Raw genomic sequence first — 57,671 nt, 5'->3', positions numbered from 1 at the left:
CGAGGTCAGGGCGACCCGCGCCTCGGCGCCCGCGACCTGGGCCTCCAGGCGCTGGACCTCCGCCGCGTAGGGCGCGGGATCGATGGTCACGAGGAGATCGCCGGGCTTGACCAGCTCGCCCTCGACGAAATGCGTGGCCTGGATCGCGCCGCCGACGCGGGCCCGCACCTCGATGCGGTCCACCGCCTCCAGGCGGCCGGAGAACTCGTCCCACAGGATCACGTCGCGCGGCTCGACCGTGGCGACGGCGGCCGGCATCGCCGGCTCGTCCTGCTGGGTCGCGGCCTGGGCCGGCGCGGTCTGCCACACGGCAGCCGGCGCCGCGAGACAGGCGGCGCCGGCCAGCAGGGAGAGGGCGAGGCCGACCCCGACGCTGCGTCGGAGCAAAAAACGGCCTAAGGAGGTGCCACGCTGAGGATCCACGAGCGGCTCCGACATCTGTAGAGTTCGCTACACATGTCGGCGTGGACGCCGCGCGTCAAGAGACTTATCTACCACTCGATACAAAACTTCGATACGGAATTTGGAGCCCGCGGACAATGGTGATGGGGCGGCCCCGGTCGTTCGACACGGACAAGGCCCTCGACGAGGCGATGGAGGTGTTCTGGCGCCACGGCTACGACGGCGCGAGCCTGGCCATGCTGACGAAGGCGATGGGCATCAAGGCGCCTTCCCTCTACGCGGCCTTCGGCAGCAAGGAGGGGCTGCTGAAGGCCGCCCTCGACCGCTACGCGCAGCGGCGCTGCGAGCATATGCGCCACGTGCTGGCCGGCGCGACCGCCCGCGAGGTGGCCGAGCGGTTCCTGTCGAGTATCGCCGAGAGCCACACCGACCCGGCCAACCCGCCGGGCTGCCTTCTGGTCCAGGGCGGGCTCGCCTGCGGGGAGGGTTCGGAGAACATCCCCTTCGAGCTGGCCTCCCGGCGCGCGCAGACCGAGGCGGACCTGCGCGAGCGGTTCGCCCAGGCCCAGCGGGACGGCGACCTCGCACCGGAGGCCGATCCGGCGGCGCTGGCCCGCTTTCTCTCGACGGTCGCCTCCGGCATGGGCGTCCTGGCCTCGTCGGGCGCCGACCGCGACGCCCTGCGGGCGGTCGCGCGCGTGTCGCTGAGCGCCTTCACGCGCTGTCCCGAGGCGGGCGGCGTCCCGTCCTAATCGCGCCTGAGGCCTCATCGGGCGCTAAGGGATGGTCCTCGGCGAGGAGAGGGGCCGGGAGGGCGTGAGGACGGGACGCATGCTCCCGCGCACCTCTCCCAACGCGCCGCGTGCCACGTCTCGAACCGGGGCATGCGTTGGGCTAGAGTGGGCCGTTCCCGGTTCGGGCCGATGACAGCGCCCGCTCCGCTGCACGAGAACGCGCCGGATGGACGACGAAGACAGGATTCGCACGGATATCGAGTTCGCGGTCGCCGACGCCTGCTGGCGTCACGAGATCGCCAAGCAGATCGGCACGTCCGTCGTCGAGGAGGCGTTGACGCCGCCCGAAATGAAGGGCGAACCCGAGACCGCGCTTCGTCTCGCCTACGAAGAGCGCCTGCGCGCGCTCCAGGCTTGGCGGAGCGCGCGCGGCCTCACCTGATCGGATCGCCTACTGCAGGGGCGGATTGCGACCCGCGAGCGTCGAGGCCGCCCGCTCGATGCGCTCGCCGGCCTGGAGCAGGGCTCGCTCGACGAGAGTGAACAGCTCGGGATCCCCGGCTTCCTCGGCCTGGCGCGCCGCCTCGAGCAGCGCGTCGAAGGCGGCGCAGAGCGCGTCCGCCGGCATCGTCTCCGGTGGCCGAGGGCGCGGGGGGCGCCCGGAAGAATGATCGACCCCGTGTGCCGAGAGGATCTCCCGCGAAGTGGCGATGATGCGCTTCGTGCGCTCGACGATCGTGCGGATTTCCGACGCCAGCTGCGTGGTCCGTTCGACCTTCGCGAGAGCCGTGCTCGTCCATGGTTCGGTCATCGGGCTTCACCTTGCCGGATCGTCCGGGATCGTCTCCAGGGCGTGAGCCTGTGAGGATCGCGCGTGGCGCCCGGCCGTTCGACACGTAGATGTGCGGCTCTCGCCTGGGCCGCGGGCATCGTCCACAACCGGCAGCCTCGCATCCCGGTGGGTGAAGCCGCAAGCCGATGCGTCGCCGGCCGCAGGATGGGCGAGCCTGTCCGTCCGGGACAAGCCCCGGTTCAGTGAGCGATGAGCCGGCTCACGGCTCGCAGCAGTTCGTCGTCGAGGATCGGTTTGCCCAGAACGGCGTGCGAGCGGTAATCTGACCCCTCCGCGATCCTGACCTCCCCCGTGGCGAACAGGTAGGGCACGCCGCGTTCGGTGAGGCGGTCGGCGACGACGTAGGCCGGCTCGCCGTTGAGATGGATATCGAGCACGGCTGCATCGAGCGGCCCGGTCTCGATGAGCGCCAGAGCTCGCTCCGCGTCCGGAACGGGGCCGGCGACCTCGGCTCCGGCCTCCTGCAGCCATCGCTCGATCTCGATCGCGATGAGGTACTCGTCCTCGACCACGAGGATGCGGCGCCCTGACAGGGGAAGGGTCGGCGGGGTCATCATGGCTCCGGCAGCAGGAAGTCGCCGAAGCCTATCCCCATTGCCAGTGCAGCGAATTTTCCCAGGTTACTTCAGAGGCAGTTCGATCCGGCAACGCACGCCGTCGATATTGAGAGCGTATTCTGTCCGTCCCTGCAGAGCATAGGCGAGCGCATTCTCGATCAATTCGCGCCCGTAGCCGCGCCGACTCAGGAACTGCGGTTCGACACTGATGTCGCTCTCGACCCAGTTCAGCGCCATGCGCTTCCCGTGGCCGCTGTTGTGGATGCGCTCCCAGGTCACGGACAGGCGCCCCGCATCGTCGCGCAGGGCGCCGTACTTGACGGCGTTGGTGGTCAGTTCGTGCAGGGCGAGCGCGAAGTTCTGGACCTGCTCCGAGGTCAGCAGCACCTTCGGGCCCGAGATCGTGATGCGCTTGGGAGCAACGCTGGTATAGGCGGCCAGCTCGGCGTGGACGAGGGCGCTGACCTCGACGGTGTCGTTGCCCGATCGGCTGAGCAGGGCCTGGGCCCGCCCGAGGGCGTTCAGCCGGGTGGTGAAGTTCTCGACCGGCGCCCCCTGGCCGACGGTGCGGGTCGCGAGCGAGGTGACCACGCCGAGGAGGTTGCGCGAGCGGTGCTGCAACTCCTTGACCAGCACGTCCTGGCGTTCGGCCGCCAGCTTGGCATCCGTGACGTCGGAGGTGATGCCGCCGATGCGATGCACCTGCCCCTTGTCGTCGAAGAGCGGGAAGTTGGCGTTGGCGAGCCACCGTTCCTCGCCGTCGCTCGGCCGGCGGATGCGGAAGATGTGGGACACGCGCCCGCCGGCCCGCACGCGGCGGATGGTGTTGATCACCTCCCTGCGATCCGCCCGCGCGATGAGCTTCAGCCAGGCTCGCAGATGATTCGGCCCGGGTTCGCCGAGGGGAGCGCCGTACAGCGCTTCGAAGGACGGACCCGCATATTCGAATTCGAGCGTCTGAGCGTTGCGGATCCAGAGGACGTCCGAGGAGGCGTCGGCGAATTGCCGGAAGCGCTCCTCGCTCTCGCGCAGGGCCGCTTCGGCCTGCTTGCGCGCGGTGATGTCGACGAAGGTGATGACGACGCCGGCGATGAAGTTGTCGACGCTGCGATAGGGCAGCACCCGGACCATGTAGCGGGTTCCGGTCTGCGGATTCTCGATCTCGCGCTCGGAGCTGTTCAGGGTGCGCAGGACGCGGCGGGCGTCCTCATGCAGCTCCTCGTAGGCGATGCGCGACTTGATGTGGGCGAGGGGCCGGCCGGCATCCGAATCGACGAGGTGGAACAGCTCCGCCGAGGCCGGCGTGAAGCGCATGACGCGCAGGTCGTTGTCGAGGAAGACCGTGGCGATCTGGGTGCTCTCGAGGAAGTTCTTGAGGTCGCTGTTGATGCGGCCGAGTTCCTGCACCCGCAGGCCGAGCTCGCCGTTGACGGTGGTCAGCTCCTCGTTGACCGATTGCAGCTCCTCCTTCGAGGTTTGGAGCTCCTCGTTGGCCGATTGCAGCTCCTCGTTCAGCGACTGATACTCCTCGTTCGAGGCCTTCAGCTCCTCGTTCGTGCTCTCCGCTTCCTCGGCGATGGCCTGCAGCCGATCCTTGTTCTCGCGCAGCTCCGTTTCGAGCTGCCGGATGCGGTCGCGCTGATCCTGGGACGAGGCCGAGGACGCGTCCGCGTCGGCGGCAACCGCCCCCCCATCCTTGAACAGCACGAAGAAGTGGCGGATGGGACCGGCGGTGTCCTTGACCGGTTCGACCACGATATCGACCAGAAGGCCCTGCCCGTCCTGCTCGATCCGCCGGTTGGGAAGATCGACGGTCCGCCCCTCCTCGGCGGCGCGCACGAGCGCCGCGCGCAGGTCGAGGCGCAGGTCGGGATGCGCCAGTTGCAGCAGGTTGAGCGAGGCCGTGCCCCCGGCCGGGTCGATGTAGCGCCCGGTCCGGCCGGAAAAGTGCAGCACCGTGTGGGTCTCGTCCACGATCACGTAGGCCGGCGTGTAGCGTTCCACGAAGCGCTCGGCCCGCTGGGCCAGCGACGGTTCGATCGCGCGTCCGGGCAGGCTCGCCGCCGGCCGGCTCTCGAGCCGCGGCGATGACACGGCGAAGGGAAAGTCGGGCAGGATCCGGCTATGCGTCTCCAGGCGACGGAAGATGCGCGAGCGCTGTTCGATCGGCGCGAACAGGTTGGTGTGCCGCGAGATGTTCTCGGAATTGCCGAGGAAGAGCACGCCCTCCGGCCTCAGGGCGAAGTGGAAGACGGGGATGACGCGGCTCTGCAGCTCGGCGTCGAGATAGATCAGCAGGTTGCGGCAGGAGATCAGGTCGAGGCGGGAGAAGGGCGGGTCCTTGATGATGCTGTGCTGGGAGAAGATGCACATCTCCCGCACTTCCTTGACGATGCAATAGGTGTTGCCCTCCCGCACGAACCAGCGCGCGAGCCGCTCGGGGCTGACGTCGCGCACGACCGTCTCGGCGTAGCGGGCCGCCCGCGCCGCCGCCAGCGCCCGGCCGTCGAGGTCGGTCGCAAAGATCTGGACCTGCGGCACGTCCTCCAGGGCCGCCATGTGCTCGCGCAGCAGGATGCCGAAGGAGTAGGCCTCCTCGCCCGTCGAGCAGCCGATGATCCAGATCCTGACTTGATCGTTGGAGGTCTTCCCCTCGAACAGCTTCGAGATCACGCTGCGCTCGAGCAGTTCGAACTCCTTCGCGTCGCGGAAGAACTGCGTCACGCCGATCAGGAGGTCGTTGAAGAGTTCCTGCGCTTCTCCCGGTTGCGAGCGCAGGTATTCCACGTACGCCGCATTGTCGTTGATCTGAGCGACCTGCATCCGCCTCTGGACGCGGCGCATGAAGGTGCCTTCCTTGTAGCCGTGGAAGTCGTGGCCGGTCTTGTTGCGCAGCACCGCCGCGATGCTGGCCAGCACCATCGCGGCCTCGGCCTCGTTGAGATGCGCCTCCGTTTCCGTCTTCGATCCGAGCTGATGGATGCTGGTCCGGATCCGCTCGGCCAGTTGGTCGATCGGCAGGACGGCATCCGCCAGGGCGGCGGGGATGTTGCTCGCGGCGAGTTCGCCGGATTTCGACTCGTCGGTCTCCTCTGCGAGCGCGATGCCGCCCATCTCCTTGACGGCCTTGAAGCCGAGGGTCCCGTCCGAACCGGTCCCGGCGAGGACGACCGAGATCGTCCGCCCGTCCATTTCGCCCAGAAGCGAGACGAGGAAACTGTCGATGGTTCCCCGCTCGCCGAACCGCTGCTCGGCGGGGCGAAGCTGGAAGTGATCGCTCTCGATGCTGACGATGACGTTCGGATCGGGCAGGTAGATCCGGCCCGGCACGAGCGGCATGTTCTGCTCGATGGCGGTCAGGTCGTGGCCGGCCGCCCTGAGGGCGTGTTGGAACTCGGCGGCATCGAGCGACTCCCGGTGCTGCAGCACGACGATGATGGCCGTGTCGGGCCGGGCCGGCAGCTCCTGCAGGAGGTGGACGAGCGAGCGCGTGTTCGCGGCCGACGCGCACAGGGTGACGACGACAGGCTTGCCGCCTTGAGGGGCAACCGTCTCGGAGGATCTCACCATCCCCGCCTCCAGCCGCAGCGCATCCGTGCGCCCGTTCTGATCCTGCCTGTAGGATCGCGCGAAGGGCCCTGACCAGTCTCAAACCGACCGGTGCAGCGGTTTGCCGAAGAATGCCGGATCCGCACGCCTGCGTTCCCTTCGCACCGAGCGAAGTCCGCGGCGGCCCATCGCGAACCGACTCGCCCGCACACGGGCGGGTGCGGAGCCAAATCGGAGAAGCGCACGGGCTATTCCTCCTGTTCGCTCTCGCTCCCACTGTCCGTCGGCTCGGGGGACGGCAGGGTCTGGAGGACGGCACGACGGATCACGTCAGCGTATTGCCGGTACTCGGCCGCGCGCTCCTCGTACATCTCGCTGACGGCCGAACGCCCGGCCTTGCGTCCATCGCTGGCCATGCGCCGGACGAGTTCGGCCCGCTCCTCGATGATGCGCAGGGCCACGCGCAGGGCCTCGTCGATGGATCCCTCCTGCTCCTTGGCCACCGCCTCGGCGGTGTAGCCGTGGCCGACCTGGCAGCGGAAGCGGAGCGGCTTGCCGCCGCGCACCTCCGAGAGGACGCCGCCGCAATGCGGACAGGACATCGCCGAGGGGTTGGCGAGTTGGCGCAGGACGTCGCTGTCGATCCGTTCTCCCGCGGCGATATCGACCTCGAGCCGGATGTCCGGCGGAACGGGCAGGCGCGGGCCGGGGGCGTCGCGCACGAGGTCCGAGAGGACGTCGCCGATGCGGGCCGCGGACAGGGTGAGATCGACCTCCGTGACCGAGAGGGCGCTGCGCGGCATCTCGTCGGCGATCGCATCGGCGGGATCCTGCACGAGCGTGAGGCCGCCGCAGCGCTTGATCGCTTCGAGGCCCGACGCGCCGTCGTTGAGCAGTCCGCTCAGAAGCACCCCGATCACCCGAGGGCCGTAGGCCGCGGCCGCCGAGCGGAACAGCGGGTCGATCGAGGGCCGGGCCATGTTCTCGCGCGGGCCGCGCCCGAGCCTGATCCGGCCCTCGTCGAGGATAAGGTGATGATCGGGAACGCCGAGATAGATGTTGCCGGTGCGGATCGCCATGCCGTCGGCGGCGGCGTGGACCGGAAGGTGGGCGACCGCCGAGGTGACGGTCGCCAGCAGGCCGAGGCTGCGCGCGGGGATGTGCAGCACGATGAAGACCGCCGCCGACAGATCCTGCGGCAGGGCGCCGAGGATCGTCTTCAGCGGAGCGGTGGCACCGGAGGAGCCGCCGATGACGATGATGTCACGATTGTCCAACCGTGCCGCTCCACGCTCCGCCGAGTCTCGCGGCCGCAGCCCGTCCGGCCGACGCGAGGCTGCGCACCCGTGCCCCATCCGGATAGCCCGTGACCCGGGGCGAAGGTTCCGAAGGGCGGCCCCTCGGGCCGTGACCGAGCGCCACCCCCCTTCTGTCCGGCAGCGGCATCGGCCGGGGCGCAGGCCGCCCGGCGCCCGATCATGTGTCCCATCGCACTAAATAGATCGCAAGCTAACTAATTTTCTGGCCAAGCCCGAATTTCCGCGATAGAACCGCCAAGTCAGCGACGAGCGGGAGAGAGCCGGTGCGAACCGGCCGCCGAAGGAGCAACCGCCCCGGAAACTCTCAGGCACCCGGACCGCTCGTCGTTCAACACTCTGGAAAGCGGAGCGTCCGCTCCCGCCGATGGTGTAAGTCGCGACCCCGTCCGGGGCCGGGCGAAACTCTCAGGCCGATGACAGAGGGGGCCCGCAAGCAAGGCGCGTGCGGAGCGACCCCGGAGGCCTGCGCGATGACAGACCCATAGACCACTCACGGGCCACTCACGGGCCACTCGTGGGCCCTCGGGCCCACTCAGGTTGGCACGCCCCGCCGCCCAGCCGGCCTCTCCTGCCCCTCGCGATCCGCTCGACCGGCAGGCTCGTCCTTCGAGCCTGGATCCTGACGCCTGCCCGGACATCGTCCCTCGGCCTGGTCGGACAGGCCCCGGCGATGCGCGGACCATCGAACCATCAACTGGAGCCACGACGATGCTGGCCACCCGCCGCTCTCTTCTCCTCGCCGCCGCCTGTCTCGCGCCGGCCCGCGCGCAGGCCTTCTTCTGGGAGTCCGAGCCGGTCCCGAAGGCGCCGGATCCCGTCGAGCGGGCCGCGAACCGCGACGCGTGGTTCATCGGCGAGATCCCGGATGAACCCTTCAACGTGCCGATGGTCGACCTGACCCTCGTTCCGGCGGAGTTCCGCAGGCAGATCGTGGATTACGACGGCCCCGAGCGCGCAGGGACGCTGGTCGTCGACACGCACGAGCGCTTCCTCTTCCTCGTCCGCGAGGACCGGACCGCGCTGCGCTACGGGATCGGGGTGGGCCGGGCCGGCTTCACGTGGTCGGGTATCGCGGTGGTCAAACGCAAGGCGAAATGGCCGGGCTGGCGCCCGACGCCGGCCATGCTGAAGCGGCGGCCCGACATCCCGCGCTACGTCGAGCCCGGCATCCACAACCCGCTCGGATGCCGCGCGCTCTACCTCTACCAGGGCGAGCGGGACACGCTGTACCGCATCCACGGCACCAACGAGCCCTGGACCGTCGGCGGCACCGATTCTTCGGGCTGCATCCGGCTCCTCAACGAGGACATCCACGACCTGTACGGCCGGGTTCCGCTCGGTACGACGGTCGTCGTGAAATCCTCGCAGCCCGAGGTGATGGTGCAGCGCGAGTGGGACGGCCCCTCCCGGGCCGACAACCAGGTGCTGCTCTTCCGCTAGCCCCCTCCGTACCCCCGACGACCCGGATCCCCGGCTGGACTGAGAACGATGTTCGAGACTGCGACCGCAACCCTGGACTGGCTCGGGGTGATCGTCTTCACGATCACCGGAGCCCTCGTGGCCTCCCGCAAGCAGATGGACTTCGTCGGCTTCGCGATGCTGGGCACCGCGACGGGGATCGGGGGCGGGACGCTCCGCGACCTGCTGCTCGGATCGCCCGTCTTCTGGACGCAGCGGCCCGCCTACCTCCTCGCGTGCCTGGTCGTCTCCTGCGCCGTGTTCTTCGTCGCCCACATCCCGCAATCCCGCTACCGCGCCCTGATCCGGCTCGATGCCCTCGGCCTCGCGCTCTTCGCGGTGGCCGGCGCCGAGAAGGCGATCCAGGCCGGAGCGAGCGGAGCCGTGGCCGTCGTCATGGGTGTGGTGACCGCGACCTTCGGGGGCGTCATCCGCGACCTCCTCGGAGGCGACAGTCCGGTGATCCTCAGCCGGGAGATCTATGCCTCGGCGGCGGGAGCCGGTGCGGTCGCCTACGTGTCGCTCGCCGCGCTCGGCGCGCCGCGGGAACTCGCGCTCGGCTCCGGCTTCCTCGTCGCCCTGCTCCTGCGGGCGGTCTCCCTCCGGCGGGGCTGGACGCTGCCGCGATATCGTCCCCGGAGCCGCCTTCCCTATAATTGAGGGGGCCGCTCCTTTCGCGCCGCGCTCGCGCGGCCCCGTCGGAGCTGAGCATCGTCGAAGGGGGCGTCCCGCGGTTCGGCTGAAGGAGGACCACGATGGTCATACGGGATGTTTGCGGCGCACCGGCCCGAGCCGTGCTCCTCGTGCTGTCGGCCCTCGTGGGCGCGGCGCCGGCCGCGGCCGAGCCGGTGAGTCTGCCCGGACCGACCGACGCGCAGCTCGCGACGTTGAGGGGGATCTACGAGGATCTCCATGCCCATCCCGAACTCTCCATGCAGGAGCGGCGCACGGCCGGCATCGCGGCGCGCTGGCTGAAGGATCTCGGGTTCGAGGTTACCGAGGGCGTGGGCGGAACGGGCGTCGTCGGGCTCCTGCGCAACGGCGACGGACCCACCGTCCTGTTGCGCGCGGACATGGACGCGCTGCCGATGAAGGAGAATACCGGCCTGCCCTATGCCAGCACCCGGACCGGGACCGACCCGGCCTCCGGCCGGGCATCGCCGGTCGCGCATTCCTGCGGCCACGACCTGCACGTGACCTGGCTGATGGGCGCGACACAGATCCTGGCGGCCCATCGCGACGGCTGGCGCGGGACCGTCATGGCCGTGTTCCAACCCGGCGAGGAGATCGGCGAGGGGGCCAAGGCCATGGTCGAGGACGGCTTGGTCCAGCGCTTCCCGAAGCCGGACGTGGTGCTGGGGCAGCACGTTCTGCCGTTTCCCGCCGGTCAGGTTCGCCTCAAGAGCGGCCCCGTTCTCTCCCGCAGTGACAGCCTCAAGGTGACGCTGTACGGACGCGGCGGACACGGCTCCGGGCCGGAATCGACCGTCGATCCCGTCGTCATGGCCGCCGCGACGGTGATGCGCCTCCAGACCATCGTCTCGCGGGAGGTCGCCATGACCGACGGGGCGGTCGTCACGGTCGGCGCGATGCAGGCCGGGACGAGCGCCAACATCATCCCGGATCAGGCCGAACTCCAGCTCAATATCCGCACCTTCGACGATCGCGTGCGCGATCGGGTGCTCGCGTCGGTCAAGCGCGTCGTCGACGGCGAGGCGGCGATCTCGGGAGCCCCGAAGCCGCCCCTCATCACCATGCTCGGACAATTCCCCCTGACGGTGAACGACGACGCGGCCACGCAGACGGTGAGCCAGGCCCTGAAGCGGCGCCTCGGGGCGGAGCGGGTGCAGCCCGCCGGCAATGCGGCGGCGAGCGAGGATTTCACCGTGCTCGCCCGCGCCTGGAGCGTGCCCTCGGTCTTCTGGTTCGTCGGCGGCACCGACCCGGCGCTCTACGCCGAGGCGGAGCGGGCCGGAACCCTCAACGCGCTTCCGTCGAACCATTCGCCGGAATTCGCTCCGGTCCTCGATCCGACCCTGCGCACCGGCGTGGAGACCATGCTGGCCGCCGCAGGCCCCTGGATCGCTCCCGGCGACCCCGGCCCAGGCGCGCGGTAGCGGCCGGTCGGCGCGGTTGGAGCAGCGCGGGTTGATCGGCGCGTCCGATCCTCAGCGCCTCCCGTCCTGGGCGGCGGGGGCCGGCTCCCGGCGCCGGAACCGGAACAGGTCGAAACCCGGCGCCTCGCCCTCCGGCTCGACGGCGACCGTCGCCGTGCGGCCGGAGACGAGCCGGACCTCGTCGGCGACGCTGTCGAGCTTGATCCGGACCGGGATGCGCTGGGCGAGGCGCACCCAGGCGAAGGTCGGGTTCACGCTGGCGAGCAGGTTGGACCCGGCCGTGCGCTCGCGGTCCTCGATCCCGCCCGCGAAGCTCTCGACGCGGCCCGTCAGCGTAGCGCTCTCGCCCATCAGCCGGATGCGGGCCCGGTCCCCGACATGGATGCGCGGCAGCTTGGTCTCCTCGAAATAGCCCTCGACCCGCAGCGTGTCGCTGTCGATGAGCGCCATCACGCCCCGGCCGGTGGTGACGTAGGCGCCGGGCCGCAATTCCATGTTGGTGATGCGGCCGTTGACCGAGGCCTTCACGGCGGAGCGTTCGAGGTTGAGCCTGGCCAGATCCCGGTCGGCGGTCGCCTGCCCGTAAGCGGCCTTGGCCTCCAGATCGGTCGCCCGGGCCGCCTCGACCCTCTGCTGCGACACGGCGGCGTCGCTGAGTTTCGCGTAGCGGGCGTAGTCGGCCGCCGCCTGCTCCATCGTCGCCTGCTTGCCGGCGACCATCGCCTCGGCCTGCCGCAGGGCGAGGGCGAAGCGATCGGGATCGATGCGGAACAGCACGTCGCCGCGCTTCACGATCTGATTGTCCTGGACCAGGACTTCGGTGACGAGGCCCGAGACGTCGGGGGCGACGGCGACGACGTCGGCGCGCACGCGCCCGTCCCGGGTCCACGGGGCTTCCATGTAGTAGTCCCACAGCGCCAGCCCCACGACCACGGCGACCGCCACCATCCCGAGCGTGACGAGGAGACGGAAGGCGAGGGCGAGGAACCGGGGCATGGGAGGGATCCGGACAGGGGAGAAGCGGGGCGAGCGGGGCTCGCCCGCTCACGAGGTGAGCGGTACTGCCACCGCGACGACCGCGCCGAGCAGGAGCACGTAGAGGGCGAGGTCGAAGAGCGGCCGGTGCCAGACGAGACGGTAGAGGCCGATTCCGGCCAAGACCCGCCGGAGCGGCACGCTGATGGCGAAGGCGATGAGCATCCAGGCCGCGAGGCTCGGGACGAAGACGCCGTAGAGATCGAATTCGCCCGTCATGCCGCGAGACCCGGTTCGGTGGCGGGGCGGCGCGCGCCGTAGGGGGGCGCCTCCGGGAACAGGCCGCGGCGGATGCCGACGAGACCCATCAGCGCCGCGCGCCCGGCGGCCTGCCGGGCGTCGGCCGAGACCGCGTCGAGCGCCCTGTCGAGGATGTCGAGGAGGGGATCGGGCCGACCGGACGAGCCGGGCGCTCCGCTCCCGAAATGGCGCGCGAGCGCGGCGAGAAGCGCCTCGACGGCGCCGCGCGCCGAGGCCGAGAGCCGATGCCGGTCACGGCGCAGTTCGACCACGTTGATGCCGACGCGCACCTCGGCGAGGAGGTCGGCGGTCCATTCCGCATCGTCCGGCGGCAGGGCGGCGAGGCGCGGCGCGATCAGCCCGACGCGGTCGAGCATAAGGGCCGCCAGTTCGAGGCCGTTCTGCGCGCCGCGCCGCTCCGCCGCCTCGGCGAGGCTGCGCCGGTTGACCGCGCGCAGGCGACGGGCCGACCAGCCGGCGCCGACCGAGCGGACGAGCCGCGTGACGACGGCCGCCGACCACATCCCGAGGATGACGGCGATCGCGGAATTGGTGAAGGCCGCGAACTCCCCGGTGTAGCTGCCCTGGAGGGCGATCATGGCCGAGCCGTTGACGGCGGCGCCCATCGCCAGGGGAGCCGTCTTCGGCTGCGCCATGAAGACCCCGCAGAGCAGAAGCCCGGGCGCGAGCGCCAGCGCCAGCATCTCGAAGGTGGTCGCGAGGGGCAGGACGGCGAACAGGTAGGCCCCCGCTCCGAGCGCCCCGAGAATCGCGGAATTGGCGAAGCTGACGATGAACGGCGCCGGGTCGTCCTGCGCCGCGAAGAAGCTGCATCCGACCGCCGCCATCATCGGGGCTCCGGCCCCGTCGGGCCAGCCGGTCGCGATCCAGATCGCGCAGGTGAGCACGATCGAGAGGAACACGCCGAGCCCGGACAGGAAGGCCATGCCGTGATCCCGGTGACGGATCGTGCGCGCGGCTGCGGTGTAGCGGAAGGCGAGGGTCTCCGTCAGGGGCGTCCCGTCGGCGACGTGGCGCTGCAGCAGGCGGGTGTCCTGGCGCAGGTCGATGAAGTCGCGCAGGCGCGCCAGGAGGCTTGCGAGCACGAGGTCGTTCCAGGACGGGCGCTCTCCGAACTCGGGCTCCAGCGCGCTCGCGCTCGCCTTGAGGCGCCGGGCCTGCGCCGGATCGGTCGTTCCCGTGCCGAGCCAGTCCGCCATGTCGTCGAGGAGGCCGCGCACGGGCTGCGGCAACGCGCCTGCCCGCTGCAGCGCCTCGATGCGGTCGGCGATCGCCGAGGCGATAGGCAGGAACATCAGCATGTGCTGGCGCAGCGTCGCCATGGCGTCGGCCGAGCGCTCGGCGCCGGTCATGTCGTAGCGCAGCGGCGTCGCCAGGGCATCGAACGCCACCGCCTCGGCGGCGAGCCGCAGGCGCTTGGCCTGACTGTCCTCGCCCGTGCGATTGCGGCCGAGAACCTCGATTACCCAGCCGCGCGCTCCGCTGAGCCACAGGTCGAGCCGGCTCGCGATCATGGGCGCCACCGATTGCGGCAGCACGACCGTGTTGACGAGGCTGGCGCAGAGGATCCCGAGGGTGATCTCCTCGGTGCGGGCCACCGCGGTGTCGAACATCGTGCCGGGCTCGGCCACGCTGGGAAACCCGATCAGGGCCGCTGTGTAGCCGCCGAGCATCATCAGGTAGCTGCGCGGCGTGCGGTCGAGCAACGAGACGTACAGGCAGAAGGCGACCCAGAGCGCGATCGCGACCGTCAGCAGTTCCGGCGCGCTGGCGAGGTTCGGCACGAGGACGACCGAGACGACGGCCCCGAGCAGGGTGCCGAGCACCCGGTAGAGCGCCTTCGAGCGGGTGGCACCGGCCAGGACCTGGCTCGTGATGTAGACGGTGCCCAGCGCCCAGTAGGGTTTGGGCAGGTCGATCCAGAACGCGAGGTACAGGGCCAGCATGCCGGCCCCGAAGGTCTTGAGCGAGAAGGCCCAGTCGCGCCAGCCTGGAACGGTCATCCCGCTCGCTCCCGACTGCCCGCGTCCGCCTCGGCTTCCGCGCCGCCACCGACATGACGCTGGAGGGCCCGGAACACCCGCAGGCCGGCCTCGAGGTCGGCGGCGCTGACGCCCGCGAAGGCGGTCTCACGGAGCCGGTCGAGATCGGCCTCGATCCGGGAGACGACGGTGTCACCGGCGGGCGTCAGGCTCAGAACCTTCGCGCGTCGGTCGCTCGGGTCCTCCCGGCGCTGGACGAGACCGGCCGCCTCCAACTGGTCGAGGAGGCGGACCAGCGACGGTCCCTCGATGCCCACCGCCTCCGCCAGGGCGTTCTGGCGCGGCTCGCCCCCCAGCCGCCCGATCAGAACCAGCGGCAGCGCCTTCGCTTCGGAGATGCCATGCGCCTCCGTCGCCGCATTGGCGAGGCGGCGCCACTGACGCCCGGACAGCAGAAGCGTGTGGGTGTAGGCCAGACGCAGGCCGCGTAACGTCTCGTCGGCCATCGACCCGTCCGCCTCGTCCCTGGACCATGGTGCCCAAGGCTTCAGAAATGTACGAGTAGGAAGCTATCAATTAGCTGATAATCATTCAAGTCCGTCCCGCGGCTTCCGCAGGGCGCCGTTCGCGTCCGATCGTGCCGCTCGGTCCCGCCGCAGCCGATGGTCGGGGAAGTGAGCGGTTTCGGGCGGATGGACAGGCCGATGAGCCGCACTGACCCTGCCGGGACCGCTCTCGCCGTCGGATCCGTGACGGTGCCCGCCAGCTCGCGAGAGTGCTGTTCGGCGGCGGCGATGATCAAAGTCAGATGTGTAGCCGGGCTCCGCCGGATGAATCGACCGGCCGCGTCCCCTCCGATCAAGTAAGAATCGCTCAGAAGCGTATGAGTTCATGCCTGTCGACGCGCCGAAGATGGCCGGGCAAATTCGTGTGCGACGCGATCGGGTTGGGCACGGCGGCGCCCGACCGGACAGGCTTCGATCGTCCGTCTGGAGACGTCGCGAAGCCCCGAATCCTATCCGTAGAAGTCCAGAGGAGACCATCGTGCCGACCTCGACACTGGAGCTCCCCGTGCCCGGGCCACGCAGTCACGAGAAATACGACCACCTGATCGCGACTGCCCGGGCGCTGCCGAAGCTGAAGGTCGCGGTCGCTCATCCCTGCGACGAGGCTGCCCTCGTCGCCGTGCTCGAAGCGGCGGAACTCGGGATCATCGAACCCATTCTGGTCGGGGCGCAGGCGAAGGTGGAGGCCGCCGCGGCGGCCCTCGGCGCCGACATCAGCTCGTTCCGCCTCTGCGAAGCCGCGCACAGCCACGAGGCGGCCGAGAGGGCGGTCGCGCTCACTCGCACCGGCGAGGCCGAGGCACTCATGAAGGGCAGCCTCCACACCGACGAGTTGATGGCCGCGGTGGTCCGCCGGGAGGGCGGCCTGCGCACCGCTCGCCGCCTCAGCCACTGCTACGTCATGGACGTACCCAGCCATCCGACGCCTCTGATCGTCACGGACGCCGCGGTCAACATCGCGCCCTCGCTCGACGAGAAGCGCGACATCACGCAGAACGCCATCGATCTCGCGCGCGCGCTCGGGGTCGAGACCGTGCGGGTCGCAATCCTGTCGGCGATGGAGACCGTCAACCCGAAATTGATCTCGACGCTCGACGCTGCCGCCCTCTGCAAGATGGCGGACCGGGGGCAGATCACCGGGGCGGTGCTCGACGGGCCCCTCGCCCTCGACAACGCCATCAATCTCGGTGCGGCACAGATCAAGAAGATCCACTCGCCCGTGGCAGGACGAGCCAACGTGCTCGTTGTTCCCGACCTCGTCGCGGGCAACATCCTGGCGAAGAGCCTGACTTTCCTGGCCGGCGCCGACGCGGCCGGGATCGTGCTCGGGGCGCGGGTTCCCATCATCCTGACCAGCCGGGCCGATGCGCGTTTGACCCGTCTCGCCTCCTGCGCGGTGGCCTCCCTGGTCGCCGTCGCCGAGCGGGCGCGGCGGGTTCTAGGTCTAGGCGATGACCTCCGTCCCCAGCGCCGGCTCATCGAGCCTCAAGGTCCGGGTCTTCGAAACCGGCGGGACCGAGGGGCCGCGCGGGCCGGGATCCTGGGCAGCGTGTCCTGGGCAGCGCGTCCTGGGCGAAGTCCGCTCTCGACGGGACTGCCGACATGTCGAGCGGTCCCCAGGGCTGCCGCACGGCTCCCGCCTTGCCGCCCGGATCATCCCTACGGACGAGGAACCGATGATCGCGCGCAGCGTGCGCGACGGACCGCGCCGGATCCAGCCTCAACCGACCTTACGAGCAATGGGAGCCCGAGATGGAAACGCTGAAAACGAAGCCGACAGCCGGGTACGAGCTCGGGGACGAAACCTTCATGTCCGCTGCCGAACTCGGAGATTACACGGCCAAGCTGAGAGGGCAGAAGACTCTGCAGGCGGGTGATCGTGAGGAAAAGGCGCGGGCCGAGCTGATCAAGACGCTGTCCGAAACGGTCGAACTCACCCCGAAGAAGGTGCACGAAATCACGCAGACCCTCCTGCACAAGCTCCGGATCGCCGCTGAGCAGGGCAACAACGAACTTCTCGTGATGCGTTTTCCGGACGTGATGTGCAGCGATCGTGGCCGGGCCATCAACAACTTCGAGAAGGACTGGCCCGAAACCCTGACCGGTCGACCGCGACAAGCCTTCGAGTTCTGGCGCGACCGTCTGCAACCTGCCGGCTACGGCCTGAAGGCGATGATCGTCGATTGGCCGGACGGCATGCCCGGCGACGCGGGCCTCTTCCTCACCTGGGAAACACGCCACGAGTGACCTGCGCGACGTTTGAGTCCGCGACCGACATCCCGCAACCGCGTCCGGTCGCGGCAAGCCGCAGAAGGCTCACCGATGAGACCAATCCTCGACGGCAACGCGCTCTCAGGCCAGCGTGCCCTCGTCCTCGGCGTCGCCGACGTGAACTCCATCGCCTACGGCTGCGCCCGGGCGTTCCGCCGGCTCGGGGCAGATGTCGCGCTGACCTACCTGAACGGAAAGACGCGGCCCTTCATCGAGCCGCTGGCGCGGGCGCTCGAGGCGCCCCTGTTCATGCCCTGCGACCTGCAACGGGACGGCGATCTCGAAGCCGTCTTCCGGCAGATCGCCGAGACCTGGGGCGGCCTCGACATCGTCCTGCACTCCATCGCCTTCGGGCCCAGGCAAGATCTGCGAGGCCGGCTCATCGACAGCTCGTCGGAGGGCTTCAAGGTGGCGATGGACGTCTCCTGCCACTCCTTCATCCGCACCGCTCGGCTCGCCGCGCCCCTGATGCCGACGGGAGGCACCCTCCTGACCATGAGCTACCATGGCGCCAACAGGGTGGTGCCGAACTACAACCTGATGGGTCCCGTGAAGGCGGCGCTGGAGAGCGCGGTCCGCTATCTCGCCTACGAGCTCGGACAGCAGGACATCCGCGTCCATGCGGTCTCGCCCGGCCCCCTGAAGACGCGCGCCGCCTCGGGTCTGAAGGATTTCGATCTGCTTCTGGCCGAGGCGATGCAGCGGGCCCCCATCGGCGAACTCGTCGACATCGACGATGTCGGTCTCACGGCCGCCTACATGACGACGCCCTACGCCGCCCACCTGACCGGGATGACCGTCTACGTGGACGGTGGCCTCAGCATCATGGCGTAAGCGCGCGCTCCAACCCGACACCCGCGAGGCCGCTGCGATCGCCGATCTCCCCGTGAACGGCCGCCCAGGGGCGCACGGGGCGAGCCTCGGCCTTTCATCCCGAGATCGTCAGCGCGGGGTCCGGCGGGCGCCGGGATCCGGCGTCAGTACAGCTCCGGCACGAAACGCCTGTCCCGGAGCCTGTCGTCGTAGGCGTCGTCCCGGCCGCGCTTCGGCAGGCTCACGGCCTCGCGCTTCACCGTCTTGTAGGGGATCAGGTGAAGCAGCTGGGCGATGCAGTTGAGCCGTGCCCGGCGCTTGTCGTCCGAGCGGACGATGTACCAGGGAGCCTCCTCCGTGTCGGTCGCCGCGAGCATGGCGTCGCGGGCCCGGGAGAAGTCGTACCAGCGACTGTAGGATTCGAGATCCATCGGGCTCAGTTTCCATTGCCGGAGAGGATCTTTGATCCGGGCCTCGAAGCGGCGCTTCTGCTCCGATTTGCCGACCTCCAGCCAGAATTTGATGAGCCGGATGCCGCCGCCGACGATGAAGCGCTCGATGCGCGGGCAGAGCTCAAGGAAGCGACGATACTCCCCCTTGCTGCAGAACCCCATCACGTGTTCGACGCCGGCACGGTTGTACCAGCTCCGGTCGAAGATCACGATCTCGCCGGCGGCCGGGAAGTGCGCGATGTAGCGCTGCAGGAACATCTGCGTCTTCTCGCGGTCCGAGGGCGCCGGCAGCGCGACGACGCGGAACACGCGCGGGCTGACCCGCTCGGTGATGGCCTTGATCGTACCGCCCTTTCCCGCCGCGTCCCGCCCCTCGAAGACGACGATGACGCGCTCGCCGGATTGCCGCACCGCCTCCTGCAGGTGGCAGAGCTCGACCTGGAGCTTGCGCAGCTCCCTCTCGTAGACCTTCCGCTTGAGCTTCGTGCTCCGCTCGTCCTCGTCCGCCTCGGGCTGTGCGTTCAGCATGGTCTGCTCGGTCTCATGCATCGCCCTGCTCCTGTCTCCGGCTCCTCACTCGGCCGGGACGTGTCCCGAAGTGGAGGCCGGCTCGCCGGCCGGCCTGGGCCGTTTCGCGCCCTTCCTCCCCACGAGGCCCCAGGCCCGCTCGCGCAGGTTCTGGAAGACCACGTAGAGGGGCGGGATCACGAAGATGCCGATGAAGGAGGCGGCGATCATGCCGCCGAAGACGGGAGTTCCCACGTCGCGCCGTGCGAGCTGCGAGGCGCCGGTGGCGATGACGAGCGGCAGCAGGCCGAGGATGAAGGCGAAGGAGGTCATCATGACGGGCCGGAAGCGCAGCCGGGCGCCCTCGGTCGCCGCCTCGCGCACGCCTACGCCCTGCTCGCGCTGCTCCTTGGCGAACTCGACGATCAGGATGCCGTTCTTGGCGGCAAGGCCGATCAGCACCACCATGCCGATCTGGGCGTAGAGATCGAGTGTCAGCCCGCCCCACACCATCGCCGCGTAGGCGCCGATAATGCCGACCGTGACCGAGAGCAGCACCGGCACGGGGATCGTCCAGCTCTCGTAGAGGCCGACGAGGAACAGGAACGCGAACAGGATCGCGAAGCCGAGGATGATGGCCGTCTTGCCCTCCGCTCGCTTCTCCTGGAAGGCCGTATCGGTCCACTCGCCCGCGAAGCCGGCCGGCATCGTGCGGGCGGCGACCGCCTCCATCGCGGCGAGCGCCTGGCCCGAGGAGACGCCGGGGGCGGGCGAGCCCTGGACGGTGACGGCGCGCAGGTTGTTGTAGCGGATCAGCGCAGGCGGGCCGACCACGACCCGGACCTCGGCGAGGCTGCGCAGCGGCACCATCTGGCCGTCCTTGTTGCGGACGTTGATGCGGTAGATGTCGTCGATCCTCGCCCGGTCCCCCGCCTCGGCCTGGACCTGCACCTGCCAGGTGCGCCCGAAGAGGTTGATGTCATTGACGTAGTAGCCGCCGAGCGAGGCCTGCAGCGCTTGAAAGACGTTGTTCAGGGGCACGCCGAGGATCTGGACCTTGTTGCGGTCGATATCGAGGTAGATGGACGGGTTCGTCGCCGAGAAGGTGCTGAAGACACGGTTGAGGCGCGGCTCCTCGTTGGCCGCCACGATGAGGCCGCGCAGCACCTGGGCGAGTTCCTTCGGGTCGCCGCCGCGCAGATCCTCCAGGACGTAGGTGAAACCGCCGCCGGTGCCGAGGCCGATGATGGGCGGCGGCGCCAGCGGCACCACCGTTCCGCCCTCGATCTCCCGGAAGCGCTGGCCGAGGCGCGCGATGATCGCGCCCGCGCTCTGGGCCGGGTCCTTGCGCTCCTCGAACGACTTGAGCGTGACGACTTGGAAGGCGGCGTTCCCTTGCGAATAGTTGTCGATGAAGTTGAGCCCGATCACCGAGGTGATGTCGGCCACGGCCTGCTCCTCGCGCAGGATGGCCTCGGCTCGGCTCACGAGCTCGGACGTCCGACCGACCGAGGCGCCTTCGGGGAGCTGCACCACGACGAAGAAGGCGCCCTGGTCGTCCTCCGGCAGGAACCCGGTCGGGGTGATCTTGGCGAGCTGCACGGTGCCATAGGCCGCCGCGCCCACCAGCACGAGGCCGAGGACGGAGAGGCGCACGATGCGCGCCACGGCGGCGCCGTAGCCGTCGCGGACCCGGTCGATCGCCCGCATGACGAAGCCCATGATGCCCCGGCGCGGGCCGTGATGCGGGCGCAGCAGCACGCCGCACAAGGCCGGCGACAGCGTGAGCGCGTTGACGGCCGAGAGCAGCATCGAGACCGAGACCGCGACCGCGAATTGCCGGAAGAGCTCGCCCGAAATGCCGGGTATGAAGGCCACGGGGACGAAAACGGAGAGGAGGACCAGCGTGATCCCGATGATCGGTGCCGTGATCTCGGCCATGGCCCGCTTCGTCGCCTCGCGCGGCGACAGCTCCGGGTGCTCCTCCATGACGCGCTCGACGTTCTCGACCACCACGATGGCGTCATCGACGACGATGCCGATGGCGAGCACCAGGGCGAGGAGCGAGACCGAGTTTGCCGAATAGCCGACCGCCTTCAGCACGATGAAGGTGCCGATCAGGCTGACGGGCACAGCCAGGATCGGGATCAGTGTGGCGCGCACGCTGCCAAGGAACAGGAACACCACGATCACGACGAGCACGAAGGCCTCGATGAGTGTCTTCTGCACCTCGTGCACCGTCTCGGTGATGAAGGTCGTCGGATCGTAGGTGACCTTCCAGGCCAATCCCTCGGGGAAGGTCTTGGCCAACTCGCCCACGCGCCGCTCCACCTCCTTCAGGGTCGTGAGGGCGTTCGCGCCGGGCGATTGGTAGATCGCGATCACGGTTGCCGGGCTGCCGTTCAACCGCGTCTCGCGGTCGAGATTGGCCGCGCCGAGCTCGATCCGGGCGACGTCGCCGAGCCGCAGCACCGACCCGTCCGGGTTGGTGCGCAGGACGATGTTCCGGAACTGGTCGGCCGATGTGAGGCGCCCCTGCGTCTGGATGCTGAGCTGCAGTTGCTGCTCGTCCGAGATCGGCCGGGCGCCGATCCGCCCGACCGGCGCCTGGACATTCTGGGCCTGGATCGCCGCTATGACGTCGCCCGTGGTCAGGTTCAGGCCGGTGAGCTGGTCCGTACGCACCCAGGCCCGCATCGCATAGTCCTGCGGCCCCCAGAGCGTCGCGTCGCCGACGCCGGGCGTGCTCTTGATGCGATCGAGCAGGTTGATCGTGACGTAATTCGAGATGAAGAGCGGGTCCTGAGTCGCCTTCGGCGAGTAGACGGCGAGGACGCCGAGCAAGGCCGAAGACTTCTTCTTGACGGTGACGCCTTGCTTCCGGACGTCCTCGGGCAGCTTGGCAAGGGCGATCTGGACCCGGTTGTTGACGTTGACCGCATTGATGTCGGGATCGGTGCCGAGTTCGAACGACCCTGTGAGCGTATAGCTGCCGTCGTTGCCGCTGACGCTCTTCATGTAGATCATCTTGTCGACGCCCACGACCTGGGACTCGATCGGCTGCGCGACGGTCGATTCCACCACGTCCGCGGCGGCTCCCGGATAGGTCGTGGTCACCGAGACCTGCGGGGGCACGATGTCCGGATACTGCGCGACCGGAATGGTCAGAAGCGCCAGCGCGCCGGCGATCGATGTTACGATCGCGATGACCAGCGCGAGGCGCGGCCGGTCGACGAAGATGGCGGAGAGCATGGGCTCACGTCCTGCTGGCTGACGGGCCGACCGGACTCGCGCGCACGGCCACGCCGGGCCGAACCCGCTGCAGCCCATCAACGATGATGAGTTCGCCGCCCGACAGACCCTCTTCGATGACGGTGTTCGGCCCGGTGCCGCCCTGGCCGGGCTTGACCCGCTTCGTCACCGCCCGTCCGTCTTCGACGGCGAAGACGTAGACACCGCCCTGATCGGCGATCAGCGCCGCCTGCGGTATGACGACCTTCTGCTCGGGCGCCTGGATCTGCAGGGCGACACGGACCAGTTGCCCGTCTCGCAGTACGCCCGAGGGATTGGGCATGACAGCGCGCACCAGGATCGTATCGGTCGTGCGGTCGACGCTGATGTTGACGAAGTCGAGGCGGCCCGCCTGGCCGTAATCGGACCCGTCCTGGAAGCGGATCTTCACCCCGATCTTGCCGGGGTCCGGCCGGTTGCCGCGCTCTTGGAAGCGCAGAAACTCGCGCTGGCTCACGGGGAAGATGACGTACATCGGGTCTTGGCTGACGATGGAGGTCAGGACCCCGCTGTCGGGACCGACGACATTCCCCTTGGTCACGCTCGTGCGGCCGATCTTGCCGGCGATGGGTGCGAGGATGTGGGTGTAGCCGAGATTGATCCGGGCGGTCTGGAGGTTGGCCTCGTCGCCCGTGACCGCGCCCTTCGCCTGATCGAGGGCGGCGCGGGCCTGATCGCGGGCGACGACCGTGCCGGAATTGCGATCGAGCAGCTCCTGGGCCCGTTGCAGCTGAATCGCTGCCAGCGCCTGCGCGGCCCTGCTGCGCTCCAGTGCACCCTCGGACTGCTTGACGGCGGCGTCGAACAGGTCCGGCTCGATACGATAGAGCTTCGCCCCCTCCTTGACCGGCTCGCCTTCCTTGAACAGGACGTCTTCGAGGAAGCCGGTCACCCGCGCTCTCACCTCGACGCGGCCGACCGCCTCGACGCGACCGACGAAATCGAGTGCCTGATCGATGGGCCGGCGCTGGGCGACGACGGTTCCGACCTGCAACGCAGCGGCGGGATCCGGCTGCGCCGTGGTAGGAAGAGCGAGCCCGCCGACAATCCCCAGAACGCACAGGAGAAGAAGAAAGCGGGCCATGGTCGTCCCTTGCCTCGCGCCGGACCCGATGAATCCGGCACTGCCTGTATTTTTGCAGCTTTCACGCCGGCCGCTTGATCGAACGGGACGTCACCGGAGCGCCGGTCCGGGAGCGAGGCGCGTGACGATCGCGCTGAGAGCCGTGGGCCAGGACGCGTAAGACCCAGGATGCATAAGCAGACCGATTCATCGAAAATATCGGGATGCCTTATGGCCTTGGTGCGCGGCGGCAGGAGCGGCAGGCATGAAGCGAGGCGCCTGCCGGCAGAGGCGAACAGGTCGTTCGGGAGGCGCAATGGGAGCCCCTTGCGCCGATCCTTTCAAGCAGAGGGGACCCTCGATGCGGCTCGTCGAGACGAGCCGTCGACTCTCATATCCTGCCCGTTCAAGGCTCGCGGCCCGGCCCGTCGACGGCCTCACGGAGCTTCTCTGCGGTCTTCTCCGGAGGCAGGCCGGCCGCCCCCTCACCCCTCAAAAGGAGGGTGCGCAAGCGTTCGCGGCCAAACACCCTGCCGACTTCCCTGAAGGTGAAGTAGGGGATCAAGGCGACCGCCATGATGACGCCCGCCGAAGCGAGGCCGCTGACCCCGCCGCCGCCGATCGCCGGTAGGCTGCCGGCGAAGGTCTCCCCGCGCCAAAGCCCGAGCACGATTTCCTCGACGGCATAGCCCGCAACGAGAAGAGCAGCGAAGGCGCACGACCGGATCAGAATCGGAATCATCAGAGGCCGGCCTCGAAAATGCGGGCGGACATCCATGCTCTCCGCAACGAGCATGATCTTCGCCAATATCCAGGCATTGATAAAGGCAAGTCCGTAGAAACTGTACGACAAACCGTGGCGCGACAGAACGATGTGCTCGTGCAGGATCAGGAGTCCGAAGATGACCCAGAGGTAGGCGAAGATGCCGATGATCCGCTTGGCCTCTTCGAAAATGCGATGTCCGATCCGCCGCATCTGGCCCTCGGCTTGGAAAATCCCATTCAGTGAGGAGGATTGGGATTCATCAGCATCTGGCTACGCTGATCGCCCTGCCGCCGGAATTCGCAATTCGCAGTGTTGGACGTACGGCCTTCGCCCAACGCCGTCACACGCATCATCCTGGCAACCCGTGTCCACCGCTTCCGGGCATCATCCCGCAAGATCGAAACCGGGCCACCGAGTCGCCCACACCGTCGAACGTGCGGCGCGGACGCTTCCCGAGCGTCTTACCTCATGATTCTCCTGAGATGATTCAAGATGTCAGGGTGGTCAAGTCGTGCATGCGGAACGGCCACTCTGCTTGCATCAAGCAGTCGAGCCGTCGTCCATACGAGGTATGTCTGATTCACCTGCCCCATTCGATCAAGCATCGGTATCCGAACGTGATCAGCTGGCGGCTGAAGGATCCTGCGATGATTCATTGCTCGAAACGCGCACGGATAGCGGTCCACCCGGCGCTGCGGGGGCGTATCGTCACGCGGCAGGAGCCGCTCTGGCTGCCAGCTTCATCCCGAGCGGCGTCGTTCGGCGAGGTTCCATCGTCCTGGCGGAAGGCGACCGGGACCACGACCGCCTCTCCGTTTGGTTCAACGCAGGCGGGCATCTGATCGATGCGGCCGGCGGATCACAACTAACCCTCATCCGTGTTGTGCGCGAGGCCATCCGGGCGAAGCCGACACCCTGAGCATCGGAGACCGGATGATGATCCGGGCCCTTTCCTTGATCCTCGCTCTGCCTCCGCTCCTTTGCGCCAACCCGGCAGCGTCCGGAATCGCTGAGGGCGATCGCATCCGTGTCGCCTACGCAGTTCCGAAGTCAGCCGAAGCACGCACGATCTTCCAGGAGATGCGCGCGCGACGGCTGCTGGAAGGCTTGCGCGAGACCCTGAGCGTCGTTCGGCTGCCGCGCCCTCTCACCGTTCGCCTCGACGAATGCGGCCGTGAGGGCAACGCCTGGTACGATCCGGCAACGCGCTCGGTCACGGTCTGTTACGAATTCATTCAAGACGTGCGGAGCCGGGCGCCGAAGGACAGCTCTTCAGCGGGCGTGACCCGCCACCAAGCCATCATGGGTTCGATCGCGCATGTATTCCTGCATGAAATCGGTCACGCTCTCTTCCACCTGTTGGAGGTGCCGATCTTGGGCCGGGAGGAGGACGCCGCCGACCAATTCGCCGCTCTGCTCCTGCTCAACCTCAGGCCAGCCCAGGCGCGGCAGATCATCAACGGCAGCGCCTTCCTCCTCGCGAGCTACGCCGAGGAAGAGAAGTTAGAGAAAAGCGATTTCGCTAACGATCACGGGCTGTTCCGACAGCGGTTCTACAACTTGCTGTGCCTTGCCTACGGTTCGGACAGGCGCACCTTCGGCTATCTTGCCGACCGCGGCGACCTGCCGAAGGAGCGGACCGAGACCTGCGCCGCCGAGTATGACCAGGTCGTGTTCGCGATGGATCGATTGTTCCGCCGGCACCTGCGCAGCGATCGCTTGGGTCGGGAGCATACCCGCCGGGGCTTCCGCTGGGCGTTCTGACCGCGCGACGTCCGTAGAGGCCGCGACACCGTCAGTCCCATCGGATCAAGCGCCGGTGCCAGCCTCGTTCTACCGTTCCGATCGCCAAACCCCGACCTTCGACGCGGGGCGTCGGGACCGGCACCGACGGCGCAGCGTCAGCGTGTCGATCGTCCGGCCGTGACTCGTGACCGGTGGAGTGCCCCTGATGAGAGCATCAAGACGGATGGCCCTCGCTGCCCTGACGTTCGCAGCCATGCTCGGAATGAGCTGGCCCGAATCCGGCCGGATCGGCATCGGCCAGGCCCAGGCTGCGGGCGGCTGCGGGGTCGGTTTCCACCGCGGGCCATACGGAGGGTGCCGGCCGAACGTGTACGGCGGCGCCTACGGTGGGCGCGCCTACGGCGTCTACGGCGGCCGCGCCTACGGCTATCGCGGGGGCCGAGTCTACGGAGGGCGCGCCGTGTATGGCCGGCGGGTCGGCGGTTACCACGGGGCGCGGGGCTTCCACGGAGGCGGCCGCTTCCGCCGCTAGGACATAGTTCTGCGACGGGGAGCGGTTGCATCGCGGGGCCGATCAGAGGGGCGCGCCGGACCTATGTCCGTCACGACAGCCGGCGTTGCCCGTCGCCTGTATCGGGGCCTCACCACGTCCGCTGAACCCCGACTTCCAGGCTCGACTGTCATGCCCGACTGCCATGGATGACCTGTCGCGATACTCCGTCATCGAGCGCTCGCGTGCCGGATGCGCTGTGGAAATCCGCGCCCTACGGCCGGACGATCGCGACCGATTGCTGACGGCCGTCGATCATACCAGCGCGCGCTCGCTCTATCTCCGCTTCTTCGGCCCGAGGCGCCATTTCACCGACAAGGAGATCACCTTCTTCCTCAACGTCGACTTCACAAGTCACGTGGCCCTAGTGGCGGTCACGGAGCAGGACGGCGAGCCTGTCATCGCAGGCGGTGCCCGATATCTTGTGACGCAGCCCGGGCAAGCCGAAGTGGCCTTCACCGTGATCGACCCGTTCCAAGGTCAGGGCATCGGCGGCCTGCTGACGCGACACCTCATCAGCATCGCCCGCGGAAAGGGATTGACGGAACTGATCGCGCATGTCCTGCCGGACAACGCACCCATGTTGAAGCTGTTCGAGCGGTGCGGATTGCCGCTGCGTAAGAAGCGTGATGCAGAGGCCATCCACGTGACTCTTCAACTGACTTGAATAACCGAGACTCTCCCGGCTGGATCTCCAAGTCGGAAGCGCCGGCATATGGCCTTGGAGGACGCAGAGCTCGCGCGGCGTGGAGGCATCGATGCCCGGTCCAGACCCGCCCACCCCATGCGTACCGGCGTATCACAGCCCCGGATACGCGACCTGCGCGGACGAGGGCGTTCGCCTCTGTTCATGCGGGCACGCCGGTCGCTGATCACAGTCTCGCCGGGATGGATCCGGCCATGAAGTCTGCGGCGGATCGGATTTCTACGGGCGACAGAGAATTCGTGTCGGGCCGGACACGGTCCGCTGTCCGCCCGTTCCCGGCCCTGTCGCCGTGCCTTCGCCCGCGCTCGTGGAGTGCGGCGCGCGGGCTTGCCATGTCTCCTCGTCAGTAGGGCCGGCAGCCGCCGGCATAGGAGTCGTAATAGGCGTTCGGTCCACATCCTCCATAAGTGGAGCCGTAATAGCCGGCGGCCGCTGCGGCGCCGACTCCAGCCGCCGCGAGCCCGTAGCCGGGACGGTATCCATAGCCGTAACCGTAGCGGCCGACTCTCGCGTAGCCGTAGCGGCCGGCGCCTGCGTAACCGTATCGGCCCCCGCGTCCGTACCCGCCGCGATAGCCGGCCATGCCTCCGCGATAGCCTCCGCCCCGGACTCCACCACCCCGGAACCCGCCGGCGTGGAAGCCGCCACCGCCGCGGAACCCTCCGCCGCCGCCACGGAAGCCACGTGCATCCGCCGCGACGCTGGTCAGGATCAGGGCGACAAAGGCCGCGGACGAGATTAGGACAGCTTTCATGGCAGTATCTCCGTCTCTGGTGAAGAAAATCACATCGATGCGAAACAGAGTTGATGCCGCAGCTGTGATCATCTTCGAAGCCCGCGCGGCTTCAACATCAAGGTCGTCGAACGGTATGACGAAGTCGGCCGCGCCGCTTGATCCAAGAGGACGCCCGGCGAGGTCCGCACGAGGCCGCGGTCGCATGCGCACTTGGGCATTCATGAGCATCGCGGCGCCGGCGGCCCGCGGCCTTCGCGTCGCTCACGAGCAGCGCCGATAGGCGACGCCTGTCGGATCTTGATCGCCGTAGTAGCGTTTGAGGCCGCGATCGGGTGATATCGCCATCACCACCCTGACCTCATTGCTCGCGACACTGTTCGTGCAGTCGAGGAGGAAGACATGACGATCCTTATTCGGCTGGGTCGATTTGATCTGACAGGATGCCATCGGAGTTCTCAGGCGCTTGCCGGAGATCACGAATGCGGGCGCGAAAATGTCGACAGGCTTTTTGAATGCCTTTACTTTCCCGCCGGACGAAAACACATCTGCGCAGTCGCGGCCATCCAGAACCCAGGCGCCCTGGTACCCCGACAGGCTGGAATCGACCGCCCGTGCCGGCGTCACTCCGGCCAGACTGATGAAGCCGATCATGGTAGCGCCCACGAATTGTGCGGTTTTCATCGCAACCTCCTTCGGTAACGAGATGCGCCGGATCAGCGGAGCCGAGCCTATTCTGCTTGCGTGAGCCTGTCGGCGATCAGACCCGAGGCGGCGATCCGAGACAACACCGACCCGGTGTAAGGACGTCGATGCTCTGGCGACGCGCCGTTGTTCGATATGTATGCCTTCAAAGAACGAATCAATGATCCTGCAGAGAGGATCGATTGTCGGATAAGCAGTGTTCGCCGCGATGATCTGTTCGTGACGGGTCGACGAAGGAACGGGCTGCTGTCTCAACGATTTGCATCGCAGTGATTCCCATCGCAGTCAGGGACATCAGAAGCCTTTTGCGTGGACGGCGCACAAGCTGGACATAAGCATCGAGACCCTGGGCTCATATGGTTCGCGCAGGCCGCCATTCGGTCGGCGTCAGGGTCGGGTCCCGAACGCGAGCTACTCCAAACGGATCAGAGCCGATCTTGAGGACAGTTGGCCGGGGATCACACGGTCCGCCTCTGTCTAAAGACAGGAGCGACCGAGCGTCGCCGCATCCCAAAGCCGTGCCTGTCCTGTTGGATCAAGCGTGGCGCCCGGCGCGGTGCTAGCGTGCCTGCCGTGGACGGATCGACGCGACGCGGGGCAGGACTTCGGGCCTAGCCCGGCGCGACGCGGCTCTCGATGCATGGTGTCCTCCGACCAGGAGAAGACCTCATGAAAGCTTCCCCGAGCACACGGCATCCGCGAGTCGTATGCCGCGATGTGCGTCCCGCACGGAAGCTTGAGTCATGTTCGAGCCGTATCCGATCTCAAGATCCAACCTGAATCGTGAAGCGTATCGAGGGGAACCATTCGATTAAAAACAGTGCATCGCACGGCAGCAAAACGAACCTGTAATATCCCTGGGCAGTCAGATGGACGCTATCGTCAAGAAACGGCGGCACTCCAAGCGCGCAGCGGAAGCATCAGAGCTCGACCTGGTCGATGCCTATTGGCGCGCGGCAAACTACCTGTCGGTCGGGCAGATCTATCTGCTCGACAATCCTTTGTTGAAGGAGACGCTGACCAAGGAGCACATCAAGCCGCGTCTGCTCGGCCATTGGGGCACAACGCCGGGCCTGAATTTCATCTATGTTCATTTGAATCGCCTGATCAAGAAGCACGATCTTGATATGATCTATATCACCGGACCGGGGCATGGCGGTCCTGGGGTGATCGCCAACGCTTATCTCGAGGGAACTTACAGCGAGGTCTATCCGCAGATCTCCGCGGACGCCGAGGGCATGCGGCGCCTTTTCAAGCAGTTTTCCTTTCCCGGTGGAATTCCAAGCCACGTCGCGCCCGAAACACCGGGCTCGATGCATGAGGGCGGCGAGCTGGGCTACTCCCTCTCGCATGCCTATGGGGCGGCCTTCGACAACCCCGATCTCATCGTCGCCTGCGTCGTCGGCGACGGCGAAGCTGAGACGGGCCCCCTGGCAACCAGTTGGCATTCCAACAAGTTCCTCAACCCGGCGAGCGATGGGACGGTTCTGCCGATCCTTCACCTCAACGGCTACAAGATCGCGAACCCGACCGTCCTCGCTCGGATCAGCCACGAGGAGCTCGAACATCTTTTCAAGGGATACGGCTACACACCCTACTTCGTCGAAGGCAGCGACCCGGCCGAGATGCACCAGCTCATGGCTTCTACGCTGGACACGGTGCTGACGGACATCCTGCAGATCAAAGCCGAGGCGCGCGACAAAGGTTTTACGCGCAGACCGCTCTGGCCGATGATCGTGCTCCGCACACCCAAGGGCTGGACCTGCCCGAGCGAAATCGACGGCCGACGCACCGAGGACTACTGGCGCTCGCATCAAGTGCCGATGGGCGAGATGCACGACAATCCGGCCCACGTGCGGATCCTCGAAGACTGGATGCTCTCCTACCGGCCCGGCGAGCTTTTCGACGTGAGCGGTCGATTGCGATCCGAGATCGCCGACATTGCCCCGAAGGGTGAGCGGCGCATGAGCGCCAACCCGCATGCCAACGGCGGCGCGTTGCTGCGCGACCTCCGGCTGCCGGATTTCCGCGACTACGCCGTCACCATGACGGCGCCCGGAGCGACCATGGCGGAATCCACGCGTGTGATGGGCCGCTTTCTGCGCGACGTCCTTGCGCTGAATGCCGAGGCGCGGAACTTCAGGCTGTTCAGCCCGGACGAGAACAATTCCAACCGCTGGCAGGACGCGCTCGAAGTCACCAACCGCGCCTGGGTGGCCGAGACCCTGCCGTGGGACGATCACCTCGCGCCCGATGGCCGCGTGATGGAGATGCTGAGCGAACATCAGTGCCAGGGCTGGCTCGAGGGCTACCTGCTGACCGGCCGGCACGGTTTCTTTTCCTGCTATGAGGCTTTCATCCACATCATCGACTCGATGTTCAATCAGCACGCCAAATGGCTGAAGGTCTGCAACCACATTCCTTGGCGGCGGCCGATCGGATCGCTGAACTACCTCCTATCGAGCCACGTGTGGCGGCAGGATCACAATGGATTCAGTCATCAGGATCCCGGTTTCATCGATCATGTCGTGAACAAGAAGGCGGAGGTGGTGCGTGTGTATTTGCCGCCGGACGCCAATTGTCTTCTCTCGGTGACCGATCATTGCTTGAGGAGCCGAAATTACGTTAACGTAATCGTGGCAGGCAAGCAGCCGGCGCCGCAGTGGCTCACGATGGATGAGGCGGTCAAGCACTGCACGGCCGGGCTCGGAATCTGGGCATGGGCGAGCAACGATCGCGGCAGCGAGCCGGACGTCGTCATGGCCTGCTGCGGGGACGTGCCGACCATGGAGACGCTCGCGGCCGTCGACCTCCTTCGCCGCTATGCTCCGGACCTCAAGGTGCGCGTCGTCAACGTCGTGAACTTGATGAAGCTGCAGCCCGATACGGAGCATCCCCACGGGCTCTCGGATCAGGACTTTGACGCCCTGTTCACGACAGACAAACCGGTTGTCTTCGCCTTTCACGGCTATCCGTGGCTCATTCACCGGCTGATCTATCGTCGCCACGGGCACGGAAACTTCCACGTGCGCGGCTACAAGGAGGAGGGCACGACGAGCACGCCGTTCGACATGTGCGTGATGAACGATATCGACCGCTTCCACCTGGTGGGCGACGTCATCGATCGCGTGCCGGGTCTGGCCGCCCGTGCGGCCTACGCCAAGCAGGCGATCCGGGACAAGCTGATCGATCACCGGGAGTATATCGGTCGGTACGGTGACGACATGCCCGAGGTGTCTGGCTGGTCGTGGGGCGCCATGACGACGGCGCGTGCCGCAAGCTCGACAGAGAGCGACAATGTGTGAGGAGGGGCGCCTCGACCGGCGTCGCGCGCGGTGATGCCGAGCCTTCGCGCCGCGATCTTCGACGTAGACGGCGTGCTCGTGAACTCGCCCCACGAGCGCGCATGGCGCGAGGCGCTGAAAGGTTTTGCCGATCCGGCAGGCTTCACCACCGCCTTCTATCAAGCGAACGTTGCCGGACGGCCTCGCCTCGAGGGGGCTCGTGCGGTGCTCGAGCGGCTCGGCGGGCCGGAGGCCGCGCGCCGGTCGGCAGACTATGCGGACAAGAAGCAGGCGCTCATCGACCGGCTGATCGAGGAGGGCAGCTTCGAGGTTTTTCCCGATGCCATGCGCTTCGCCGCTGCGCTGAACGTGGCTGGACTGCGGCTGGCGCTCGCCTCCTCGTCGAAGAACGCCGCCGCGATGCTGACCCGCCTGAAGTTGCCGGACGGGCGCACGCTGCTCTCGCTGTTCGACGCCGACCTCAGCGGCCACGAGGTGCCGAAGGGTAAGCCGGATCCGGCTCTCTTTCTGCTCGCGGCCGAAGCCGTGAAGACGTCGCCGGCGCAGTGCATCGTGGTGGAGGACGCACCGGCCGGCATCCGGGCCGCCCGCGCCGGCGGAATGACCGCAATCGGGATCGCCCGCCTCGGCGACGAAGTCCTGCTGAGCGAGGCAGGCGCCGATCTCGTCGTGACAAGTCTTGATCAGGTCGAGGTCGCCACTCTGGCCGAGGGCACGCTGCGCGCCCGGGCTGCTCAGGAGCCCGTCGAAGATGCTTGATCTGCTTCAACCGACGGAGGCGCCCGGTTGGGTTCTGGCGCATGAAGGCTACAACGTGCTCACGGAAAGTGCCGTCGAGTCGCGTTTTGCCCTCGGCAACGGCTTCCTCGGAATGCGCGCCGCGCGCTCCACGAGCCGAGGGCCGACCTGGGTCAGCTGGCTCGGGTACATCCGTTGGGCCTCATGGCCGCGCTGCTACGTGGCGGGGCTGTTCGACATGCCGAATACCGAACCGCCCGTTCCGGCACTCGTGCCCGTCGCCGATTGGTCGCGGGTCCGCCTCATCCTCGATGGAGAGCCGCTCGTGTCACGCGAGGGTGAGATGCTTCGCGGCCTGCGGCGGCTCGACATGCGGCGCGGCGTGCTGCTCTCCGAATGGACGCATCGAACGCCGGCCGGCATCACCGCGACGGGCCACGAGCTTCGCCTGCTGTCGCTGGCAGACCGCGCGGCGGGGCTGCAAGTGCAGCGCGTCGTGCTGGACCGGGATGGCGTCGACGTCCGCCTCGAAGCGAGCTTCGGTCTGGCCGGTCTCGGCATGGAGCCGATTCGTCTCAAGAACGAAGTGGGCACTTGGCGCACCGAGGGGACGGGCAAGGTTGTGGCGATGGCCGGCGGTGCAGAGCTGCGCCTCGAAGGAGCCTCGGTCCCTGCCGAGCGCCCGTTCCCGCTGCGGTGGATCTGGCGCTGGCGCTCCAAGGCCGGCCAGGTTGCCGAACTGGCTCGCCACGTCGCCGTGGCGCGATCGGACCGACCGGCGGAAGACCCGACGCCGCACGCGGAGGCGGCGCTGGAGCGCGGCACCAACTTGGGCTGGCGTGCTGTCCTGCGGGCGCATGAGGCCGCCTGGAACGACCACTGGGAGGACGGCGGGATCGACATCGACGGCGATGACGATCTGGAGCGCGCCCTGCGGTTCGCCGTCTACCATTTGACGAGCGCCGCCAACCCGGACGACGACCGGGTGTCGATCGGTGCGCGCGGCCTGACCGGCGATGCCTATTTCGGCCACGTCTTCTGGGATACCGAGACCTATCTTCTGCCATACTACACCGCCGTCTGGCCGGAAGCGGCGCGCGCGCTGTTGATGTACCGGTACCACATGCTGCCCGCCGCCCGTGCGAAGGCTGAACTGTTCGGGTACCGAGGCGCGCTCTATCCCTGGGAGTCGGCCGATACCGGTGAGGAAACCACACCGGAAACGGTGCTGGGCCCCGCCGGGCAGCCGGTCGAGATCCTGACCGGCAAGATGGAACACCACATCAGCGCCGACATCGCATACGCGGTCTGGCAGTATTGGCGCGCCACCGGCGACGACGACTTCTTCCGCGATGCCGGGGTCGAAATCCTCGTCGAAACCGCGCGATTCTGGGCCTCCCGGGCCGTGGCCGAAGCGGATGGCGGGCGCCACATCCGCCACGTCATCGGGCCGGATGAGTACCATGAGGATGTGGACGACAACGCCTTCACCAACGTGATGGCACGCTGGAACATCGCGCGTGCTCTGGACGCGTTGGACCTGCTGCGGAAGCGCTGGCCCGACCACGCCGCCGCGCTCCAAGACAGGATCGCCCTCGACGACGGTGAACTCGACGACTGGCGGGACGCCGTCGCGCGCATCGTCACCGGCCTCGATCCCACCACCGGGCTCTACGAGCAGTTTGCCGGCTTCCATGCATTGAAGCCGCTGGATGTGAGGGACTACGTCACCCACGCGCTGCCCATCGACGTGGTGATCGGCCGCGAGCAGACGCAGGGCTCGCAGGTCGTCAAGCAGGCCGACGTGGTCGCGCTGATCGCCTTGTTGCCCGAGGCGTTCCCCGGGGAGGGCGCGGCGGTCAACTTCCGCCACTACGAGCCGCGCTGTGCCCACGGCAGCTCCCTGAGCGCAGCGATGCATGCGCGCGTGGCGGCCCGCCTCGGGGACAGCGAGATGGCGCTCCGCTACATGCGGGAGACGGCCTCCCTCGATCTCGATCCCGATCCAAACAGTGCCGGCGGCGTTCGCATCGCCGGGCTCGGCGGCCTGTGGCAGGCCGCGATCCTCGGGATCGCGGGGCTGAACTTGGCCGGCGAGACCCTGGAACTCGATCCCAAGCTGCCGCCCACGTGGAGACGTCTATCCTTCAAAGTTCGCTGGCGCGGTCGCTCCGTCGGGCTCAGCATCACTGGTGACGCGGTGGAGGCCACCCTGATCGACGGTGATGAGATCGACATCACTGTTGCCGGCGACACACGAACGCTGCAACCTCGATCACCGCTGCACGTCAGCCGTTCATCCGCGGCGTTCCGGGGTGCGGTGGATGTCGATGCATGAGGCCGATATCCGCGTCGAGCATGACTTGGCGAATGGACCGTCCGGTTCCGGGCTCATCAGCGAATATCAGCCGCCGAAGAAAAGCAGGCCGATGATTTGCACGCTGAAGACTTTCACGATGGTCATCGACGGGAAGATCATCGCGTAGCATATATCCGGGCGTTCGGTCGGTGCCGTGCGCGAGGAATAAGCCAGAATTGCCGGATTTCCTGTGGCGCCGGAGGCGACACCGATCAGGTCGTCGAACGGAATTTTGAGCAGATAGAAGCCGACGAGCAGCACGATCGCCACCGTCGTCAACAGCACCGCCACACCGATCAGCAGCATCAGTGGTCCATTCTGCGCGACCGTGGTGACGAAGGCTTGGCCGGAATTGATCCCGACCGTGGCCAGGAACAGTGTCAGGCCCAGATTGCGCAGCACGATGTTTGCGGGCAGGGGCATGACCCAGCTCAGCGGACCGGTGCGCCGAAGCCGGCCGAGGATCAGCGCCACGATGAGCGGGCCGCCGCCGATGCCGAGAGTCAGGGCGCCGATGCCCGGCACAGGAATCGGAATCAGGCCGAGGAGAACGCCGAGCACCATTCCGAGACCGACGGACACGTAGCTGAAGTCTGCGGTCGCCCTGAGGGTGTCGCCAAAATGCGCGCGGATCTCGGCCACGGCCTCGTGTGCGACGAGAATCCCGACCCTGTCGCCGAGCTCCAGCATCAGGTCGGGGGCGGCCAGCAGGTCCATGTCGTAACGCCGCACATGCAGGATCTGGATCGAGATATCCGGCGGCAGGGGCAAAGCCGACAGCTTCACGCCGGTCAGCGCCGCGTTCGAGACGAAGAAGCGCTGGTAGGTGATGTCGCCGCGATCTTTGGTGAGCCGGCCCTTGTCGGCATGTCCCAGAGCCGTGGCGACCTCCTCGACCGCCACCGCGCGATCGGCCGCGAGCAGAAGCGCGTCGCTCGGATGCAGTTCCAGGCCAGGATCGGGCAGTCGATTGTGGTGGGCCTGCCGCACGCCCGCGATCTGTACGCCGTCGGGCAAAGTCCCCATGACGGCCGCGAGCGTCGTTCCTGCGGCCGGCAACCGCTCGACTGTGATCTCGCCGATGTGGAAGCGGGCTGGCTTCGGCGGAAAGGTCGGCTTCACGCGTCGCGTCATGAAGTAGAGGCAAAGAATGGGACCGATCACGCCGAACGGATAGGTGACCGAGTAGCCGATGGATGGGTCGCGATTTCCGATCGTATCGATCGCGGCCTGCAAGGCCGCCGTGCTGACCATCGATCCAGCGAAGATGCCGAGCGTGTGGCCGAGCTTGACCTGGAACACGGCGCCGAGACCGACGGCCACCAACAGGCCAGCGATCACCGCGCCGACCGCCAGCAGATTATAGACGCGGCCGGGGCCCGACAGGCCCTCGAAGAATTGCTGACCGTAGAGTATGCCGATCGCGTAAAGGAACATGATCAGCCCGACGAGACCGAGCGGCCCGGCGACTTGTGCCTTCGGTGCGATGGCGCCGATGATCAAGCCGACGAAGAGCACGGCCCCCACGCCGAGCGAGAAGTCTAAGACCCTGATCTGTCCGACCGCGTAGCCAAGGCCGATGACCAGGAAGAGTGTCAGGATCGGCTGCGTTCCAATGAACTCGCTGATTGAGGCCATCATGGAAGAAATCTCCGCTTCCGTCCGTTAGGCCTTCGGCTCGGAGGATCATTGGCGCAGGCCAAATCGACGCCGACCCCGCTTCCACACTGCCGGACTACTGCAGCGGCTGTTCCGGTCCGAACGCGCGCGTCAGGATCGGCTCGGCGGACGACAAGACGCACTCTTCTCCCGCGTGCGAAAAGCTCACCCACTCCCCGTTCAACAAGCGGTAGGTTGCCGACATGCGGTCGATCTCGATGCGAAGCGTCTGTCCTCTGACGGTCAAGACGAAGTTCAAAGCCGACCACGTCTCCGGCAGCTTCGGATCGAATGAGATCTGGCCTGCGGTATCACGCAGGCCGGCGAAGCCGTAGACGAGGGCGAGCCACGTGCCACCGATGGCGGCGATATGAGCGCCGTGCATCATGTTGCCGCCGATGTCTGACATATCCATCGCCGCCGCAAAGTCGAAATAATCGATTGCCTTTTCCTTGAACCCCGTCTCGTTTGCGATGATGCTCTGAATGCAGACGGACAAAGACGAGTCGTGCGTAGTTAGCGCCTCGTAATATTCAAAATTCCTTCTCTTCTCATCGTGATTGAATTGCTCGTTGAGCAAAAACATGGCCATCACAGTATCGGCTTGCTTGATGACCTGGGACCTGTAGAGATTGAGGGGGTGGTAGTGGAGAAAAAGAGGATAATTATCCTCCGGCGTTGTCGCGAAGTCCCAGCGTTTGAGGTCGAGGAAGTCGTCATCCTGAGGATGAATCTTGAGGCGGCCGTCGTAAGGAAGATACATCCGCTCGGAGGCTTCATGCCACTGTTCGAGTTCGGACGGTTCGAGGCCCGTGCGGGCGACCAAGATCTCGAACAGAGGAGGGTGCAGGCGCTCGAGAGCCCGTACGCTCTGGACGGCGTAGCGCAGGTTTTCCCGTGCCATCAGATTGGTGAAGCAATTGTTGTTGACGAGGGCCGTGTACTCATCCGGTCCCGTCACGCCATTGATGCAGAAGCGACCGCCTTTGACGTCGGAGAAGAAGCCGAGGTCGAACCAGAGGCGAGCCGTCTCGATCAGGATCTCCGCGCCATAATTCCAGAGAAACTCCTGATCTCCGGTCACCTCGACATATTTCCGGAGCGCATAGGCGATATCGGCGTTGATGTGGTACTGCGCCGTTCCCGCAGCATAGTAGGCTGATGCTTCGTCGCCGTTGATGGTTCGCCAAGGGAAGGTGGCGCCACGGTGACCCAGTTCCCGGGCCCGGGCTCGGGCCTTATCAAGCATGTCGTAGCGAAATTTCAGAACGCTTCGGGCGATCGCGGGATTTGTGTAGATGATGAACGGCAATACGTAGATTTCCGTGTCCCAGAAGTAATGCCCTTCATAGGTTTGGCCGGTCAGGCCGCGAGCGCCGATCCCATGCCCTTCAGCCCGTTCGGAGGCCTGGAGGAGTTGGAAGAGGTTCCACCGGATGGTCTGTTGCGTCCTTGGATTGTCGCTCTCCACCGTCACGTCGGCCCGTGCCCAGAAGCGCCCGACATCGCTCCTCTGCCGCTCGCGGATGCGCTCGAATCCATGTCGCATCGCGCGGTCGAGGGTTGAGGCGGTCTGGAACAGGATCTCGGTGTGATCCGAAGATTCTCCGTAGTGATAACTGAGATACTTGCGGATGCGGAGCGGTTTATTTCGCTCGAGTTTACACCGGAACCGAGCGGCGGCGAAATCGTCCTCGCAGACGAGCTCGGTCAGGACTGGGCACTCGCTCGAAACGCTGTGATCCATGCCGCAGCCGAGGCTCATGCCGGAGCTCCTTGTCCGATAGCTCAGCATCGCCCGCATCCCCCCGGCACTCGTTCCGGTCGGGTGAAGCACGCGACCGACGAAGCCTTCGGCGAGACGTGGATCTGTCGTATCGGCGCTCAAGGGTTGAGAATTGACCAGTTCCGACGAAACCGCGATTTCGACGTCCGCGTCCTCCCCCGTCAGTTCGAACTCGATTGCAGCAAGATGTCGTTGCGCGAGCGAGACGAGCCGAACGGTGCGCATATGCAGGCGCTTGCCTGTTGCGGTTACCCAGCGGACGTCGCGGTTCAACGTGCCCGCTCTCAAATCCAAGGAGCGCCGGTAGCTCAGGATCTCCGCCGGCGGCAGGACGAATGGCTCGTCATCGACAAACAGTTTCAGCACCGTTCCGTTCGGGCAGTTCAAGATGCTCTGGCCGACCCTGGGGAAGCCGTAGGCATGTTCCCCGTAGGAGATCGGCCGGTGTTCGTAGAAGCCGTTGAGATAGGTGCCCGCCTCGCGCACCGGTGTGCCTTCCTCCACCGTGCCGCGGATGCCCAGATATCCGTTCGACAACGCGAACATCGTCTCGGCTTGCCCGGTCAGTTCACGCGCCAGTCTCGCGTCGTAGCGGACGGTTTCGAACGCCCAGGGGTTCGGTGGGAAGATGTCGTCCGGCGGAATGTAGCGTGGGCGCAGCATCGATCATCCGTCCAAGCGGCGGCTAATTCGATTGGTCAGTGTCCGACCTGCTTCGAAATCAGAAATGCTATCAAGTGTTGTTCCAAGAATGGTTCTCAGTGCTTCTTGCGTGAAGAATGCTTGGTGGCCGGTCAAAATGACATTCGGAAAGGAGATAAGGCGTCGAATGACATCGTCGGAGATGATGGAGCTCGACAAATCTCTGTAGAAAAGATCCGCCTCCTGCTCATAGACATCGAGTGCCAATCCGCCGAGACGGCCCGACTTTAATGCATCGATGGCGGCCTCGGTGTCGACCAGCCCGCCGCGGCTCGTGTTGATCAGAAGCGCCCCGTTCTTCACGCGCCCCAGCGTTCGTCTGCCGACGATGTGATAGGTCTCGGGTGTCAGCGGGCAATGCATCGAAATGACATCCGCCGCTTCAACGCCTTCGGCATCGACGTAGCGACCGCCGAACTTCTCGAACTCGGGTGAGCGATGCACGTCGAACCCGAGCACGGTGCAGCCAAAGCCGGCCATGATCCGGCCGAAGATGGTGCCGATCTTCCCGGTCCCGATCACCGCCACGGTGCGGCCGACAAGGTCGAACCCCATCAGGCCATCGAGCCTGAAGTCGCTTTCCCGCGTTCGGTTATGGGCTCGGTGAATCTTCCGGTTCAGCGCCAGCAGCAATCCGACGGCGAACTCCGCCACCGAATTGGGCGAGTAATTGGTCACGCGGACGACTTGTATTCCGAGTTCGTCTGCTGCCTCCAGGTCGATATGATTGAATCCCGTACATCGCGTCGCGACGATCTTCGTTCCCCCCCGAGCGAGATCCTCGAGAACGGTGCGATCGACGGTGTCGTTGACGAAGACACTGACCGCAGGAAATCCTGCCGCAAGAAGCGCAGTTTTAGGCCCCAGCAGCGTATCGAGATATACCAAATCGTGGCCGTGACTGGTGTTCAGCTCATCTAGAAGCACGCGCTCGTAATTCTGCGCGCTGAACATCGCAACTCGCATGCTCGCGCCTCCCCGGTTGATCGCTGTGAATTGCCCTGTCGGTGCTATCTCGAGTCAAAGAGATGGCGAATTCCGAAGACGTTTCGCGCGCCTCCAATCATGGCTCGCCCTGTGCTCTGTCGCCCGGTCGAGCGGCGGCTGTTGGATCTCGCATGGCAGGACGAGTGAGAAGTCCGTTCTTGCACTTGTTTCGCATGAGGCAAGCGGCTGCGCTTGATCAATCGGGACAGCGCGTCGGCGCGGCCTCGATCGGTTCAGTTCGCGTGAGCCGCTCGCCCGGTGGGCTGCGGATGGCTCCCGCCCTTTCCCCGCGGCGGGAGCGACGGACATCCGCTCTCCTCCCTTACGGCGGAAACAGAGGGATCTGGCGAATGCTCTGGCGGGTGGCGGTGATGGTCAGATCGTTGTCTTGCTGACGCAGCAACGGGACCGGGATGGCGATCTCTCCACCGCCGAGCCAGCGCCGTCGCGCTACGACGACAATCAGCGTATTCCCGTCTTTTGAAACTCTGACATCCCGCACATACCCGACGACGAGCTTCTGATCGGCATAGAGCCGACGGCCGCGCAGAGTCGGAATCAGCGAAGCCGCACCGAGTTGCATGCGCGCGTCCGCTTGATCCGAGAGAGGCGAGCGTCCCTCCTGCGCCCCCGCTCCGGCGGCGAACGTCATGAGGATGCCGACCACAGCGCAGACGAATCGCAGCACTTGCCGTCCCTCCTCCCGCGTGGACCGTCCCCTGCCGGAGCCCGTTGCCGTGCCTCACAGCCGGTTCGCCTGGCGCCAGATACTCGGCGCCATGCCCGACCAGCGCCGGAAGGCATGGGTGAAGGCGGCAGGCTCGGAGAAGTTCAGGGCGGTCGAGATCTGCGTCAGGCTCATGCTCGTGTCGGCGAGCAGTTGCTTGGCCACCCGGTACAGCGCGTCGTTGGAAAGCTGTCTGAAGGATGTGCCCTCGGCCCGCAGGCGTCGGCTCAAGGTGCGGCGGTGCACCAGGCGCATGCGCGCGACGCGCTCGGCCTTGCAGCGTTGCCGGGTGACTTGGGTCCGGAGGTAGCGACGAAGCTCATCCGTCAGATTGGACGACTGCATGGCCTCAAGTTGGCGGATGCGGCCCTCGGCCAACCTGCGCACAATCGGGTCCGCGCCGTCGATGGTTTTGTTGAGAAGCTCGGCCGGGAACACCAGGGCGGCCATTTCCTGATCGAACCGGATGGGCGCCTGGAAGAAGCGATCATAGGGATTGGTTTCGCGTGGCTTGGAGCGGGGCAGCAGAACCTCATCCGGAGCCCAGTCGGAGCCACACAGCGCCCGAAGGACGCCGGTCATCGTCGCCAGCGCCCGCTCCGAGTGGATGGCCGCGCTCTCGGCCTCCGGCCCGTAGGGAGCGTAGCTGAGAACGGTGATGCCGCTGTCGGTGCCCAGCCCGACCACCGCACCCCAGTTCTGAACGCCAGCGTGGGCTTCGAGGGCCCGCAAGGCGTCGCCCACGGTGTCCGAATGGCGCATCAGCAGGCCGAGCCGCCCCAACGAAGCCAGGGTCGCCCGCTGGCCGACGAGAAGTCCGAAATGCGGACAATTCGTGCGCTCGATCCCGAGCGTGATCAGGCGGCTGAGATTGGCATAGGGGACAGGATGGCCGCCGTCGAAGAGACGTGGGTCGAGTCGTAGCTCGGTCAGAAGATCGTCAGGAGCGACACCGAGTTCGACAAGAGTGGCATAGACCGCCGGCCCGACCCCAGGGCGGCTGAAGGCAATAGAGAGCGACTTCCCGCTTGTATGGCACCCCCGGGTCCCCGACGGCGGGGGTGAGTCTATCGTCATGGAAGAGGACATGATCACCTCCGTTTTGACGCCGCGCTCACTCGAAGGGCGCGTCTAACACAGGTTTTGACATCCCGATTTGATCGAAGGGGGCAACTTTTGGCCGCATGGAGCACCTTTCAAGTTGCGCGATCGTGAGGCCCTCTTAATATCTAGACTGCAAGCATGCGTTACCGGCTGTGAAGCGAACGCCTATTTCCCTGGTGAGCCTGTACATTGCGAATTGGCTCAGTCTGAAAAGATGGCAAGCTTCAAGATCGATCTGTGACCCCACCGCTCAGGATCGAACTTCGAGGAGGCGTAGGATGCCGGGCGATGCGCTCTATGCGGATGCCGACCCATCCTTGCCGGTAGGCGGCGCTCCGGCGACCTCGGCGGGGGTATTCCTGTCGAACGGCCGCAATGCGGCTCCGGCGAACGAGAAGCCCGCTGGCGCCCGTAGGGCTCCGGCTGCTTCGGATCGCGTGACGCGAGCCCGGTCTGACGCTGTAACCTCATGTTGCAGCCTCGTGATAGCCGCCGTCCGCTCGGCACAAGGAGTCATGTCGGGCGCGGGCGTGCTCGAGGGCGACGATGGACGGCAGCGGCGCGTTGCTGCCCATGTCGTAGTCATTGCCATGGGTGAGCGCCTCAGGTTGGCGTATACAACCTTTCGATTGCACGGGCGCCGCTGACGCCAGCCAAACCGCGGTGACGAACAGAAATGCAAGCATAAGCGGCAAGGCAAGAATCGCTACAGCTTACGGAAGCTGAACGGTAGCGCTGTGCCGAGAGTGTCGCTTGATCGGAAGGGACACGTGGTGAAAATCTTGCGAGATCTCGGCGGATTCGCTGTGGCTTGGCATTTCGAGTTTGGCCGGCGGTCAGCCGAGTGCTGAGGGCGCTTGAAGGTGCCTGTAGTGCTCGATAGCCGTCCGGACGTTGAACAACAGGCGGTCGGGGCCGAGTTCCTGGTCGAGGCCTGAACGCCGCACCATGTCGAGCACGTGGGGATTGCAGTCCACGAGCCAGAAGGTCACGCTCGTTCGCCGCGCACCCTCCTGCAGCATCTGCAGCGCCGAATACTCAATGTCGGGCACGCGGCTGAGATCGAGAACGACCACGCGCGGCTTGTGCTCGGCAATCAGCGCCCGGATCCGCTCGCCGACGTTCTGCGCGTTGGCAAAGTAGAGGCGTCCTTCCGGACGGAGGATGAGGAGACCCTCGAACGTCTCGTCGTCAGGGTGCTCTGCCGAGAGGGGGCGCAGGACATCGGCACCACGTTTGCGCCCGATGATGAAGACCGGCGGATGAGCGGTCTGAAGGGCAAGGCCGATGAGCGACAGAACGATGGCGACGACAATGCCCTGAAGCGTCCCGAAGACCAGAACGCCGATGGCCGCGACGACCGCCCAGTAGAACTCCATGCGGCGCACCCGGTAGATCGCCCGGAACTCTGCCGGCTGAATCAGGCTCGCCGAGTAGATGATCACCACTGCCGCCAGGGTCGCCTGCGGCAGGAGCCGCAAAACCGGAGCAAGGAGCAGCATCGTGGCAAGCGATGCGGCGGCCGTCACGAGCGAGGCCATCTGGGTTCGGCCTCCGGCTGCCCGCACGACACCGGTCTGCGAAGTGCCGCCGCCCGCCGGCATCGATCCGAGCAGGGCGCCCCCGAGATTGGCGGCTCCGGTCGCGATCAGCTCGCGGTTGGCGTTGACCGGCGGATCGTCGGGTCCAACGAAAGCCCGGCTGGCGGCAATGCTTTCTGTGAAGCTCATCAAGGCGATGCCGAGGGCACCCGGCAGGAGTGCCTGGATCAGGGCGGGATCGGGCAGAGTGAGCGAGGGCAGGCCTTGCGGGATAGGCCCGACGATCGACACCCCGGCGGCGCTCAGGTCCAGCAGCCACGAGGCGGCGACAGCCGCCGCCACCGCGCCCAGGGGGGCCGGCGAGTGCGGCTTGAGCCACTCCATGGCGAGAAGCACGGCCAGCGTGATCCCCCCGACGGCGAGCGTCACCAGAGAGGTGTCGGGCAGGTGCCGCACGAGACTCACCAGGTCGGCGACGAAGGATTGTTTCGTTCCATGCAGTCCAAGGAGCTTGGGGATTTGGTCCAGGAGAATGACAACTCCGATGCCGGCCTTGAAGCCCGTCAGTACGGGCACGGAGATGAAGCTCGCCACGAAGCCGAGCTTCATCAACCGCGCGGCGAGGAGCAAAATGCCGACGAGGGCCGTCAACGTTGCCGTTGCAGCAGCGAGCTTCGCCGGCCCGCCGTCGGCGGCCACGCTGCCGAGCTCAGCTCCGGTGAGGATCGCCAAGGTTGTCGTCGAGCTGACGCTGAGGACGCGCGACGAGCCTAAAAGCCCGTAGATGACCGCCGGAACGAATGCGGTGTAGAGGCCGACCGCCACCGGCAATCCGGCCACCGCGGCGAAGGCGATGGCTTTGGGCAGGACGACGGCGGCCGCCGTGAGGCCCGCCACGACATCGCGGCCGAGATCTGGCCGCATCTTGCTCCAGTGAGTACGAATCGCTGCGCGAAGATCTCTCATCGGAAATCCCTCGCGTTCGGCGCAGGGAAAGGCCGGCTTCGACACTGTTTTGGAGGATGTTCCCGGGATCCGCAACGAGGTGATCTTGCCGTTGTTTGGCGCGGGCTAAGCAAAAGGCGCCGGGTTCTTCACGGCCACTGGTGGCCGGAACGCGAGGTCCAGAGACGTGACAGGCTCCGACAGTCGAGGGCTAAAGCGACTGGCCTTGGCTGCCGATGCAGTCTTGGGTGACCTGACGGGCGGGCTTTGGACCGGACCGATTGAGATACAGGGTGAGCTCATGACGCCAAAGGCCGCAGGAGAGCCGGCGCATCCTGAGACGTCACCCGCCTTCACAAACTTCGCGGGCAGAGTGGCCGAGTGGGATGGTCATCCCCTCGTCTTCACACCGGGGACTGTTGTCGTCGCCGGCTGTGCCATCAGCGGTTCGTTTCTCCGCGCTCGGAAGCTGAGCACCTCGTCATCAACGCGGACATCACCATCGTGACCTTCCTGATGGTGGTCCTGATCCAGAATTCGCCGAACCGGGACGGACCGGCCCTCCATGCCAGGCTCGAAGAGCCCATTCGGGCGGGTGCGGCTCGGGACCACTTCACCGGTATCGAGAACCTCACCGAGAGGAACTCGGCGAGTTGCGATGACGCGGCGAGACACGGCTCAGACGCCCGAACGGGACGGGGACACTGCCGCGAACCAGCCCGCATCCGGGTGAGGATCGGATGGCACCCCTTTTGTGCCACCGACGAGACCAATGCGTGCAACGGTTTCCGGCCCTCGGACATTCTGCACCGTCCAATGAGATGAGAAGGCTTCCTCATGCCGGTCCGCTGGGTCTCAACCGTTTTGTTTCTCTCCGTCGCGACCACTTCCGTCGGTGCCGCGCCGATGTCTGGTGAGGACAAGGCGGCGCTCCAGCAGCAATGCATGAGCGACTTCACGACCTTTTGCGGGGACATGCCGCCGGACGATGGCCCCGAGACGCAGGCATGCTTCGAGAAGAACATGTCGAAGCTGTCGCCGGGGTGCCAAGGTGCCATCCAGAGTTACAAGCAAGGCAAGAAGGGCTGACCGCCCATCGGGGACCCGTCGCCCGGCTCTCCGGTGCGACCGTCATCGGATCGGTTGCGACGTGCCTGTCGCTTCGGGCCTTCGATCCAGCCTTCACCGGCACAAGCGGTCGACGAAAGCCGGTCCATGATGACTGTCGCCGCCATCGAGTGACACTGAAGACGCGAAGCGGCCGACGGGTGCGGGCCGCAGCGAACGGGGATTGTGTGTGCGCAAGTTGGCGTTGCCGGGCGGCCGCGAGGTTTGGCTCCTCGGCTTAGCAGCCCTTCTGGTCCTCGCCGCCGTCGCGGCGTTTTACGCCACGCGCGCAACGACCCTTACCGTCGCGACCGCGCCGCATGGCGGTACAGAGCCGGCACTTCTGCGCGCCTATGCCGACGAGCTTGCCCGTAGGAAGAGTGCGATCCGCCTCAAGGTCCTGACCTTCGACGGGGTGCGCGAGAGCGCGGAGGCGCTGAAGGCGGGCAGGGCCGACCTCGCCGTGGTACGGCCCGACGTGTCGATGCCGGGCAACGGCCTGACCCTGGCCGTCTTGCGCAATCTGGCGGCCTTCGTGGTGGCGCCGGGTGCCACGAACATCAGGAGCTTCCCTGATCTCGCCGGCAAGCGGCTGGGCATGCTGGCGAGCCGGACGGCCGACAGGGCGCTGGTGGGCAACCTCGTCGCACACCACAACCTGGAACTACGGACCGATCCCCCGGCCGAGGCTGTGCCGGGGACGGCCGTGCTCCTCGTCCCGGTGCAGGAGGCTGAGATCAACGCCGCGCTCGGCGATGGGCGCATCGACGGGATGGTGCTGGTGACCACACCGACTTCCCCAGCCTCGCGGCGGGTCGTCGATCTCATACGCGCGGCGAGCGTGGATCACGAGGTCTCGCTCTTCGGGGTTGCCGACACCGCCGCGGTGCTGGCCCGCTGGCCGCGCCTGCAGCCCGTCACGGTCCCGGCAGCGCTGTTCGGCGGCAATCCCCGCCTCCCCACGGAGGATGTCGCGACCGTCGGCACGTCCTACCGGCTGATGGCGCGCGCCGACTTGGCGCGCAGCGTGGCCGCGGAGGCGACCCAGCACCTTTTCGAGATGCGTGCCGCCCTGGCCGAGAGCGTGCCGGCGGCCGAGGATGTCGCCTCTCCGGACTACGAGGACACCGCCGACGCCACCAGTGCCCGCATTCCCATCCATCCCGGCGCGATCGACTACTACGAGCGCGAGCAGGAGACCTTCATCGAGCGCTACGAGAGTTGGATCTACCTCGTAGCCATCCTGGGCGGTGGCCTGGGCTCCACGCTCGCTTGGCTGCGGCAGCGCATCGGACGCAAACGCCGAGAGCGGATCGAGGTGGCCACCGCGCGCCTGCTCGAACTCCGCTCCGAGGCACGACGCGAGACCGACCGCGAGCGTCTGGAAGCACTCGCCAGCGAAGTGGACGACCTTGCAGGCAGCATCGCGCGCCACGCCCTGAACCGGCCCACCGAGCCGCGTACGCTGGGCGCCGCCAACGTGGCCATCGAGGCGGCGCGTTCAACGATAAGGCGTGCTCAGGCCGGCAGCGGGTTCCTCATCTCCTGAGCGTCGTGGAGGCGGCCGGCCTTAGCCGGCGTGCCGAGCGGTCCGACTGTGGTCCAGCGTGCGATCGTGCGCCCAGGGGGAACCTGCACCTCTTTCTCGTCAGGACGTCGAGGCTCTCTCGGCATGACGTGATGTTCAGGCCGATCACCATCCCGCCAGAGCGCTGAGGCCTTCGTCGAGGGCCATGCGACAAACGGGCGAGGGGAGGAAGCCGGAACCGCTCCCATCGAGCCCTGTTGGACCGAGTATCACATTTGCGAAGGGAATTTTATGCGTAAGGGTTATCTCGTTCTCACCGCCGCCGCCATGCTCGGCCTCGGCTCGATGGCTGCTTCCGTGACCACGGCGGAAGCTGGCTGGCGCGGTGGCTACGGCGGCTATCACGGCGGCTACGGCTACCGGGGCGGTTACGGCGGATATCGCGGCGTCGGCTTCCGGCGCGGCTATGGCGGCTACGGATATCGTGGCTACGGCTACCGCCGGGGTATCGGCCCGGGAGCCGCGATCGGCCTGGGGATCGCGGGTCTCGCGGCCGGTGCGATCGCCGCCAATTCCTACGGCTACGGCTATGGCCGTCCGGTCGGTTACTACGGCGGTTATGGGTATGCTCCCGCCTACGGCTATGCGCCCGTCTACGGCGGTTACGGCTACGGCTACGGCTGGTAAGCCACGCCACAGAGTGGACGATGGGGCCGCCTGCGGGCGGCCCTTTTTGTTGGCGTGTGCCCGTTTCGATGGGCGACATTGTTCTCGAAGGTTGAACCCGGCGCCTTCTGTCTGCTCGCGAGACCGAGCGCACAGTCGAACCGGCGGCGTGCGAATGCGGGCTGAACGGCCTGCTCGTGCCGATTCCGGAGATTGCGGTGATGGCCGCCCACGTCTTCGAGCCTGGGAGGCGGAGCGGGGCCCGGCTTCTGTCAGCTCGCGCGCGGCCGAACTCTGGCTCGGAGCGTGATGCGCGTCAGTTCGGACGGAGGGCCCAACCGGAGGGCGAAGCCCGGCCACAGCGCCGTGCCGTTGTTGACGTAAAGCGTCATACCACCGACCGCGTACGCGCCGGAGACGAAACCGCCGTTCCCCCGCGCGACCAGCCTGTCGAGACCCACGATCATCCCGCCATGCGTATGACCGGACAGTTGCAGGGCTACGCCCTTCGCGGCCGCCCTGGCCGCATCCCTCGGTTGATGATCGAGGAGGATGATGGGGATGCCGACCGGAGCATCTGTCAATGCCGCATCGAGATCGTGGGCCGGCCGGCCCGAATGCGAGGCCGAGAGGTCGGTCACGCCCGCCAGAACGACGGCATCATCACCGCGCCTCAGGACGGTGTGCCGGTTCGCAAGCACAGCCATGCCCAGATCGGCGTAATGGCGCATCCACGCCGTATACTCGAAGAGATATTCGTGGTTGCCGGGGATCAGCCAGACCCCGTCGGGAGCCCGGAGATCACGCAGCGGTTCGACGTCGGCGCGACGGCTGGCGAGGGATCCGTCGATCAAATCGCCGGTGACCACGATGAGATCGACCCCGACTGCGTTGGATCGCGCCACGACCTCGCGCGCCCAGCGCGCCGGAAACAGGCGGCTGAGATGCAGGTCCGTCAGGTGAAGAAGGGTATAGCCGTCGAAGGCGGCCGGGAGGTTTTCGATCTCGACGGTGACATCGCGGAGCGGGGGCACCCGCACGGCCTGCTGAACCGCGACCGCCGACAGAAGCATGGCCAGGGCGGCCTCGGCGTAGCGCCACGCCGCCGGCAGCGACCAACCACCTCCCGGCACGAGCTTGCTGGCCAACGCCACGACGTCGAGCGCCAGCTGCATCGCCGCCAGCAGGAAGATGGTGCCGAAGGCCCAGTTGAACAGGATGACCAGTGCCCGCGGAAATTCGGGTGAGAAGACCGAGCCCGAGGAGAGGCGACTCCACAGGTGGTACTGGGACGCAATGAGCAGGAGAACCGCGACGCAGGCCTTCAGCGCGAACGGCCAAGGCAGAGGCCACAGCACCCTGGCGATCACGTACAGGCAGGGCAGACCGAAGATCAGGTGGAACATGGACCGACTGAGCGGGCGAGGGTTGGCGCAACCGCTAGGAGCGGGGACGGGCTCGGCGTGACGGATGCCGCGACGCTTCGGTGGCGGGGTAAGCTGTGGGCGCCACGGCGAGGAGCGGCCGCCACGTCTCGCTCCATGACGCCAAGGGTGAGGGGTCGCCCCGGAATGCCAGGTCGAGGAACGCCAGCGCGCCTTCCGCGGTCGCCTGCTTCACCTGCGGGTTGAGCGTCACCCCACCCGTCAGCGGCCGGTCGGTGAAGATGCTGTGCGACCCGCCCTGGAAGACCGCCAGCGCCTTCCTTGACGTCCCGACAGCCCCGTAGACGTCGAGGCGGTCCTGCACCGGCGACCGTCGACCGGGCAACGCGATCACGTCCGCCGTTGCGGTGACGTGGAAGGTTGGGATGGTGATGGCTGCGAGCACGGCCTGCAGGTCGCGCTCGCCGTAGAACGGCGGCGCCGAGATGACGATGCCGGCCTTGAAGCGCATGTCCCTGCACTCGAGCGTTCTCCCTTCGCGAACGACCCGTGCCCCGCCGACGATCAAGGTCGTGTTGGCGCCATAGGAATGGCCGGCGGCGGCAATCCGCGTCGGGTCGATGAACGCAGCGAAACCGCTGTCTTTGCCCAGGATGCCGTCGAGAGCGAAGCTCATATCGGCGGCCCGGGCGATGGCCTCGCGTTCATCCGCTGCGACGTTCACGCGGTCGAGAACCTCGAACGGATTGCCGGCCCAGACGCTGCCGTCGCTCCCGACGTGCTGCACGTGAAGGCTTGCGTAACCGTTGGCCGCCCAGTGGCGCCCGAGATAGCTGTAGCCTGTCCGCGACTGACCGAGGCCGTGCGAGAAGACGATCAAGGGAACAGGCCCCGCCGGTGTCCCCGGGGACGGCCAGTACAAGCGCGCCGGCACGCGGCGGTTACGACGGCCGTCGACCCAGTCGAGATCGGCGATGCGGACGTCCTCGGGAGCCGCCTCGGCCGGACGGATCGGACGCATCACCGCGCCCGCCGCGATGCCGCCGACGAGCAGGGCCCCGAAGCGACGCCGGCTGAAGCCGGGGCGCGGGATGATGTCTTCCCTCACGGGGGCTGCCTCATCAAGGACGGTGGTCGCATCGACGCACATCGCCGGCTAAGGCACTTGCCACCCTCCACGCGGTGAGGAGGCGCACACCGCGTGCAGCTGTGTTCGCAGCGATGCCATCAATCGCAACGGCCAGCGGAGAAGCGGCTCCTCCGGCGGCATGGGCCGAAGGTCCGGAAGCGCGGCAAGCCAGGCAGATGCACGGCGGAACTCAGCGGCCTCCGGATCTCAGCGCCCCGCCGACGGATTTCACGGACGAGGATCGTGTTCGAGGCGCCTCCTCGCTGTCGCCGACAAGGATCACGAGCGACGTTCTGGACAGTGTGAGCGCAGCCGAGACCCGATCGCCGCGCTTTCATCCGTTTCGCTGAGGCATTCGAGGCCGAGAGCTACCGCTTCAGGCTTGGCCTCTTGTCGGGCACGACTTGAGCTCGGACGTTTTCGGCTCATTCCCCGGCTCGGTCGGCGAGCGCGCCCGGCCGCCGTGCGCATGGCCACACCTTGCATCAGAAGGTGTACGGCATGCACGCGACTCCACTCTGATAAGCCGGAAGCAACACCATAAAGCGCCGCAGGTCATCAACCTGCAAACAATCTCCGCACTCGACGACTTGGCTGACAATAATTTGAACGAATGTGACTGCATTTGCGCCACATTTCCGTCAGTTCAGTGCGCTGCAACCGTGAATTGGATTTCCATGTACGCTGCTCTGACGCTGTCAATACCAGAATATATTCTTGTACGGCCACGTTCAATTCGAATTTAACGAAAAATTTACGCAACCATTTCGGCGCCGCAGCAATTCAAGGGGCGTCGCACGGGCCGGCGATCCGAACGGATGCCTCCCGCGGAGCGACCCATTCCACGCGCCTGGAGTTGGCCTTTGTCCCAGCCTACCCTCACGTCCGCGCCCGAGCACCGCCACGGCCGGCTCGTCCGCGTGTCGAGCGTCGGTCTTGCCTCGGTTCTGGCGATCCTGATCGGCACCTCGGTGCTTCCGCCCCTGGTGGCGGACCAATCCGACCGCGCGGTGGTCAACGCCCCGGTCACCCTGCTGACGGCTCCGATCGCGGGCGATATCGGGGCGATTCCGGTCGCTGCCGGGGACACCGTCGAGCGCGGTTCGCTGGTGGCTCAGATCACCAACGACCGCCTGGACCGCGCCACGGCGATCCAACTGGCCGGGCGGGTTTCCGAGCTGCGGGAACGCGCTCTCGCCGCCGAGAACAAGCGAACCTCGAACGAGGCTTACCTCGCTGCCCTCGACCGGGCGATTCGGGATCAGTCCGCACAGATGACGCAGGTTCTCCGCGCGCAAGTCGAAGAGCTCAAGGCCAAGATCGCCTCGGCCAACGCATCGGGCGAGGAGAAGCGGGTGCTGATGGAGCGTCAGGTCGGCATGGTCGCTCGCGACGTGGCGAGCCCCGACATGGTGAAGTCGACAACGCAAGCCTTCAATGCCGCGATCCAGGAGAAGAAGGCGGCGGAGGCCAAGCTCAATCAGAAGACGGTCCAGCTCGAGGGATTGGCCCGCGGGCTGTTCCTGGGCGACGAACTGCGCAGCCTCGCCGACCTGTCGCAGAAGCAGCTCTCCCTCACCTACGACACGCAGCGCCTCGCGATCGAGGAGAAGGAGTTGAAGGCTGCGATGGCCGATCAGCAGACCTTGCTGACGCGGGAGAACCAACGCCTCGACAGATTGACGACCTCCGAGATCAAGGCGTCGGCCAAGGGTGTCGTCTACAATGTCAACGCCACGACCGGACGGCATGTCGGGGCCGGCGACAGCCTCGCCTCGGTGGTGGATTGCGAGCGCAGCTTCGTCGTCGCCATCTTCTCCTACCGCCAAGGCCAGAATCTGCAGGTGGGGAGCGCGGTCACGATCTCCGGTGGATCCGTCGAGCCTCGCCGGGGCATCGTGACCGAAATCCTGCCCAAGACCAGCGATACGGTCGACGCGACCTACGCGGTGCCGTTCCCGCAGACGGAGCGGCGCGAGCTCTACGTACTGGTCAGGCCCGAGCCGCTCCCGACCGGGGCTGCCGCGCACGGAAGCCCGGCGCATGGGAGCCCGGCGGAGGCGGCCTGCGGGGTCGGACGCTGGGTGACGGTCACGCGGGAGGCGGGCTGGGTGCCGTCGACATCCGTCGTCTGGCGCGATCTCGGTGATGGCGCGAGCGGGCTCGTGACGAAGGTCGCGGCCGCCGCACCCGATCTGGCGCAGAGCGTGGCCGATCAAACCCGGGCCATGGTCTCCTCCGCGAGCGACGTCCTCAAGCAGGTTGTCTCCGCAGGGTCGGATGTCCCAGGCCACGCACAGGCCGGACACGACGTCCGCGTGCGACCGGATGCCGAAAATCCTCCCGCCAGCGCTGCCGTCGGTGCGGATCGGTCCGAGACGCGGACGGCGGTGGTCTCGCCCGACTTCCCCGGGGCGGCGCCGTCCGAGGCATCGACGGCGTCCGGCGCGCAGGTCGCATCCGATCGCACGGCCCCGATTCCGCCCCCGCCCCCGAGCATGGGGCCGCAGCCTATCGCCGTCATGCCCGAGCGCCGCATCTCGATGCCGCCGCTCCCGCCGACACGGCCGAATGCCTTCCCGGGCGAGGCTCCGAAACGGACGGGTCTCACGCCCCAGGAGGCACGCAGCTGAGGGCCGCCGCCGCCGCGCTCGCTCTCACCTTGGCATTGTCGGCGCCTGTCAGGGCCGATGATCTCGGTCGGGAGCTGTGCCGCGCCCTGTCCGGCGCCGTCGAGAGGACGGCGCCGGACGGGGAACCTGCCTTCCTCGCGAGTTACGAGCCGGGGCCGGACGAGCGGGAGGTCCCACTACCGCTTCGGACCACCGCCTTCTCGTACGACAACGCCCTGGCTGCCTCGGCACTCTCGGCCTGCGGCGACCTGCGGCACGCCCGTCAGATCGGCGAGGCATTCCTCGTGGCGATCGAGAGCGACCGCACCTTCGAGGATGGTCGAATCCGCAACGCCTATCGCGCCGGCCCGGTGCGCGAGCGTCCCGTCCTCCTCCCGGGCTGGTGGGACGCCGCGAACAAGCGCTGGTCCGAGGACCGCTATCAGGACGGCACGGCGACCGGCAACGTCGCCTGGGTCGGCTTGGCGCTGCTCAATCTGCGCGACGCGACGCAGGACCCGCGCTTCGGGGAAGGAGCCACCCGTCTCGCGGCCTGGATCCGCGCGCGGACGGCCCGCCACGACGCGCCCGGTTTCACCGGAGGGCTCGACGGCTACGATCCGGATCAATCGCCGCTGAACTGGGTCTCCACCGAGCACAACCTCGACATCGTCGCTCTCGGCACGCGGCTCGGCCAACCCGACGACCGGGCCATGGCGGCCTCGGCGCGGACGTTCCTCGACGCCGCCTTCGACGGACGCGCCGGCTGCTTCCGGATGGGAACCGATGCCGAGGGCCGGATGCGCGGTGTCGAGTCCGTCGCGCTCGACACGCAGCTCTGGCCGCTGCTCGCGGTCACCGACCCGCCGGAGGCTTGGCGGCGCGCCCTCGCTTGCGCGACCTCGCGGTTGGGCGTGCCCGGCGGGTTCGATTTTAACGAGGACCGCGACGGCCTCTGGGTCGAGGGGACTGCACAAGCGGCCCTGACGTACCGCTCCGTGGGGGACGAGTCTGCGGCGGACCCTCTTCTCAAGACCCTTGCGGGTCAGCGCGCGCCCTCGGGCTGGCTCTACGCCAGCCGCGAGGCCCGGCTGACCACCGGTCTGAGGATCGGGCCTGCCAGCACCGAGGACGACTTCTTCTACTTCCGCCGTCCGCATCTCGGCGCGACGGCGTGGGCCGCGCTGGCAGCGCTGCGCCACAATCCGTTCACAGGAGGCCGCGTCCGATGATGTTTCCTTCCCCCGGCGACGCGGCCTCCGTGCTCGCGCTCGCCTTCGGCATCGCCCTCGGCCTCTTCGCGCTCGCCGGCCTGCTGCGGCCCGAGCGGGCCTTCGATCGCCTGCTGTTCGGAGCGCTGACGGCCGCCCTCATCGCCACATACGCCCGCTGGCGCTGGAACGACACGCTGCCGCCGCTGACCCCCGAAGCCGGTGCCATCTGGTCCTACCTGTTCTTCGCCGCCGAGATGGTGGCGGTGGTCTACACCCTGCTGTCGGTGGTCATCCTGCTGCGTTTCAAGGACCGCTCCGCGGAGGCCGATGCGGCCCAGGCGCGCCGCGAGGCGAGCGGCGAGTGGCCGGCCGTCGACATCTTCATCTGCACCTACAACGAGCCGCGCGAGGTCGTGGAGAAGTCGATCCTGCCATCGCTCGCGATCGATTACGGGCCCAAGACCGTCTGGGTCTGCGACGACACCCGCCGGGAGTGGTTGCGGGACTATTGCGAGAAGGTCGGCGCCCGCTACATCACGCGCCCGGACAACAAGGGGGCGAAGGCCGGCAACCTCAACAACGCCTTGCAGCATACCGCCGAGCGGACCAACGCGCCGCTGATCCTCGTGCTCGATGCGGATTTCGCGCCGCAGCCTGACATCCTCAAGCGCATGGTCGGCCTGTTCGACGACCCGAAGGCGGCCGTGGTGCAATCGCCGCAATTCTTCTTCAACGCCGATCCGATTCAGCACAATCTCGCCGCCGCCGAGAGCTGGGTCGACGACCAGCGCATCTTCTTCGACGTGTTCCAGCCGGCGAAGGACGCCTGGAACGCCGCCTTCTGCGTCGGCACCTCGTTCATCGTGCGCCGCGACCGGCTCGGCGAGATCGGCGGCTTCCCCGACGCGGCGATCTGCGAGGATCTCAACCTGTCGCTCGGCATGTCGCGCCGCGGCTACGAGACTCATTGGCTGAACGAGCGGCTGAGCATGGGCCTCTCGGCCGAGGGCCTTCCGGAATACATCACGCAGCGGACCCGCTGGTGCCTCGGGACGATCCAGATCGCGCTGCTCGCCGACGGGCCGCTGCGCGGGCCGGGCTACACCCTGATCCAGCGGATCCACTTCCTGCACGGCGTGCTGAACTGGGCCTGCAAGCCCTACATCGTGCTGATGCTACTGGCCCCGGCGGTGTACTGGATCGCCGGGCTCCCGGCCTTCGAGGCCGACGTGCTGTCCTTCCTGCGCTACGGCGCGCCGCCGCTCTTCGCGCTGTGGGCCTATAGCGGCTGGGTCTCGCGCTCGCGCACCCTGCCGATCTTCATGGAAGTGACCCACGCGATCAGTGCCCTCGCCGTCACCATGACCCTCATCCAGGCGTCCGTCCGGCCCTTCGGCCGTCCGTTCAAGGTCACCGAGAAGGGCGGTGATCGTTCCAAGATGCGGGTCCGCTGGCGCATGGCCGCCGCGTTCGGCGGCCTCTCCCTGCTCTCCGCCTTCAGTATCGTCTGGGCTTTCATCGCCCCGACCGCGCCGGCCGAGATCTCGGATATCGACTACTTCAATCTCGTCTGGGCCGGGGTGGCGATGGTGCTGACCTTCATCTGCTTCCTCGTCTGCTTCGAGCACCCGCGCGTCGACCTCGCGTTCCGCTACGACGCCGATGCCCGGATCGAAGCCGGGGGGACCACCCGCGCCTGCCGCATCGCGACCCTCTCGCCCGGCCGGGCAACGCTTGCCGGCCCGTGCGAGCCGGTCTCCACACCGGGTGTGCCGCTCGTCCTGCACCTTCCAGGGATCGGCGCGATCGACGCCGTCTCGGATCCCGCCGGCCTTTCGCTCGATCCGTCGCCGGAGCAGTACCGGGCTCTGGTCGTGGCCCTTTACGCGACGCCGCGCGACACCATCGCCCGTGCCGCCCGGTTCGCACCGGCTGTCGGCGGCCTGCTCCGTCGAAGCCTCGGCCTCGGTTGAGCGGGGCCGCGAGCGAAGCGCACCGGCGGACATTCCCGAACGCACTCCGAAGGAGTGAAGGAGTGGCGGCCGGTGCGTCCGCAGGAACCCGCATCAAGCCAAGCGGCTGGAGGCGCCGGTCTGAAGCGATCAGGCCGGCTGCGGCCCTAGGTGTGGTGATAGATGTCGTGCGCTGGATGCGCCTGATCCGAGACCCCGATCAGGCCGACCGCATGATGGGTCGTCGCCTCATCCGGCCCGACCGGAAGGGCAGACGGCGCCGGATCCTGATGGGCATCCGAATGGAACACGAGATTGCCATCCGCGTCGATCGCCGCGGGCGGGGGGCCCGGCAGGCCGGGCTTCGCTTGGCCGGACGTCCCATGGGACGCGACGGAGCCGGACTGGCCGGTTGGTGAAGGCCCGTCCGCTAGACCCGCTTCAACCTGTACAGGCGGCTCGGTCGGCGGTTTGGCCTTGACCGGATCGGCCGCAAGTCCGGGCGCCTCCCGGTCGGCACGGCCGCCGACCGAAGGGCCGCCCTTCACCTGCTCCCGATCGGCATGGGCCGATGCGGTCTCGCCGGGCGAAACCGGCGCGGACGGCGACATCAGGTTCGGGCCACCGGTCGGGTCGGAAAGGCTATTCTCGTCCACGCCATGAGCCGTCGCCTGCGGATCCGCTGCCGGGATCGCGCGAACGACGACGGGGCCCGCGTCGTCATGCGCCGCCTCGGGATCGGCTTGGGCGTGCTCACTCTTCGGCGACGCAACCTGCGCGTCCGATGCCGGTGAAGCCCCATGTCCGAGGGGGCTCTGCGCGTCCGCCCGATCGCTTCCCCGATCCTGGAAAACTGGGTCACGGGCAGCCGGCGCGGGAGTTGCGAGCTCCGCATCGGCACTGTGCCCGTGCGGCGCCGACTCGTCCTGTGCAAGCCGCGGGTGAGGCCCGGTGCCGCCGGCATGGACGTTCGATGGCGCCGTCACGGCGACGTCGCTCGGCGTCGATCCGTGCTCCTTCGCGTCGGACATGTCCCCGTTCGTCTGTTCCGAGACGGTCGCGTTCGAGGCGTGATCGGAGCCATGCCCGATCGAATGGTCCCGCGCCTGCTCGGAGGGCGACGATGTCGGAGGCTGAGCGGATCCATCGGCCGTTGCGGACGCGTGATCGGCTGCGGCGGCGTGCTCGGGAGCCGCTCCATCGGTCGGTTCGCGCACGCCGCCTGACCGTTCGGTCGCGCTGAGCTTGTTCGATCCGTGGGCGGCGGAATCGGAGTCAAGCAGCGCATGGTCCTTCGTGGTCGGTGCCGCGTCTGACTGCGCCCCGCCGGGCGTTTCAGGCTTGCCGTGACTCGAGGCGGTGTCGGTCGCGCCGCGGCCATGCGCTTCGGGCGCTTCCTGGTCGCTACGCTCGGCAGAGGCGGAGCTGCGGCCATTGCCGCGATCGGCTTGCTGCTCCGTCCCAGGGAATGCGGCCTCGGTCTGGGCGGTCGATCCCCGCTCGTTGGCATCGCTTGGGGGCCGCCCGTGGCCGTCAGAAGACGCGCTTGAACCCGGCTCCCGGTGCGCGGCAGCCTCGGCCTGCAAGCTGCTGCCATGACCCTGGCCGTTGCTGCTGCCTGTCGACTCGACTTGCGGATCGTTTCCAGATGCCGCCTCCGTCGGCCGCCGCGAACCTTGATCGCTGGCATTCTCCTGGCCACCTGCGCGACCGACCTTTTGGGCCTCGGGACGATCGTTGACCACGGACTCGGCCGGTGTGCTTCCCTGACCAGGGACGCCGGCATGGC

At 67.2% G+C, this 57,671-nt stretch carries 44 protein-coding genes, 1 pseudogene and 1 riboswitch (2 of these 46 cut by a window edge); of the genes and pseudogenes, 21 read left to right on the top strand and 24 right to left on the bottom strand.

Going from position 1 to position 57,671, the window contains the following annotated elements:
- Positions 1–438, bottom strand: partial view of an efflux RND transporter periplasmic adaptor subunit gene (locus tag HNR01_RS21290; protein ID WP_183669621.1) — the beginning only. It extends 825 nt beyond the left edge of the window; only the first 438 of its 1,263 coding nucleotides appear in the window; the start codon lies at positions 436–438; its stop codon lies beyond the left edge, outside the window.
- Between the two features lie 101 nt (positions 439–539).
- Here HNR01_RS21290 and HNR01_RS21285 point away from each other — a divergent pair, with 101 nt between their 5' ends.
- Positions 540–1,154 (top strand): TetR/AcrR family transcriptional regulator, encoded by a 615-nt coding sequence (locus HNR01_RS21285; RefSeq protein ID WP_017487064.1) that lies wholly within the window; start codon positions 540–542, stop codon positions 1,152–1,154.
- A 208-nt stretch (positions 1,155–1,362) separates the two neighbouring features.
- Entirely contained in the window at positions 1,363–1,578 is a 216-nt protein-coding gene (locus HNR01_RS21280) for a hypothetical protein (RefSeq protein WP_017487063.1), read from the top strand.
- Between the two features lie 9 nt (positions 1,579–1,587).
- Here HNR01_RS21280 and HNR01_RS21275 read toward each other — a convergent pair whose 3' ends face one another.
- The 4 genes from HNR01_RS21275 to HNR01_RS21260 form a co-directional block, all read right to left on the bottom strand.
- Positions 1,588–1,947: a hypothetical protein gene (locus HNR01_RS21275; RefSeq protein ID WP_183669619.1), complete on the bottom strand. Its 360-nt coding sequence runs from the start codon at positions 1,945–1,947 to the stop codon at positions 1,588–1,590.
- 221 nt (positions 1,948–2,168) lie between these two features.
- Positions 2,169–2,546 (bottom strand): response regulator, encoded by a 378-nt coding sequence (locus HNR01_RS21270; RefSeq protein ID WP_183669617.1) that lies wholly within the window; start codon positions 2,544–2,546, stop codon positions 2,169–2,171.
- A 63-nt stretch (positions 2,547–2,609) separates the two neighbouring features.
- Positions 2,610–6,116: a CheR family methyltransferase gene (locus HNR01_RS21265; protein ID WP_183669615.1), complete on the bottom strand. Its 3,507-nt coding sequence runs from the start codon at positions 6,114–6,116 to the stop codon at positions 2,610–2,612.
- 227 nt (positions 6,117–6,343) lie between these two features.
- A complete protein-coding gene (locus HNR01_RS21260; protein WP_183669613.1) occupies positions 6,344–7,372 on the bottom strand; it encodes a chemotaxis protein CheB in 1,029 nt (342 codons plus the stop codon).
- Positions 7,373–7,654: 282 nt separating this feature from the next.
- Positions 7,655–7,744, top strand: a riboswitch (glycine riboswitch).
- Positions 7,745–8,122: 378 nt separating this feature from the next.
- On the opposite strand from HNR01_RS21260, the gene HNR01_RS21255 reads away from it, so the two are divergent.
- From HNR01_RS21255 to HNR01_RS21245, 3 genes are all read left to right on the top strand, one after another.
- The gene (locus HNR01_RS21255) at positions 8,123–8,854 is read left to right on the top strand and encodes a L,D-transpeptidase (protein ID WP_183669612.1); all 732 of its coding nucleotides are present in this window, start codon (positions 8,123–8,125) and stop codon (positions 8,852–8,854) included.
- 48 nt (positions 8,855–8,902) lie between these two features.
- Positions 8,903–9,532: a trimeric intracellular cation channel family protein gene (locus HNR01_RS21250; protein WP_017487056.1), complete on the top strand. Its 630-nt coding sequence runs from the start codon at positions 8,903–8,905 to the stop codon at positions 9,530–9,532.
- A gap of 95 nt (positions 9,533–9,627) precedes the next feature.
- Positions 9,628–10,989 carry an amidohydrolase gene (locus HNR01_RS21245; RefSeq protein WP_210313488.1) on the top strand — a complete coding sequence of 454 codons (1,362 nt, stop codon included), beginning with the start codon at positions 9,628–9,630 and terminating at the stop codon, positions 10,987–10,989.
- A gap of 51 nt (positions 10,990–11,040) precedes the next feature.
- Here the strand turns inward: HNR01_RS21245 and HNR01_RS21240 are convergent, their stop codons facing one another.
- From HNR01_RS21240 to HNR01_RS21225, 4 genes are read right to left on the bottom strand one after another with little or no spacing between them, the layout of a single operon-like run.
- Entirely contained in the window at positions 11,041–11,985 is a 945-nt protein-coding gene (locus tag HNR01_RS21240) for an efflux RND transporter periplasmic adaptor subunit (RefSeq protein ID WP_183669611.1), read from the bottom strand.
- Between the two features lie 48 nt (positions 11,986–12,033).
- Positions 12,034–12,243 carry a DUF1656 domain-containing protein gene (locus HNR01_RS21235; RefSeq protein WP_183669610.1) on the bottom strand — a complete coding sequence of 70 codons (210 nt, stop codon included), beginning with the start codon at positions 12,241–12,243 and terminating at the stop codon, positions 12,034–12,036.
- Positions 12,240–14,288 (bottom strand): FUSC family protein, encoded by a 2,049-nt coding sequence (locus tag HNR01_RS21230; RefSeq protein WP_183669609.1) that lies wholly within the window; start codon positions 14,286–14,288, stop codon positions 12,240–12,242. The genes HNR01_RS21235 and HNR01_RS21230 overlap by 4 nt, the downstream gene beginning before the upstream one ends.
- Positions 14,285–14,773: a MarR family winged helix-turn-helix transcriptional regulator gene (locus tag HNR01_RS21225; protein ID WP_153876347.1), complete on the bottom strand. Its 489-nt coding sequence runs from the start codon at positions 14,771–14,773 to the stop codon at positions 14,285–14,287. Before HNR01_RS21225 ends, HNR01_RS21230 begins: the two co-directional genes overlap by 4 nt.
- A gap of 538 nt (positions 14,774–15,311) precedes the next feature.
- Between HNR01_RS21225 and HNR01_RS21220 the strand changes: the two are divergent.
- The 3 genes and pseudogenes from HNR01_RS21220 to fabI form a co-directional block, all read left to right on the top strand.
- A pseudogene (locus tag HNR01_RS21220) lies at positions 15,312–16,274 on the top strand (phosphate acetyltransferase); the annotation flags it as partial.
- A 311-nt stretch (positions 16,275–16,585) separates the two neighbouring features.
- Positions 16,586–17,080 (top strand): hypothetical protein, encoded by a 495-nt coding sequence (locus HNR01_RS21215; RefSeq protein ID WP_017487049.1) that lies wholly within the window; start codon positions 16,586–16,588, stop codon positions 17,078–17,080.
- Between the two features lie 75 nt (positions 17,081–17,155).
- Positions 17,156–17,938, top strand: a complete 783-nt coding sequence (gene fabI / locus HNR01_RS21210) for an enoyl-ACP reductase FabI (protein ID WP_183669608.1) — start codon at positions 17,156–17,158, stop codon at positions 17,936–17,938.
- Positions 17,939–18,081: 143 nt separating this feature from the next.
- On the opposite strand, the gene ppk2 is transcribed toward fabI, so the two are convergent.
- From ppk2 to HNR01_RS21190, 4 genes are all read right to left on the bottom strand, one after another.
- Positions 18,082–18,918: a polyphosphate kinase 2 gene (gene ppk2, locus HNR01_RS21205; protein ID WP_017487047.1), complete on the bottom strand. Its 837-nt coding sequence runs from the start codon at positions 18,916–18,918 to the stop codon at positions 18,082–18,084.
- A 24-nt stretch (positions 18,919–18,942) separates the two neighbouring features.
- Complete coding sequence (locus HNR01_RS21200; RefSeq protein WP_183669606.1) at positions 18,943–22,128, bottom strand: efflux RND transporter permease subunit; 3,186 nt, start codon at positions 22,126–22,128, stop codon at positions 18,943–18,945.
- Between the two features lie 4 nt (positions 22,129–22,132).
- On the bottom strand, positions 22,133–23,251 hold the full coding sequence (locus HNR01_RS21195) for an efflux RND transporter periplasmic adaptor subunit (RefSeq protein WP_026105919.1): 1,119 nt from the start codon (positions 23,249–23,251) through the stop codon (positions 22,133–22,135).
- A gap of 385 nt (positions 23,252–23,636) precedes the next feature.
- Positions 23,637–24,206 carry a hypothetical protein gene (locus tag HNR01_RS21190; RefSeq protein WP_183669605.1) on the bottom strand — a complete coding sequence of 190 codons (570 nt, stop codon included), beginning with the start codon at positions 24,204–24,206 and terminating at the stop codon, positions 23,637–23,639.
- Between the two features lie 723 nt (positions 24,207–24,929).
- Here HNR01_RS21190 and HNR01_RS21185 point away from each other — a divergent pair.
- The 3 genes from HNR01_RS21185 (at position 24,930) to HNR01_RS21175 (ending at position 26,959) form a co-directional block, all read left to right on the top strand.
- Complete coding sequence (locus HNR01_RS21185; RefSeq protein WP_017487042.1) at positions 24,930–25,760, top strand: DUF4344 domain-containing metallopeptidase; 831 nt, start codon at positions 24,930–24,932, stop codon at positions 25,758–25,760.
- A 187-nt stretch (positions 25,761–25,947) separates the two neighbouring features.
- On the top strand, positions 25,948–26,274 hold the full coding sequence (locus HNR01_RS21180) for a GCG_CRPN prefix-to-repeats domain-containing protein (protein WP_183669604.1): 327 nt from the start codon (positions 25,948–25,950) through the stop codon (positions 26,272–26,274).
- Positions 26,275–26,437: 163 nt separating this feature from the next.
- Entirely contained in the window at positions 26,438–26,959 is a 522-nt protein-coding gene (locus HNR01_RS21175; RefSeq protein WP_183669603.1) for a GNAT family N-acetyltransferase, read from the top strand.
- A 382-nt stretch (positions 26,960–27,341) separates the two neighbouring features.
- On the opposite strand, the gene HNR01_RS21170 is transcribed toward HNR01_RS21175, so the two are convergent.
- Together HNR01_RS21170 and HNR01_RS28055 are read right to left on the bottom strand one after the other, a co-directional pair.
- Entirely contained in the window at positions 27,342–27,752 is a 411-nt protein-coding gene (locus HNR01_RS21170) for a hypothetical protein (protein ID WP_153876343.1), read from the bottom strand.
- Between the two features lie 243 nt (positions 27,753–27,995).
- Positions 27,996–28,691: a hypothetical protein gene (locus HNR01_RS28055; RefSeq protein WP_309236211.1), complete on the bottom strand. Its 696-nt coding sequence runs from the start codon at positions 28,689–28,691 to the stop codon at positions 27,996–27,998.
- 614 nt (positions 28,692–29,305) lie between these two features.
- Here HNR01_RS28055 and HNR01_RS21160 point away from each other — a divergent pair.
- The 3 genes from HNR01_RS21160 to HNR01_RS21150 are packed head-to-tail and all read left to right on the top strand — an operon-like array spanning position 29,306 to position 34,817.
- Positions 29,306–31,741, top strand: a complete 2,436-nt coding sequence (locus HNR01_RS21160; RefSeq protein ID WP_183669602.1) for a phosphoketolase family protein — start codon at positions 29,306–29,308, stop codon at positions 31,739–31,741.
- Positions 31,742–31,774: 33 nt separating this feature from the next.
- Positions 31,775–32,500 carry an HAD family hydrolase gene (locus HNR01_RS21155; RefSeq protein WP_153876341.1) on the top strand — a complete coding sequence of 242 codons (726 nt, stop codon included), beginning with the start codon at positions 31,775–31,777 and terminating at the stop codon, positions 32,498–32,500.
- Positions 32,493–34,817, top strand: a complete 2,325-nt coding sequence (locus HNR01_RS21150; protein WP_183669601.1) for a glycoside hydrolase family 65 protein — start codon at positions 32,493–32,495, stop codon at positions 34,815–34,817. The genes HNR01_RS21155 and HNR01_RS21150 overlap by 8 nt, the downstream gene beginning before the upstream one ends.
- Positions 34,818–34,883: 66 nt before the next feature.
- Here HNR01_RS21150 and HNR01_RS21145 read toward each other — a convergent pair whose 3' ends face one another.
- From HNR01_RS21145 to HNR01_RS21120, 6 genes are all read right to left on the bottom strand, one after another.
- Positions 34,884–36,479: an aspartate:alanine exchanger family transporter gene (locus HNR01_RS21145; protein WP_183669599.1), complete on the bottom strand. Its 1,596-nt coding sequence runs from the start codon at positions 36,477–36,479 to the stop codon at positions 34,884–34,886.
- Between the two features lie 94 nt (positions 36,480–36,573).
- Positions 36,574–38,946 carry a glycoside hydrolase family 65 protein gene (locus tag HNR01_RS21140; protein ID WP_183669597.1) on the bottom strand — a complete coding sequence of 791 codons (2,373 nt, stop codon included), beginning with the start codon at positions 38,944–38,946 and terminating at the stop codon, positions 36,574–36,576.
- A gap of 3 nt (positions 38,947–38,949) precedes the next feature.
- Positions 38,950–39,951: a 2-hydroxyacid dehydrogenase gene (locus HNR01_RS21135; protein WP_183669595.1), complete on the bottom strand. Its 1,002-nt coding sequence runs from the start codon at positions 39,949–39,951 to the stop codon at positions 38,950–38,952.
- A gap of 343 nt (positions 39,952–40,294) precedes the next feature.
- Positions 40,295–40,624 carry a PRC-barrel domain-containing protein gene (locus tag HNR01_RS21130; protein ID WP_183669656.1) on the bottom strand — a complete coding sequence of 110 codons (330 nt, stop codon included), beginning with the start codon at positions 40,622–40,624 and terminating at the stop codon, positions 40,295–40,297.
- A gap of 90 nt (positions 40,625–40,714) precedes the next feature.
- On the bottom strand, positions 40,715–41,788 hold the full coding sequence (locus HNR01_RS21125) for an AraC family transcriptional regulator (protein ID WP_246417586.1): 1,074 nt from the start codon (positions 41,786–41,788) through the stop codon (positions 40,715–40,717).
- A gap of 851 nt (positions 41,789–42,639) precedes the next feature.
- Positions 42,640–44,268, bottom strand: coding sequence for a SulP family inorganic anion transporter (locus HNR01_RS21120; RefSeq protein ID WP_183669652.1), 1,629 nt, complete (start codon positions 44,266–44,268; stop codon positions 42,640–42,642).
- 537 nt (positions 44,269–44,805) lie between these two features.
- Between HNR01_RS21120 and HNR01_RS28050 the strand changes: the two genes are divergently transcribed.
- From HNR01_RS28050 to HNR01_RS21100, 4 genes are all read left to right on the top strand, one after another.
- Complete coding sequence (locus HNR01_RS28050) at positions 44,806–45,114, top strand: low affinity iron permease family protein (protein WP_309236217.1); 309 nt, start codon at positions 44,806–44,808, stop codon at positions 45,112–45,114.
- A 12-nt stretch (positions 45,115–45,126) separates the two neighbouring features.
- Positions 45,127–45,378, top strand: a complete 252-nt coding sequence (locus tag HNR01_RS21110; protein WP_153876336.1) for a hypothetical protein — start codon at positions 45,127–45,129, stop codon at positions 45,376–45,378.
- A gap of 208 nt (positions 45,379–45,586) precedes the next feature.
- Positions 45,587–46,945: a TAXI family TRAP transporter solute-binding subunit gene (locus HNR01_RS21105; RefSeq protein ID WP_183669591.1), complete on the top strand. Its 1,359-nt coding sequence runs from the start codon at positions 45,587–45,589 to the stop codon at positions 46,943–46,945.
- Between the two features lie 270 nt (positions 46,946–47,215).
- A complete protein-coding gene (locus tag HNR01_RS21100; protein WP_017487023.1) occupies positions 47,216–47,611 on the top strand; it encodes a hypothetical protein in 396 nt (131 codons plus the stop codon).
- A 251-nt stretch (positions 47,612–47,862) separates the two neighbouring features.
- Here HNR01_RS21100 and HNR01_RS21095 read toward each other — a convergent pair whose 3' ends face one another.
- Together HNR01_RS21095 and HNR01_RS21090 are read right to left on the bottom strand one after the other, a co-directional pair.
- The gene (locus HNR01_RS21095; protein ID WP_183669589.1) at positions 47,863–48,996 is read right to left on the bottom strand and encodes a metallophosphoesterase; all 1,134 of its coding nucleotides are present in this window, start codon (positions 48,994–48,996) and stop codon (positions 47,863–47,865) included.
- Positions 48,997–49,030: 34 nt separating this feature from the next.
- Positions 49,031–50,083, bottom strand: coding sequence for an alpha/beta hydrolase family protein (locus tag HNR01_RS21090; RefSeq protein WP_183669587.1), 1,053 nt, complete (start codon positions 50,081–50,083; stop codon positions 49,031–49,033).
- Between the two features lie 884 nt (positions 50,084–50,967).
- On the opposite strand from HNR01_RS21090, the gene HNR01_RS21085 reads away from it, so the two are divergent.
- Genes HNR01_RS21085 through HNR01_RS21075 form a run of 3 tightly spaced genes read left to right on the top strand, consistent with a single transcriptional unit; the run spans position 50,968 to position 55,903 of the window.
- Entirely contained in the window at positions 50,968–52,737 is a 1,770-nt protein-coding gene (locus HNR01_RS21085; protein WP_026105909.1) for an HlyD family efflux transporter periplasmic adaptor subunit, read from the top strand.
- A gap of 35 nt (positions 52,738–52,772) precedes the next feature.
- On the top strand, positions 52,773–53,948 hold the full coding sequence (locus tag HNR01_RS21080) for a prenyltransferase/squalene oxidase repeat-containing protein (protein WP_183669650.1): 1,176 nt from the start codon (positions 52,773–52,775) through the stop codon (positions 53,946–53,948).
- Positions 53,945–55,903, top strand: a complete 1,959-nt coding sequence (locus tag HNR01_RS21075) for a glycosyltransferase family 2 protein (RefSeq protein WP_183669585.1) — start codon at positions 53,945–53,947, stop codon at positions 55,901–55,903. Before HNR01_RS21080 ends, HNR01_RS21075 begins: the two co-directional genes overlap by 4 nt.
- 146 nt (positions 55,904–56,049) lie before the next feature.
- Here the strand turns inward: HNR01_RS21075 and HNR01_RS21070 are convergent, their stop codons facing one another.
- Positions 56,050–57,671: the 3' end of a hypothetical protein gene (locus tag HNR01_RS21070; protein WP_183669648.1), read on the bottom strand. 1,945 nt of this gene lie beyond the right edge of the window; only the last 1,622 of its 3,567 coding nucleotides appear in the window; the start codon falls outside the window, past its right edge; its stop codon occupies positions 56,050–56,052.

The sequence above is a fragment of the Methylorubrum rhodesianum genome (assembly GCF_014199985.1).
GTDB classification, from domain to species: domain Bacteria; phylum Pseudomonadota; class Alphaproteobacteria; order Rhizobiales; family Beijerinckiaceae; genus Methylobacterium; species Methylobacterium rhodesianum.
This window is presented reverse-complemented; position numbering and strand designations above follow the sequence as displayed.

Bases quoted from the DNA above. Each gene is read 5' to 3' on its own strand.
- HNR01_RS21285 (WP_017487064.1), top strand. From the start codon at position 540: ATGGTGATGGGGCGGCCCCGGTCGTTCGACACGGACAAGGCCCTCGAC.
- HNR01_RS21280 (WP_017487063.1), top strand. From the start codon at position 1,363: ATGGACGACGAAGACAGGATTCGCACGGATATCGAGTTCGCGGTCGCC.
- HNR01_RS21275 (WP_183669619.1), bottom strand. From the start codon at position 1,947: ATGACCGAACCATGGACGAGCACGGCTCTCGCGAAGGTCGAACGGACC.
- HNR01_RS21270 (WP_183669617.1), bottom strand. From the start codon at position 2,546: ATGATGACCCCGCCGACCCTTCCCCTGTCAGGGCGCCGCATCCTCGTG.
- HNR01_RS21265 (WP_183669615.1), bottom strand. From the start codon at position 6,116: ATGGTGAGATCCTCCGAGACGGTTGCCCCTCAAGGCGGCAAGCCTGTC.
- HNR01_RS21255 (WP_183669612.1), top strand. From the start codon at position 8,123: ATGCTGGCCACCCGCCGCTCTCTTCTCCTCGCCGCCGCCTGTCTCGCG.
- HNR01_RS21250 (WP_017487056.1), top strand. From the start codon at position 8,903: ATGTTCGAGACTGCGACCGCAACCCTGGACTGGCTCGGGGTGATCGTC.
- HNR01_RS21245 (WP_210313488.1), top strand. From the start codon at position 9,628: ATGGTCATACGGGATGTTTGCGGCGCACCGGCCCGAGCCGTGCTCCTC.
- HNR01_RS21240 (WP_183669611.1), bottom strand. From the start codon at position 11,985: ATGCCCCGGTTCCTCGCCCTCGCCTTCCGTCTCCTCGTCACGCTCGGG.
- HNR01_RS21235 (WP_183669610.1), bottom strand. From the start codon at position 12,243: ATGACGGGCGAATTCGATCTCTACGGCGTCTTCGTCCCGAGCCTCGCG.
- HNR01_RS21230 (WP_183669609.1), bottom strand. From the start codon at position 14,288: ATGACCGTTCCAGGCTGGCGCGACTGGGCCTTCTCGCTCAAGACCTTC.
- HNR01_RS21225 (WP_153876347.1), bottom strand. From the start codon at position 14,773: ATGGCCGACGAGACGTTACGCGGCCTGCGTCTGGCCTACACCCACACG.
- HNR01_RS21215 (WP_017487049.1), top strand. From the start codon at position 16,586: ATGGAAACGCTGAAAACGAAGCCGACAGCCGGGTACGAGCTCGGGGAC.
- fabI (WP_183669608.1), top strand. From the start codon at position 17,156: ATGAGACCAATCCTCGACGGCAACGCGCTCTCAGGCCAGCGTGCCCTC.
- ppk2 (WP_017487047.1), bottom strand. From the start codon at position 18,918: ATGCATGAGACCGAGCAGACCATGCTGAACGCACAGCCCGAGGCGGAC.
- HNR01_RS21200 (WP_183669606.1), bottom strand. From the start codon at position 22,128: ATGCTCTCCGCCATCTTCGTCGACCGGCCGCGCCTCGCGCTGGTCATC.
- HNR01_RS21195 (WP_026105919.1), bottom strand. From the start codon at position 23,251: ATGGCCCGCTTTCTTCTTCTCCTGTGCGTTCTGGGGATTGTCGGCGGG.
- HNR01_RS21190 (WP_183669605.1), bottom strand. From the start codon at position 24,206: ATGCGGCGGATCGGACATCGCATTTTCGAAGAGGCCAAGCGGATCATC.
- HNR01_RS21185 (WP_017487042.1), top strand. From the start codon at position 24,930: ATGATGATCCGGGCCCTTTCCTTGATCCTCGCTCTGCCTCCGCTCCTT.
- HNR01_RS21180 (WP_183669604.1), top strand. From the start codon at position 25,948: ATGAGAGCATCAAGACGGATGGCCCTCGCTGCCCTGACGTTCGCAGCC.
- HNR01_RS21175 (WP_183669603.1), top strand. From the start codon at position 26,438: ATGGATGACCTGTCGCGATACTCCGTCATCGAGCGCTCGCGTGCCGGA.
- HNR01_RS21170 (WP_153876343.1), bottom strand. From the start codon at position 27,752: ATGAAAGCTGTCCTAATCTCGTCCGCGGCCTTTGTCGCCCTGATCCTG.
- HNR01_RS21160 (WP_183669602.1), top strand. From the start codon at position 29,306: ATGGACGCTATCGTCAAGAAACGGCGGCACTCCAAGCGCGCAGCGGAA.
- HNR01_RS21155 (WP_153876341.1), top strand. From the start codon at position 31,775: ATGCCGAGCCTTCGCGCCGCGATCTTCGACGTAGACGGCGTGCTCGTG.
- HNR01_RS21150 (WP_183669601.1), top strand. From the start codon at position 32,493: ATGCTTGATCTGCTTCAACCGACGGAGGCGCCCGGTTGGGTTCTGGCG.
- HNR01_RS21145 (WP_183669599.1), bottom strand. From the start codon at position 36,479: ATGATGGCCTCAATCAGCGAGTTCATTGGAACGCAGCCGATCCTGACA.
- HNR01_RS21140 (WP_183669597.1), bottom strand. From the start codon at position 38,946: ATGCTGCGCCCACGCTACATTCCGCCGGACGACATCTTCCCACCGAAC.
- HNR01_RS21135 (WP_183669595.1), bottom strand. From the start codon at position 39,951: ATGCGAGTTGCGATGTTCAGCGCGCAGAATTACGAGCGCGTGCTTCTA.
- HNR01_RS21130 (WP_183669656.1), bottom strand. From the start codon at position 40,624: ATGACGTTCGCCGCCGGAGCGGGGGCGCAGGAGGGACGCTCGCCTCTC.
- HNR01_RS21125 (WP_246417586.1), bottom strand. From the start codon at position 41,788: ATGTCCTCTTCCATGACGATAGACTCACCCCCGCCGTCGGGGACCCGG.
- HNR01_RS21120 (WP_183669652.1), bottom strand. From the start codon at position 44,268: ATGCGGCCAGATCTCGGCCGCGATGTCGTGGCGGGCCTCACGGCGGCC.
- HNR01_RS28050 (WP_309236217.1), top strand. From the start codon at position 44,806: ATGGTGGTCCTGATCCAGAATTCGCCGAACCGGGACGGACCGGCCCTC.
- HNR01_RS21110 (WP_153876336.1), top strand. From the start codon at position 45,127: ATGCCGGTCCGCTGGGTCTCAACCGTTTTGTTTCTCTCCGTCGCGACC.
- HNR01_RS21100 (WP_017487023.1), top strand. From the start codon at position 47,216: ATGCGTAAGGGTTATCTCGTTCTCACCGCCGCCGCCATGCTCGGCCTC.
- HNR01_RS21095 (WP_183669589.1), bottom strand. From the start codon at position 48,996: ATGTTCCACCTGATCTTCGGTCTGCCCTGCCTGTACGTGATCGCCAGG.
- HNR01_RS21075 (WP_183669585.1), top strand. From the start codon at position 53,945: ATGATGTTTCCTTCCCCCGGCGACGCGGCCTCCGTGCTCGCGCTCGCC.